Source organism: Nonomuraea sp. NPDC003560 (genome assembly GCF_042878785.1).
Lineage (GTDB): Bacteria > Actinomycetota > Actinomycetes > Streptosporangiales > Streptosporangiaceae > Nonomuraea.
Genome location: NZ_JBIAOF010000014.1, coordinates 1 through 53614 on the forward strand (window position 1 = coordinate 1; position 53614 = coordinate 53614).

The following is a 53614-nucleotide window of genomic DNA, read 5'->3' on the forward strand; positions in this document are numbered from 1 at the left end:
AACCAGTCGAACGACTCGGTCTGCAGAGCGAGAAGATCAGGAACTTCGAGGGGCTCCTGGATGCGCGCGAAAGAGACGCGACGGGGACCAGCGGGTACGGCGGAGGCGTTGCGCGAGGCTGCCAACAGATGTCCTTCCGAGGGCTCGCGGCGGACTGACTACACGCACGCCAGACAACCTCGCAACGTGAGCAAGCATCACGGGTCGTCAAAGGGCAGCGCAAAGGGGCAGTGTAGCCGAACGGCACACGCCTGTCCACTTCGCTCTCGCTGCATGCTCCACGTTGGTCGCAGCATCGCCCGTTCAGCCGCAAACGTCAAGCCCGCGAGCCCGACTTTTAGCCGCCTAGGGGCCCGGACGCTGGGTTTTCTCCCCAGTGTGATCGGGCGCCTACCGCCAGGCCCAAGACGATACCCGCGATCGTGGGCGGTTAACGCTCCGTCACCCCGGGGGTCGAACCCATGCCGACCACCGATGTAGCTGTGACTGGAGTACCCCTATCAAGGGCTTCACCAAACCTGATTTTTGGTAACAATTGAAGGTAGCGGCACGCCCGGCGGCTCAGGCCGTTCCCAGCAGCGTGGACAGCCCCTCGACCAGCCATCGCCCGTCTTGCCTGACCATGACGAACCGGGCTCGGTTCTGGGTCACCTGTTGCTGGGGCCTGTCCTGGTTCGGCACTACTTTTACCGTAACCATGTTCACGAACAACAGGACCTCGACCCTGTCGGGCGTGGCGCGCTCGACGCCGGCGTCCACCACGGCCGCGGTGCGCACGGTCTTCTCGGCCTTGGCCTTGGACACCAGCGACGTGGTGAGCTCCTTGTAATGCCTGGTCAGCTCGCCCGTCGTGTACGCCCCGGCCCTGGCCAGGTCGGCCTCCACCGAGCGGTAGTCGTAGGAGAACATGTCGGGGGCGACCTGGCGGGCCGTCGCCATCGCCTCGGCCCCGGCCCCTTCGGCCCCCCGCAGGTCACGCAGGTCGAACCACATCCTGGGCACCAGCACGCCCGCGACGATCACCAGGACGCCGAGCAGCACCACAGTGACGGTTCTCACACCACCTGCACCACCTTCGACACCAGCCACACGCCGCCGGCCTTGGTCACGTCCATCGTCCAGCGGTAGAAGCGCTCCTGGGGCGGGCTCTTGGAGCCGTCCCAGCGGATCTCGGCGTCGGCCACCACCAGCACCTTCGCGGTGCCGCCGGACATCGACACCAGGCCGGTCGCACGCAGGACGCCGTGCTGGACGACCTTGTTGGCGACCGTGGTGCTCTTGAGCTTGCCCGCGATGGCCTGGTAGCCGGTTCTGGCCCCGCCCGTGCAGGTGTCGAGGATGCGCTGCACGTCGGCGTCGACGGTCCTGTAGTCGAGCGAGACCAGGTTCTTGGCGTGGGTGCCGGCCGCGAGCAGCGCGGCCTGCCGGTCGTCGGCCAGGGCCTGCGCGTCACGCGCCTGGAGGGAGATCCACACGCCGGCGGCGACGAGCGCCGCCAGCGTCACGCTGAGGGCGGCCACGAGGATGCGTGCCGGGCGCGCGGGAAGTGCTCCCACCTGTGCTCACCCCTTCCGGCCGGTCGCCGGATCATAACCCGCGAGCCAGTCCTGAAGCCCTGGAATCGACGGAGGCGGTTGGGGAGCCGGGGCGTTGCGGGCGCCGCGCACGCCGGTCGCGCTGCCGCGCGGCTCCCTGCAGAACGCCTCCGGGTCGGGCGGCCGGGTGCTGACGTCGTGGGGCTGCCGCCTGCGTACGCGCTCGTAGCCGCGGGTGCAGGGCCTGGGGACGTTGAGGTCGAGGTCGAGGCCGAAGTGCAGGCCGTCCCGGTCGACCACGGAGAAGGCGCCCGCGACGGCGGCCGGGTAGCCGATCAGGAGCTGGCGGAGGGCGGTGACCCGGGCGGAGACCGTCCGGCCGCCGATCACCAGGTGGGTCAGCAGCGGGCGCAGGTGGGGCGCGACGCCGTCGGTCAGGCGTTCGAGCTGCTCGGCCGCGCGCGGGGTGCGGCCGATCACGTGGGCGAGGTCGCCGCGACCGTCGCGGAGCGAATCGGTCAAGCTCGCCAGATTCCCGGCGAATGCCTTCAGATGGCCCCCAGAGGCCCGCTGAGCGTCGAGCACGGTCTCCCCGTCGTGCAGCACCGCGACCGTCTCGGGAAGGACGCTCTCGGCCTGTCCGAGCAGCTTCTCGCCCGCGTCGGCCAGCCGTCGCAGGGCCGGCCCGTTGCCGCCGAGCCCGTTGTCCAGCTCGGTCACGACCGTCTCCAGGTCGCGCGGGTCGATCGAGGCCAGCAGGCGGTCGGTGTCGCCGAGCAGCTTGGACGTGGGAACCGGCAGCCGCGTGTGCGCGCGGTCGATCACGTCCCCCTCCCGCAGGTACGGCTCCGCGCCCCCGGCGGGCCGCAGGTCCAGGTACTGCTCCCCCACCCCCGACCGGTTGGCCACCACCGCCAGCAGGCCGCGGGCCGGGACCGGGTCGCCGGACCCTAGCCTGACCACTGCCCGCGCGCCGTCGCCCGCCACCGCCAGCGACTCCACCCGGCCGATCGGCACCCCTCGGTAGGTCACCTCCGAGCCGTCGAACAGCCCGCCCGCGTCGGCCAGCTCGACCGTGACCCGGTAGGCGGGGTCGAACAGGTCTGCGCCCACCCGGGCGTACCTGACCAGCGTGTACGCCACCGCCACCACCCCGATCAGCGCGAACGCCAGCAGCCTGACGGTCATCGCGCACCGCCCAGCAGGTTGCGCAGCGTGGCGCCGGGCGAGGCGTCGACGGTCAGGTCGGTGTTGGCGTAGTCGCCGCGCAGCATGGACGAGGCCGACCCCGGGAACGGGAACGTGATCGCGGTCGCCAGCCCCGACGCGACGCTGTCGCGCGCCCGGTCGAGGTTGAGCAGGAGCTCCCGCAGGTGGCGGAGGTCGGCGAGGGCGTCGGCCTGGGAACGCTCGACGACACGGGTGGCAGTGCGGCCGAGCCGGTCGAGGGCGGCGAGCATGGCGGTCAGGCCCGCGCGCTGGCCCTTGAGCAGGGCGACGGCCGGGCCGATCTCGGTGGCGGTGGCCCTGATCGTGGCGAGCTGGGCGGCCAGGGTGCCGGTGAGGCCGTCGAGGGCGTCGATCAGCCGGACGATCTGCTTCCTGGAGCCGTCGAGCCCCGCGGCGAACGCGCCGAGCCTGCGCAGCAGGTCCTTCAGCCGGGCCGAGCGGCCGTCGAGCACGTCGGCCAGCTCGCGGTTGACGGTCGCGAGCTGGTCGAGGCCGCCGCCGTCGACCAGCAGGGAGGCGGCCGACAACACCTCCTCGACCTCGGCGGTCGTGCTCGTCCGGGCCACCGGGATCGGGCCGCTCAACCGCCCGCGCCCGGCGGGCAGCAGTTCGACGAACTTCTCCCCCAGCAGGCTCGTCTGCGAGATCGCCGCCGAGGTGCGGTCGGGCAGGGCCACGTCGCCGCGTACCTGGCAGACCACGTCGGCCCGCCAGTCGTCGCCCAGCTCCACGCCGGTGACCTCGCCCACGGTGACGTCGTCGACCTTGCACGGCGAGCGCGGCACCAGGTCCAGCGCGTCGGCGAACCGGATGGTCACCGCGTACGGCCGCGCGCCCAGGTCGGCGCCGCCGGGCAGCGGCAGCGAGGCCACCCCCTCGAAGCCGCAGCCGGCCAGGGTCGCGAGCAGCAGCGCCAGGACGAGCGGGCCTCTCATCGCACGGGTCCTTCCGGCAGGGGGTCGGGCGGCCGGATCGAAGCGGGCAGCGGGACCAGGTTCTGGATGATCGTGTCGAACCAGCGCCCGTTGCCGGTCGCGTCGGCGAGCTGCCGGGTGAACGGCCCGAGCAGGGCCAGCGACCGGTCGAGGGTCTCCTCCTGGCGGCGCAGCACGGCGACGAACGAGCGCAGCCGTTCGAGCGCGGGTCGCAACGTGGTCCTGTTGTCGGCGACCAGCCCGTCGATCTGCCCGGCCAGCACCACCGTGTTGACCAGCAGCCCGTGGACGACCGCCCGCCGCGCGGAGACCTCGCGCAGCAGCAGGTCGCCGTCGGTGACCAGGCCGTGCAGGTCGGCGTTGCGGCGGGCCAGCAGGCCGGTGACGGTACGGGCGTGGCCGACCAGGTCGTGGAGGCGGGCGTCGCGGGCGGCGACGGTGCGCGAGAGCCTGCCGAGCCCCCGGAGGGAGGCCCGGATCTCCGTCGAGGAGCCTTCCATGGTCTGCGACAACACGGTCATGGCCGCGGCCAGGGCCCGCTCGTCGACGCGTCCCGCGGCCGCGCCCAGGTCGGCGACGGCGGGCGCGACCTCGTAGGGGACGCTCGTGCGCGACAGCGGGATCTGCCCCTGGAGCCGGCCGCCGCCCTCGGGGACGAGCATGACGAAGTGGGCGCCGAGCAGGGTCTTGATCCGGATGTCCGCCCTGGTCAGCGAGCCGAGCCGGACGTCGTCGGCCACCCGCAGATCGACGCGGACGTGGTCGCCTTCGAGATCGACGCCGGTGACCTCCCCGACCTTGACCCCGGCGATCATCACGTCGTCGTGCTCGCGCAGGCCCGCCGAGTCGGCGAACGCGGCCGAGTACGTGCTGCCGCGCGGCAGGCCGCCGACCGCCAGGGCCGCCACGACCAGCGCGAGGGCCACGACGATGCCGCCGACGCCCAGCGGCACGGGATCGCGTCTCCTGAAGGGGGTCAGTGGCATCGCGGGCTCCCGTTGACGATCTTCGGAGTGCGCACGCCGCCGCTCCTGACCGTGAGCGAGCAGAGGTAGAAGTTGAACCAGGATCCGTAGGAGGAGGCCCGGACGAGCCGGCCGAGACGGTCGGGGGCGCGGGCGAGGGTGTCCTCGACCAGGGCGCTCCTGGCGTTGAGCGCCCTGAGCAGCCCGTCCGCGTGCCGGACGCTCGCCCGCAGGTCGGGCCGGGCCCTGCGGACGAGGTCGCCGGTGACGGCGGTGAGACGGTCGAGGGTGGCCAGCGAGTCGCCGATGGCCTCGCGGTCGCCGGCCAGGCCGCCGATCAGGGCGCGCAGGTCGATCAGCAGGCGGTCGTAGTCGTGCTCCCGGCCGGCGATCTCGCCGAGCACCGTGCCGAGGTTGGTGATCACGCGGCCGATCACGGCGTCGCGGTCGGCGAGCGTGCCGGTGAGGGAGGCGATGTGGCCGAGCAGGGCCTCGACCGTGCCGCCCTCGCCCTGGAGCACCTGGACGATCTGCCAGCTCAGCTTGTTGACGTCCTGGGGGCGGATGGCGTTGAGCAGCGGCCGGAACCCGTTGAACAGGGCCGTGACGTCGAGGGCCGGGCGGGTGCCGGCCACGCGGGCGCCGGGCGGCAGCAGGCCGGGGCCGCCGGCGCCGGTGGACAGCGTCAGGTAGCGGTCGCCGACGAGGTTGCGCCACCGGACGGCGGCCACGACCGAGCGGGGCAGCGCGGTGGCGCGCCGTACGGAGAAGGCGACCTCGGCCTGGACGCCCGCCAGCGCGACGCTCTCGACCCGGCCGACCCGCACGCCGGCGATGCGTACCTCGTCGCCCTCGCGCAGCCCCGAGGCGTCGGTGAACAGGGCGTGGTAGACGACCGCGGCGGTGAAGCGGGCGCCCGAGATCGTGACCGCGAGGGTGGCCACGCACAGGGTGGTGACGAGGGTGAAGACGGCCAGCTTGAGCGCCGGCCCGAGCGTGGTCATCGCAGCATCAGCCTCGCCAGATCGGCCGTGCCGTCGTCGAAGCGCACCCCCGGGAAGGGCACGGGCGCGTGGTCGGGCAGGCCGTAGCAGGCCGGGCCCCTGCGGTCGGCGTAACGCGGGGTGTCCTTGCCCGGTTCGTACGGGTGCGCCGGCCGGACGATCTCCAGCACCGCCTTCGCGCTGCCGTGGCCGAAGGCGTTGTCCAGCAGCGGCCGGAGGCGGTCCAGGCCGCGCAGCACGCACGGGATGACGGGCGCGTGATGGGCGGCCACGTCGAGGGCCGGGCGGACGACGTGCGGCAGGCCGACGATGCCCGGCTCGTCCGTGGTCAGCAGGCGGTCGGCGGCGGTGGCGGCCCGGGTGACAGCCGCGCCGGCCGGGCCGATGGGGGCGGCGGTGAGGGTGCGGCTGATCGCGGCGCTGTTGGCGAGGGTGCGCAGCAGGTCGGGGGCGGCCTGGCCGTACCGGGCGGTGACGTCGGCGAGCTTGGCGATGTCCCGCTTCAGCGCCGGCAGGTGGGGCTGGAGGCGGCGCAGGTAGGCGTCGGTTCTGTCCAGGGTCGTGCCGAGCCGGGCGCCGCGGCCGTCCAGGGCGGTGGCCAGGGCGTTCAGGACGGCGTTCAGGCGTTCGGGGTGGACGGCGCGCAGGTGGGCCAGCAGGCGGTCGAGGATCTCGGTGATCTCGACGGCGGCGGCCGATGACCTGATCACGTCGCCGTCGCGCAGCGGGCCGCGCGGCGAGCTGGGCGGGATCAGGGCGACGTACTTCTCGCCGAACAGGGTCTTGGCGCGCAGCTCGGCGGTGGAGGCGCGGTCGACGTCGTGGTCGAGGGCCAGGGTGAGGCGGGCGCCGTGGTCGGCGGGCGCCAGGTCGGCCACCTCGCCGACCACGACCCCGTTGACCTTGACGTCGGCCCGGCGGTCGAGCTGCAGCCCGGCGGCCGGCAGCAGCAGCGTGACGTGCCGGGCGGTGGAGAACGCCTTCGTGTAGACGGCCAGCGTCAGGGCCGTGAAGGCGGCGATGATCGCCAGGAGCGCGGCGCCGTGTCTCATCCGGCCAGCCTCACCGTCGTGGTCGTGCCCCAGATGGCCAGGCCGAGCAGGAGGTTGGCGACGTTGACCGTCACCAGCACCGCGCGCACGGCCCGCCCGACCGCCACGCCGACCCCGGCCGGCCCGCCGGTGGCGTGGAAGCCGTGGTAGCAGTGGATGAGGATCACCAGGACGGCGAAGACCATCGCCTTGCCGAAGGACCACAACACGTCGTAGGGCGACAGGAACAGCTCGAAGTAGTGGTCGTAGGTGCCCGTGGACTGGTCGTGCAGCACGGTCACGATCAGGCGGGTCGCGAGGTAGGAGGCGAGCAGGCCGAGCACGTACAGGGGCATGACGGCGGCGAAGCCGGCGATCAGCCGCGTGGTGACCAGGAACGGCACCGGCGGGACCGCCATGACCTCCAGCGCGTCGATCTCCTCGCCGACCCGCATCGCGCCGAGCTGGGCGGTGAACCCGCAGCCCACGGTGGCCGACAGGCCGATGGCCGACACCAGCGGGGCGATCTCGCGGGTGTTGACGTAGCTGGACAGGAAGCCGGTGAAGGCCGAGCCGCCGATGCGGTCGAGGCCGGTGTAACCCTGCAGGCCGACCTCGGTGCCGGTGAAGAAGGTCATGAAGGCGACGATCGTCATCGTGCCGCCGATCACCGCCAGGCCGCCGCTGCCCAGCCCGACCTCGGCCAGCAGCCTGAGCACCTCGCGCCGGTGGCGCGCGCCGGCCGGGAGGGCCCTGATCGCCCTGGCGTAGAACTCGCCCTGCCGGTCGAGCGCCCTCATGACCGCGCCAGCTCGTTGTAGACCGCGCTGATCAGGAAGTTCTCGGCGAACAGCAGCAGAGCGGCGAACACCACGGCCTGGTTGACCGCCTCCCCCACGCCCTTGGGCCCGCCCGCCGCGCCCAGCCCTTTGTACGCGGCGACGAGCCCCGTCGTGACCCCGAAGACCAGCGCCTTGCCCTCCGACACCCACAGGTCGGAGACCTCGGCCAGGGCGTTGAACGACTGCAGGTACGCGCCGGGCGAGCCGCCCTGGACGACCACGTTGAACAGGTAGCCGGCGACCAGCCCGACCGTGACGACCAGGCCGTTGAGCAGCGGCGCGACCAGCGCGCACGCGGCGACCCTGGGCACGACGAGCCGGTGGAGGGGGTCCACGGCGAGCACCTCCATGGCGTCGATCTCGTCCCTGATCCGGCGGGCGCCGAGGTCGGCGCAGATCGCGCTGCCGGCCGCGCCCGCGATCATCAGCGCGGTCACCACCGGGCCCGCCTCCCGGACGATGCCGAGCACGGCGGTGGCCCCGGTGAAGGACTGGGCGCCGAACTGGCGGATCAGGTTGCCGGTCTGCATCGCGAGCACGGCCCCGAAGGGGATGGCGACCAGGGCGGTGGGCAGGGCGCTCACGCTGACGATGAACCACGCCTGCCGGACGAGCTCACGCACCTGGAACGGCCGTCGCGCGGCGGCCCTGGCGGTGTCGAGCGACATGGCGACGAACCGTCCGACCTCCGCCGTCACCATGTGCGGCCGATCGAACGCATGCCGTCAGCGTCATGGGCCGCGAGGAGGTGTTTCTCGGTCGGATTCATGATCTAGGCGACGCCGTCCGCGTGGGCGGCGACCAGCCTGGGGTACTCCTCCAGCCAGTTGCGGCCGCGTTCGTCCACGAACGAGCCCTGCGGCGGGATCACGCCGTGGGCCGCCAGCCACCGTCCGGGCGGCTGCTGCGAACGGCGCAGCACGTCGCCGCTCGGCATGAGCTGCGGCGGGATCGGCGGCAGCCCGCCGGGGTCGTGGCCCATCCGGGCCTCGGCCTCCAGCTCGGAGACGTCCTTCTCCTCCGACATGCCGATCGGGCCGTGCCTGCGGGCGTTGAGGAACTGCCGCACCACCGGCTCGTCACTGGACAGCAGCATCTCGCGCGGCCCGAACATGACCAGCTCGCGGCGGAACAGCAGCCCGATGTTGTCGGGGACCGTGCGGGCGGTGTTGATGTCGTGGGTGACGATCAGGAACGTGGCCTCGATGTCGGCGTTGATGTCGACGATCGTCTGGTTGAGGAAGGCGGTGCGGACCGGGTCGAGGCCGGAGTCGGGCTCGTCGAACAGGATGATCTCGGGGTCGAGCACCAGCGCCCTGGCCAGCCCGGCGCGTTTGCGCATGCCGCCGGAGATCTCGCCGGGCAGCTTGCCCTCGGCGCCGACCAGCCCGACCATGTCGATCTTGTCCATCACGATCCGGCGGATCTCGGCCTCGGTCTTCCTGGTGTGCTCGCGCAGCGGGAATGCGATGTTGTCGTAGAGGTTGAGCGAGCCGAACAGGGCGCCGTCCTGGAACAGCACGCCGAACAGCCGGCGCAGCTCGTAGAGCTTGCGTTCGGGGCAGCTCGCCAGGTCGTGGCCGTCGATCCAGATGTGGCCGCGGTCGGGACGCAGCAGGCCGACCAGCGTCTTGAGGAAGACGGACTTGCCGGTGCCCGACGGGCCGAGCAGCACCGAGATCTCACCCGCGGGCAGCGTGAGCGAGACATCCTCCCAGATGACCTGCCGACCGAACGACTTGGTCAGCCCCTCGACCACGACCTCGACGCCCACTGGCCACCTTCCCGATCACAGGGAGCACTCAGGGGATAACGTGCCGCACACTTTACTTCCAGGATGGACTCGCGGTGGCGGCGTTCCGAGGAATTGGAACCGGTTCCAATAACTTGTCACCCGGCGCTGTCGGGTCCGGTAAGAGCGCGCAGGCTCGGGCGCAGCAGCCGGGCGATGCGCTCCGGCGGGGCGTCGCGCAGTTCGGGCAGTTCGAGCAGCTGGTGGCCGACGGTCACGCCGAGCAGGATCGTGGTCATCAGGGCCGCGCGCAGGCGGGCGTCCTCGCCGGGGATCGAGGCGGCGAGCCTGTCGACCTGCCGGGCGAGCGCCTCGCGAGCCGCCGTGCCCGCCTCGGGGTGGGTGAGCATCGAACGCATCATCGCCAGCGAGCCCCGGGGCAGCTCGCCCATCTTCACGTCGAGGGTGCCGAGCAGGTGCTCGACCAGCTCCTCGGGGGTGGCGGCGGCCTCGGGGGCGGGCGTGGCGCGCACGGCGGCCCTGAAGAGCTCCTGCTTGTTGCCGAAGTACTGCATGACCAGGGCCGGGTCGACCTCGGCGGACTTCGCGACCGCCCTGATGGTGGCGCGCTCGTAGCCGACTTCGGCGAACAGCGCCCTGGCCGCGTCGAGGATCCTTCCCTCGGTTCTGCGCCGCCGTTCGGCACGGGGAAGCACTCGCTCGCTCACGGTCCGACTCTACCCGTGTTGACCGTTCGCCCGGATTCGCTCTACGCTCGTTGAGTCAACGAGTGTTGAGCGAGATGTGAGGGGTTGTGGCCATGACCGTCGAGGAGATCGTCGGCGCCTTCCACGGCGCGATGCTGCGCAAGTCGGCCGACGAACTGGCCGACCTGTACGCGGAGGACGGCAGGCACGAGTTCCCGTTCGGCGGGCTGCCGCCGTACGAGGGGCGGGAGGCGGTGCGGGCGGGGTACCGGGCGTCCTGGGGCGTCTCCCCCGCCGTGCCGCAAGAGGTGGAGCGGGTCGCGTTGCACCGTACGGACGATCCCGAGGTGGTGGTCGTCGAGCAGAACGCGCACGTCAAGGTGGGTGAGCGGGCGATCGTCGTCCCGGGGCTGCTGATGCTGCGGATCAGGGATGGCCGGATCGTCCACTGCAAGGACTTCATGGACGCGAGCGCCATCGCCAAGGTCCGCGAGGCCGCCCACGGGGTCACTTCGGGGTGAGGTAGAGAACCACGATGCCGCCGCCGGTGGGCCGGGCGATGAGACGCGGAGGAGAATGTCCCGTTACATGCGAAAAGAGGCGGTCACACCCGGCACCAGGGTGTGTCCGCCTCTTCCGAAGAGCTGTGTGAAGTGGGAAGTTACTTCACGGTCACGGTGGCGCCGGCGCCCTCGAGGGCAGCCTTGGCCTTCTCCGCCTGCTCCTTGTTGACCTTGCCGTCGAAGACCGGCTTGGGAGCGCCGTCCACCAGGTCCTTGGCCTCCTTGAGGCCCAGGGACGTGAGGGCGCGGATCTCCTTGATGACCTGGATCTTCTTGTCGCCGGCGGCCTCGAGGATGACGTCGAACTCGTCCTGCTCCTCAACGGCGGCGGCCTCGCCACCGCCACCGGCGGCGGGGGCGGCGGCGACCGCGACGGGGGCGGCGGCCTTGACGTCGAAGACCTCTTCGAAGTTCTTCACGAACTCGGACAGCTCGAGGAGGGTCATCTCCTTGAACGCGTCGAGCAGCTCGTCGTTGCTGAGCTTCGCCATGATGCTTTTCCTTACGTTTAGGACTTGCAGAAAACTAGGAACGGGACCGCGGAAGTTGCGGCAACCCCCGTGTTACTCGCCCGCTTCTTCGCGCTTGGCACGAAGGGCGTCGGCCAGCTGAGCCATCTGCGTGGGCAGCGCGGCGAAAACCGCGGCGGCAGCGCTCTGCTTCGCCTTGAGAGCACCGGCGAGCTTAGCGAGGAGGACCTCGCGGGACTCGAGGTCGGCGAGCTTGGTGATCTCGGTGGCGTCGAGCGTCTTACCGTCGAGCACACCACCCTTGATCACCAGAAGGGGATTGGCCTTGGCGAAGTCACGCAGACCCTTGGCCGCCTCGACAACGTCGCCGTTGACGAAGGCGATCGCGGTCGGGCCCGTGAGCAGGTCGTCGGGGAACGACAGACCGGCTTCGTTGGCCGCGATCTTGGTCAGGGTGTTCTTCGCCACGGCGAACTTCGCATTCTCACCAAGAGCAACGCGCAGCTGCTTGAGCTGAGCGACGGTGAGACCGCGGTACTCGGTCAGAACGGCGGCGCTGCTGCCTTCGAACTCGCTCTTGAGCTCGGCAACGGCTGTCGCCTTATCCGCCCTCGCCATGGGCCTCCTTCCAGGTGTGCCGCCGGCGAAGGCCCCTGGAAATGAGAACAGCCCCGGGCGCAGGGGCGCACGGGGCTCACATATGGAACTGCACCATATGGGAAACTCGCATCACACCTGCGCGGGCCGTCCACAGAACGTGGATCCTTCGGTCGCCAGGACTGATGCACCTGACGACGACCGGCGGTCTTCGGCAACGACCAGAGTACGTGCTGGTCGCCGAGTTTCCAAATCGGTTCTCAGTTGACGGTCGTCTTCGGCAGCTCGCCGACCTGGTCCGCGGGCGGGGCCTCCACCTTCACGGGCTCGTTGAAGCCCTTGAACAGCAGGGTGGCGTCCAGCGTCGCGCCCTCCTTGGAGCCGTTCAGGGTGAGCTTGCGGGGCAGGCCGTCGCCGGCCACCCAGATGTCGAACTTGACGTCCTTGAGCTCGGCGAGGTTCGTCCTGGCCTGCTGCTGCTTGTCGGCGGGCAGCTGGCCGACGGCGGCGTCCACGGGGAACGTGCCGCTGTAGTGGGTGGTGTCCGCGCCGTTGACGCTCTCGGTGCCGACCTGCTTCACGTCCTTGGACACGGTGACCAGCTTGGTCACGTTGGCGAGGTCGAACTGCTGGATCTGGCTGAGGTACTGGTTGACCTGGTTCTGGTCGCCCACTTCGTTGAGCGCGACCTTGATCCACGGCTTGGTGGCGCCGACGAGCTGCTTGAGCGCCTCGACCTTCACATAGACGGTGTCGCCCTGGAGGACGGCGCGCACGCCGCCCGGCAGGTTCCGGCCGCCCATGTCGACGGTGTCGAGGGTCAGGTCGACGGCGAGCTGGGGCTTGCTCTGGTAGAGCATGCGGCCCTGCACCTTGCCGTTGCCCTCTTGGGGGTGCGTCACGTTCGCGACGGCGTCCACCGTGTAGCTGGTGACCTCTGCGGTCTTCTGCGCGGCCTGCGCGAGCACCTCTGAGGCGGCCAGGTTGACCTGGATGGGCTGCACGTTCGTACCGCACCCGGCGACCGAGGCCGCGATGAGAGCAGCTCCGGCCACGGCGGTGGCGAGACTTATCCTGCGCTTCAGCATGTTTTGACCCTACGGTTGGCTTGTCCCATCGTGGCGACTTCCCCGCATAAATCGGGGAAAACCCAGGGTTCTCCCCCACAGGCTGTGCACGATTTCTGCACAACCCCGCTCACCTGGAGAGATCATCCGGGCCGAAAACCCGGACGAAACAGCTCCGCCCCAGTGCCCGACGGTACCCGGGCACTGGGGCGGAGCCCGGCGGCGCCCGGACAAACCGAGGCCCGGTGCCCGGCGGCACCCGGACAAAGCGAAAGGCCCCCGCCTGAGACAGGCGGGGGCCTTTCGAAGAACGTGCGGCCGTTACGCGTCGAGCTCGGCGGTCAGGCCACGGGTGAGGTTGGGGTCGACGGGGACGCCGGGGCCCATGGTGGTGGAGAAGGTGACCTTCTTCAGGTAACGACCCTTGGCCGCCGACGGCTTGAGACGCAGCACCTCGTCAAGGGCGGCGGCGTAGTTCTCGATGAGCTGACGCTCGGGGAACGACGTCTTGCCGATGATGAAGTGCAGGTTGGCCTGCCGGTCGGTGCGGAACTCGATCTTGCCGCCCTTGATCTCCGTCACGGCCTTGGCGACGTCGGGCGTCACGGTGCCGGTCTTGGGGTTGGGCATGAGACCGCGCGGGCCGAGCACGCGGCCCAGACGGCCGACCTTGCCCATGAGGTCAGGGGTGGCGACCACGGCGTCGAACTCGTTGAGCCGGTTGCCCTTGGCGATCTCGTCGATCAGCTCGTCGGCGCCGACGATGTCGGCGCCCGCCTCGCGGGCTGCCTCGGCACGGTCACCGGTCGCGAAGACCAGGACCCGGGCGGTCTTACCGGTGCCGTGCGGGAGGTTGACCGTGCCGCGCACGATCTGGTCGGCCTTGCGAGGGTCGACACCCAGCCGCAGCGCCACTTCCACGGTGGCGTCGAACTTGGTGGTCGACGTCTCCTTGGCCAGCTTCGCGGCGTCGGCGGGCGTGTAGAGCTTGTCGCGGTCGACCTTGGCCGCCGCGTCCTTGTGCGCCTTGCTGCGCTTCATGTCTGTCTCCTTGTGGTACGCGGGCCGGGACCCGGCCCTCCCACGGATCTGGGAAAGGTCTTAGTCGGCGATCGTGATGCCCATCGACCGGGCGGTGCCGGCGATGATCTTCTCTGCAGCCTCGACGTCGTTGGCGTTGAGGTCGGGCATCTTGGTCTCGGCGATGCTGCGCAGCTGCTCGCGCGTCAGCCGGCCGACCTTGTCCTTGTGGGGGACGGCGCTGCCCTTGTCGAGACCCAGGGCCTTCTTGATCAGCTCAGGCGCCGGGGGCGTCTTCGTGATGAAGGTGAAGCTGCGGTCCTCGAAAATGGTGATCTCAACGGGGATGATGTTGCCCCGCTGGGACTCCGTGGCAGCGTTGTACTGCTTGACGAAGTCCATGATGTTGACGCCGTGGGGACCGAGGGCGGTACCGACCGGCGGAGCGGGCGTGGCCTGGCCAGCGGGGAGCTGGACCTTGACGAGCGCCGCGATCTTCTTCTTCGGAGGCATGAGTCCTTCTCCGGGTCCTGATCGTGATGCCGTCCGGACGCGGATGCGCCCGGACATGTCGGAAGGCCACCCTTCGCGAAAGGCGGCCGACCGAACGTCTAAGTGTAGGTGATCGTCTTAGATCTTCGAGACCTGGTTGAACGAGAGCTCGACCGGGGTCTCACGACCGAAGATCGAGACGAGCACCTTGAGCTTCTGCGACTCGGGGCTGATCTCGCTGACCGAGGCGGGCAGGGTGGCGAAGGGGCCGTCCATGACCGTGACGGACTCGCCGATCTCGAACTCGACCGTGGGGCCGCTGGCCGCCTTGGTGGTGGCCTTCTTGGCCTCCTCGGACGGCTCGGGCGCCAGCAGCTTGGCGACCTCGTCGAGGCTGAGCGGGCTCGGCTTGTTGGACAGGCCGACGAAACCGGTCACGCCGGGCGTGTTGCGCACGGCGGCCCAGGACTCGTCGGTCAGCTCCATGCGCACCAGGACGTAGCCGGGCAGCACGCGCTCCTTGACCGGGACCTTCTTGCCGCTCTTGAACTCCTGGACGGTGTGCGTGGGCACCTCGACCTGGTAGATGTAGTCCTCCATGTTGAGCGACACGTTGCGGCTCTCGATGTTGGACTTCACGCGGTTCTCGTAGCCGGCGTAGGAGTGGATCACGTACCACTCGCCGGGGAGCCCGCGCAGGGAGCTCTTGAACTCCTCGACCGGGTCGACGTCGGGCAGGATCTCGGCCTCCGCGTCGGCGGGGGCCTCCTCCGACTCCTCGACCTCGTCGGTCTCGTCGGCCTCCTGGAGAGCCGCCTCGACGCCTTCGTCGCGAGCCTCACCCAGCTCGTCGCCCCATTCGTCGGTGGCCTCTCCCAGCTCGTCGTCGCCCCGCTCGTCGCGGGGTTCCTCGGCCGGAACAGAAGACTCGGACACGTGACCTTTCCTCATTTCCTCGAATCGAATGGTGTCGCCGTCAGCCGACACCACACGGTGTCGAGCTAGGCGGGATCACTCCCCGCCGAAGACGCGGAGGACGGCCCAGCCCAGAGCGGCGTCGAGCCCATAAACGATCGCCACCATGATCAGAACGAATACCAGAACGACCGTGGTGTAGGTGATGAGATCCTTGCGTGTCGGCCAGATGACCTTGCGGAGCTCGTTGACGACCTGCCGGTAGAAAAGGGCAGGTGAAGTGCGTGTCTTCTTCTCGCCACTGGGCTTGCCTGCGGTCTCGCCGCGCGTGTCGATCGCCACAGTCCTCACCTGAATCTGTCGTATCCAACGCAGTTTTGCGGCGCGCTTACACGCCATTATTGCGCGGACCGCACTCGCAGGGCACGAGGGACTCGAACCCCCAACCGCCGGTTTTGGAGACCGGTGCGCTACCAATTGCGCCAGTGCCCTATGTCGTCAACCACACTACCCTGATTGACTCACTGCCTGGACCGAACCGCTCGCCGACATGCGGCGGAAGGACCAGGCGAAAGCATACGGGGGATTGCCCGGTACGTCGAACCCAAACCTGATCGCCCAGGTCACGCCCGCGTGGGAGCATGGGAGGCATGTCCACGCGACCCCGTATCTCCGCAAGAATCTCCGCGATTTCCGAGTCCGCCACGCTCGCGGTGGACGCCAAGGCGAAGGCGATGAAGGCCGCCGGCCGCCCGGTCATCGGCTTCGGCGCCGGCGAGCCCGACTTCCCGACGCCCGGCTACATCGTCGAGGCGGCGGTCGAGGCGGCCCGCGACCCGCGCAACCACAAGTACACGCCGGCGGGCGGCCTTCCCGAGCTGAAGCAGGCCATCGCCGACAAGACGCGGCGCGACTCCGGCTACTCCGTCGAGCCGTCCCAGGTGCTCGTCACCAACGGCGGCAAGCAGGCCGTCTACGAGGCGTTCGCCACGCTGCTCGACCCGGGCGACGAGGTCATCGTGGTCGCCCCCTACTGGACGACCTACCCCGAGGCGATCAAGCTGGCCGGCGGCGTGCAGGTCGACGTGGTGACCGACGAGTCCACGGGCTACCTGGCCGGCGTCGAGCAGCTCGAAGCGGCCCGTACCGAGCGCACGAAGGTGCTGCTGTTCGTCTCGCCGTCCAACCCGACGGGCGCGGTCTACTCGCGCGAGGAGACCGTGGCGATCGGCCGGTGGGCGGCCGAGCACGGGCTGTGGGTGGTCACCGACGAGATCTACGAGCACCTGGTCTACGGCGGCGCCGAGTTCACCAGCATCGCCACGGCCGTGCCCGAGCTGGGCGACCGGGTCGTGATCCTCAACGGCGTGGCCAAGACGTACGCGATGACCGGCTGGCGGGTGGGCTGGCTGATCGGCCCGGCCGACGTGGTCAAGGCCGCCGCCAACCTGCAGTCGCACGCCACCTCCAACGTGGCCAACGTGTCGCAGAGGGCCGCGCTGGCCGCGGTCTCCGGCGACCTGTCGGCCGTGGCGGAGATGCGGTCGGCCTTCGACCGGCGGCGCCAGACCATGGTGCGGATGCTCAACGAGATCCCGGGCGTGTTCTGCCCGGAGCCGAAGGGGGCGTTCTACGCGTACCCGTCGGTCAAGGAGCTGCTGGGCAAGGAGCTGCGCGGCCGGCGGCCCGGGTCGTCGGCGGAGCTGGCCGAGCTGATCCTGGAGGAGGCCGAGGTGGCGGTCGTGCCGGGCGAGGCGTTCGGCACCCCCGGCTACTTCCGGCTGTCCTACGCCCTCGGTGACGACGATCTGGTCGAGGGCGTCAGCCGGATGGCCAAGCTGCTGTCCGAGGCTCACTGAGCGGCTCGGGAGGCGGCTCAGGGGGCGGCGGGTCTGACGGCGGCGGCGGTCTGGCGGAGCTGGGCGGTCATGCCGGGCGTGGCGGCGAGGTAGACGGCCGTGCCGGGGCTCTCCAGCCACATGAAGTTGCGCAGGCCGTCGCGGCTCGTCCAGCGCAGCGCGGGTTTGCCGCGGTAGGCGGTCAGGGTCGAGCGGGCCACCAGCGTGGCGAACTGCTCGGCCGTCCGCACGCCGCACACCACGCCCACCCGCAGTTGCTCGTCCTCGTCGTCGCGCCACGTCACGCCCCTGACCGTGAGCCGCCTGGCGAGCGCGCCCAGGCGGCCGAAGGTGCCGGCGCGGGCCAGGGGCGGGGGCGCGCCGGGGATCTCCAGCCTGGTCGATCCGCAGGCCAGCGTGACGGGTTCCCCGGTCGCCGGCTCGCTCGCCGACGGCGGCGGCGGGGTGGTGCTGGGCGGTCGCGGCGTGTCGCCGCCGCACCCGCCCGCGCCCGCGGCCAGCGCGAACGTGATGAACACCGCTGCCGGGCGCCGCATCGTCCCCCCATGACTCGTGGGATCAACCAGGGAAAAGGCTCCTAGTCTCCTACAGGAGCGCGGGCCGAGGCGGCAATAGGCAGCAGCTCGCCGCCGAGTGAGTCGCTCACCCGGATCCAGGCGCCCGTGCCGGGGCGTTCCAGCCAGGCGATCACCCTGCCGCCGCGCGGATGCGCGCCGACCACGGCGGGCCGGCCCCTGACCGTGGTCTCGCGGGGGTCCAGCACGCCGGCGTGCGCGCGGTAGGTGTCCCAGTCGGCGGCCACCATGCCGTGCTCGACCTGGGCCTCCACGTAGCGCTTCGCGGTGCCGTACCTGGCCCGGACGCCGTCGGGGGCGATCGGGCCGCCGCCGCTGCGGCGCAGGCCGCGGGGCAGGTAGGTGAGCCAGAGGTCGTCGGAGACGACCGCGAGCGGGGCCTCGGCCCGCGCCGCCGCCGCGCCGGGGCGGGACGGCGCCTTCAGGGGCGGCGGGGGCACGTACGACGAGCCCGCAGAAGGCGGGTTCGGACGGCCGAAACCCGAATGGAACAGGGCGTAGATGGCGAGAGCGGTCATCGCGAACGCCAGGCCGGCGAGCAGCGCGCGCCGGCCCTGCCCCGCGACGCCCGCACCCTCAGGGATCATGGACGGTTGATCCCCCGATCCGGCCGATCTCTACCGTGCCGATGCCGGACCCGCAGCCGTGGGCGACATGCGAATCCGCACCTGGGGCCAGTGGCAAAATATGGAAATGCACCGGCCCCTGCACACGCTGCCCAAAGCCCATCTCCACCTGCACTTCACCGGCTCCATGCGGCACTCGACGCTGATCGAGCTGGCCAGGGAGCAGGGGCTGCACCTGCCCGACGCGCTGGAGCAGGACTGGCCGCCGCGGCTGCGGGCCACCGACGAGCGCGGCTGGTTCAGGTTCCAGCGGCTGTACGACATCGCCAGGTCCGTGCTGAGCCGTCCCGAGCACGTCTACCGGCTGCTGCGCGAGACGGCCGAGGACGAGGCGGCAGCCGGTTCCCGATGGCTGGAGATCCAGGTGGACCCGTCCGGGTTCGCCGCGCGGTTCGGCGGGCTCACGGCCACGCTGGAGCTGATGCTCGACGCGGCGCGGCAGGCCGCCGAGCACGCCGGGGTGCACATGCCGGTGATCGTGGCGGCCAACAGGACCAGGCATCCGCTCGACGCGAACACCCTGGCCAGGCTCGCCACCCAGTACGCCGACCGGGGCGTGGTGGGCTTCGGCCTGTCCAACGACGAGCGGCGCGGCGCGGCGCGCGACTTCGAGCGGGCCTTCCGCATCGCCAAGCGCGGCGGGCTGCTGGCCGTGCCGCACGGCGGCGAGCTGCTCGGGCCGCGCAGCGTGAGCCAGTGCATCGACGACCTGGGCGCCGACCGGGTCGGGCACGGCGTGCGGGCGGCCGAGGACCCGTGGCTGATGCAGCGGCTGGCCGACCGGCAGATCTGCTGCGAGGTGTGCCCGACGTCCAACGTGGGGCTGGGCGTGGCCGAGCGGGCGGCGGACGTGCCGCTGCGGCGGCTGTTCGACGCCGGGGTGCCGATCGCGCTGGGCGCCGACGACCCGCTGCTGTTCGGCACCCGGCTGCTGCGCCAGTACGAGCTGGCCAGGGAGGTCTACGAGTTCTCCGACGCCGAGATCGCCGAGCTGGCCCGGCAGTCGATCCGGTCCTCGACCGCGCCGGAGGCAGTGCGCAAGGAGCTGCTCAAGGGTGTGGACGACTGGCTGACCGGCTCACCGGAGTGACCCGGCGATCCGCACCGCCCGTTCCCTGGTGCCCGCGCCCTCCAGGCGGTAGGTGAGCGCGTCCCGCTGCCAGACGAGGGTGGGGGCGGCCTGGCGCAGGGGGATCTCGGTGCCGTCCTGGCGGCGGATGTAGCCGAGCGGGTGCGCGCCGGGGATCCACCAGGCCGTGGTCCCGGCCATCTCGACGTAGTCGGGCCAGGGCGGGCCGAGCTTCTTGAAGAAGAACGGGTCCACGCCGCCCTGGAACTGGTCGAGCCGGACGCCGTCCGGCCAGAACATCGACACCAGCCGGCCCTGGTCGGCGACGGCGGCGCGGGCGGGGGGCCCGAGCTCGGCCGGGGTTCTGACCTGGAACCTCACCAGGCCGGGCAGGTCGTCCGGGGCCACCGGGTGCTCGCCGGGGAGGTTCGCGGTGGTCCGTACCGGGGTGGGTGGTGTGTCGCCGAGCTGCAGCTCGACGCCGGCCAGGCGGAGGACCCGGGCCACGGCGGCGCGGCCCTGGGGGGTGGCGGCCGTGACGGCGACGACGGCCAGCACGACGGCCGCCACGATCCGCCACCGAGCCCGCCGAGTCGGCCGTGTCGGCCGTGTCCGCCGCCCGCGCTTCCGAGGCTGGAGCTCCAGGCGCGCCCGGACGGCGGCGGCGACGTCGCCCGGCGGCGGCGACGGGGTGTCGAGGAGGGGGCCGAGGGCGGTCAGTTCGGCTTCCAGGTCGTCGAAGGGGTCATGCGAGTTCACCGCCCACCTCCTCCCTCAGCCGGGCCAGCCCCCGATGGGTGCTGGACTTGACGGTACCGACCGGCCAGCCGAGCACCTGGGCCGTCTCCGCCTCCGACAGTTGCAGGAAGTACCGGCACACGACCGCCTGGCGTTCCCGCTCGGGCAGGCCGCGCACGGCCGCCAGCAGCCGGGCCCGCCGGTCGGTGGCGACGGCCGCGCCCGCCGGGTCGTCGGAGGCCACCGGGCCTGCCGGGTCGGCGGCGGTGAGCCGTACGGCGAGGTCGGAGCGGCGCCCGCGGGCCCGGGTCAGGTTGTGCGTCTCGTTGGCCACGATCCGCAGCAACCAGGGACGGAAGGGCGCGTCCCGCCGGAACTTGGGCAGATGGCGGAAAGCCTTGACGAACGCCTCCTGCACGACGTCCTCGGCCTCGTCGCCCGCGCCGAGCATGGCGGCGGTGCGATGGGCGAGCGCGCTGTACCTGGCGACCAGGACCTCGTAGGCCCCCAGGTCACCGTCGAGCGAGCGGGCGATCGCCTCGTCGTCGTCCATGGCGTGTCAGATTCCATCGCATTCGCCCGCGCCCGGGGAAGGGTGTTTCACGCATCAGGTCATCCTCAGGGGCATTAGACTCGTGCAATCCGTCTGCCCCTCAAAGGAACGGGACTATGTCTTCTGGGTATGACCGTGTAGTGCAACCGGCGGCCGGTGACGAGGCCCTGGAGAACCACCTGGGTGGGGACGAGGCCAAGAACTATCGGCAGTACGAGTTCGACATGGTCGCCCCGCACGTCGGCCGTTCGATGCTGGAGATCGGCTCCGGGCTGGGCCACTTCGCCGAGCAGTTCCTGCCGCGGCTCGACCGCCTGGTCGTCAGCGACTTCGACCCCTACTGCGTCGAGCAGCTGGAGAAGCGCTTCGAGGGCCGCGACGACATCGACGTCCTGCAGTTCGGCCTGCCGACCGAGATCCCGCTGAAGGACAAGGTCGACACCGTCGTCATGATGAACGTGCTGGAGCACATCGAGGACGACGCCGAGGCGCTGCGCTCGCTGGCCCGCGTCACGCTGCCCGGCGGCCGGATCATCATCTGGGTGCCCGGCTACATGCAGCTCTACGGAGACTTCGACCGCAAGGTCGGGCACGTCCAGCGCTACACGCCGAAGACCCTGCGCGCCACGGTGGCCAGGGCGGGGCTCGACATCGACGTGCTCAAGCCGATCAACTTCCTGGGCGGCATCGCCTGGTGGGCGGCGGTCCGGCGGGGCGGCGTGGGCTACCCCGACCCGCGCCTGGTCAAGATCTACGACCGCACGGTGGTCCCGGCCACGCGGCTGATCGAGCGCTTCATCACCCCGCCGTTCGGCCAGACGGTGTTCTGCGTGGCCCGCGTCCCGCAGAAGTAGCCCGCAGCAGTGGGCCCGGCCGCCACCCGGTGGGTTGGTGGCGGCCGGACGTCTTCTACTTGATCGAGCCGGCGGTCAGTCCGCCGACGACCTTCCGCTCGATCAGCGCGAACAGGATGATCACCGGGATGGTGGCGATCACCGAGCCCGCGAAGAGGTTCTGCCAGTCCACCTGGTACTGGCCGATGAACGAGTTCAGCGCGACCGTGAGCGGCTGGTTGGCCGGGGTCGTGGTCAGGGTCAGGGCGACCACGAACTCGTTCCACGCCGCGATGAACGTGAAGATCAGCGCGGTGATCACGCCCGGCATGGCCAGCGGCAGCGTGATCCGGAACAGCGCGCCGAAGCGGCCGTTGCCGTCGATGAAGGCGGCCTCCTCCAGCTCACGCGGGATCGAGGCGAAGTAGGCGTTCAGGATCCACACCGCGAACGCCAGGTTGAACCCGCCGTTGACCAGGATCAGCGACCAGATCGAGTCCACCAGGCCGAACTGGTAGAACTCGCGGTAGATGCCGACGAGCATGGCCGTGGGCTGGAACATCTGGGTGATCAGCACCAGGATCAGGAACGCCGTGCGCCCCCGGAACTTGTGCCGGGCCGAGTAGTACGCGGCCGGCAGCGCCACGAGCAGCACCAGGATCGTCGAGCCGCCGGCGACCTTGAGCGTCACCCACAGGTTCCCGGCCAGGCCGCTGGTCCAGAAGTTGGCGAGGTTCGACCACACCCACTCGTCGGGCCAGAACGTCACCTCGCGCAGCGAGTCCTGCGACCGCAGCGAGGTCAGCAGCATGACGAGGTACGGGAACAGGAAGACGAACGCGACGAGGTAGGCCGCGGCCGCCACGATCACGGTCTTGAGCCTGGGCATGCGGCGCTGCGCCCGTCCGCGGTGGCCGGGCTGGTGGCGCGTACCGGCCTTGGACATGGTCTGCACGGCCATCACGCCACCTCCTTGTTCCAGCGCGACACCTTCAGGAAGATCGCGGTCAGCACGATCACCATGCCGAAGTTCACGACGGACATCGCGGCCGACTCACCGATGTTCGAGCCCTTGAGGATGAACATGAGGATGGTCGAGGTGGCCGTCGAGTAGCCCGGCTGGCCGTGGGTCATCGCCCAGATGATCGGGAAGCTGTTGAAGACGTTCATCACGTTGATCAGCGCGGCGACGGTGAGCGCGGGGCGCAGCAGCGGCAGCGTGATCGACCAGTACGTCCTGAGCTTGGTGGCGCCGTCCATCTTGGCCGCCTCGTAGACGTCGGCGGGGATGGTCGCGAGCCCGGCCAGCAGCGCGTACGTCGTGAACGGCACCGAGACGAAGACCGCCACGAACACCAGCCACGGCATCGCGCTGGAGGCGTCGCCGAGCTGGTCGGCGGAGGCGCCGCCCATCGCGTCGATGAACCCGAGCTTGACCCTGATCTGGTTGATCACGCCGACCTCGGGGTCGAGCATCCACTTGAAGATGATCGCCGTCATCAGCACCGAGGCCGCCCAGGGCGCGATGAGCGCCCAGCGGGCGATCTTGCGGCCGGGGAAGCGCTGGTTGAACAGCTGGGCGAGGGCGAGCGAGATCAGCACGGTGAGCGCGACGACCGCGACCACCCAGATCACGCTGCGGATCATGATGTCGGCGAAGTCCTTCTCACCGAACAGCTTCGTGTAGTTGTCCGGGAAGTTGTTTCCCTGGACCACTCCGAACCGGCTGATCTTGAGGAACGACGACCGGATCATCTCGATCACGGGCCAGAGCACGACCAGCGCGATCAGCACCACGGCCGGCCCGATCCAGGCCAGGGGTTCGAGGGCGCGCAACCTTCTCATGAGGAACCTTCCATGACGGTGGAGCCGGCGCGGGGACGCGACCCGCGCGCCGGCTCCACAGACACCCGCTGGATCAGCTGGCTTCGGCGGTCTTCTGCAGCTCGCCGAGGACCTTGGCCGGGTCGTCCTTGACGGCGCCGCCGATGGTCTGCTTGATCGCCGGGTTCACCTCGGCCCACTTCGGGTCCTGGAACGGGTAGAAGCTGGCGTTGGGCAGCGCGTCGAGGAACGGCTTGAGCTTCTCGTCACCCGACAGCTTCTGGATGCCGCCGTTGGTGACGGGCAGCAGCTTGTAGGTGTCGGAGATCTTCTGCGCCGCGTTGCCGGTGTAGAAGAAGTCGAAGAACTTCTTGATCTCGGCGGCGTGGCCGTTCTTGTTGAACGCCATGATCCAGTCCATGACGCCGAGGGTGGTGTCGAGCGGGCCGGACTTGCCGGGGATCGCCGTGACGCCGTAGTTCTTCAGGCCGGCCGCGTCGAAGATCGGGATGGACATGGGTCCGCCGTTGACCATGCCGACCTTGCCCGCGCCGAAGTCCTCCCAGACCGTCTTGCGGTCCTTGGTGCCCGGGTTCGGGGTGGTGAGGCCGGCGTCGACCAGGCCCTTCATGTAGGTGAAGGTCTCGACGTTCTGCGGGGAGTTGATGGCCCACTTGCCGGAGGCGTCCTTGTAGCCGCCGCCGTTGCCCAGCATCCACAGGAACGACTCGCCCTGGGCTTCTTCCTGGCCCAGCGGGAGACCGAACGGCTGGCTCACGCCGGCCTTCTTCAGCTTCTCGGCGGCGGCCTTGAGCTCGTCCCAGGTCTTGGGCGGCTCGGCGATGCCGGCCTTGGTGAACAGGTCCTTGTTGTAGAACAGCGCGCGGGCGGAGGAGACGAACGGGATGCCGTAGCCGGTGCCGTCCACCTTGCCGAAGTCGGCGAACTTCTGCAGCATGTCGCCGGAGACGTTCGGGGACAGGACCTCGTCGACCTTGTAGAGCAGGCCGTCCTTGACGAAGCCGGAGTAGTCGCCGGTCTGCAGGATGTCGGGCACCTGTCCGTTCTGGACCATGGTGGCGACCTGCTTGTCGATGTCGTTCCAGTTGATGACCTGGACGTCGACCTTGATGTTGGGGTTGGCCGCCTGGAACTCGTCCACGACGCCCTTCCAGAACGTCTCGCCCGAGTTCGGCTTGCCGGGGCCGTCGCCGTAGTCGGCGGCGACCATCTTGAGGGTGACCTGGCCGCCGCCCGAGGCCTGGGTGTTGTTCCCGCCGCCACCCGAACCGCCGTCGGAGCCGCAGCTGGACAGGACCAGCATCGTGGCAAGGCCGAGAGCGGCGCCGCCCACAAGCTTCATGTTCACTGGTGATACCGCCTTCTCGTCGGACGGGTCGCTGGTCCGTACCAGCCACCTGACCCCGTCCAAAGGGATGAGGGGTGCGAGAGCCACAGCTCAACGCGTTTGCGCCAGAGTAAGCCCGTGTTCAGCAGCCGGTCTATACCGGCTGGTATCGGTTTGAAAACACTCAGGGCAGAAAAAGCTCACAACCGGTCTAGACCGGGCGTCACAGGATCTTTCTCCGCACGTTCTCGCCGCCGTCCGGTGTGCCGATCCACGGGCCCTCAATGGACGGGTCGAGGATGCCCTCCTCCAGGAACTCGTAGCGGCCGTCGAGCACGTACCGGGCCAGGCGCGCGTCCTGCTCGTCGCTGTTGTCCCAGAGCTCGTCGAACAGCGTGCGGACGCGGCGCCGGGCCTGGCGGCAGAAGGTGTCGGCCAGCTCGTACGGCCTGCGCCCGAGGTCGTCGGCGTCCTCCTCGGCCTTCACGCAGACGGCCGTCATGGCGAACAGCTCGGCCCCGATGTCGACGATCCGCCCGAGGAAGGACTGCTTGTGCTCCAGCCTCCCCTGCCACCGGGACATGCCGTAGAAGGTGGACCGGGCCAGCTTCCTGCTGGTCCGCTCCACGAACCGCAGGTGCTGGGCCAGCGGGCCGAAGACGGTGTAGCCCGTGGGCAGGCTGCCCGAGCCGGCCACCAGGGTCGGCAGCCACCCGGCGTAGAAGCGGCTCGCCCGGCCGAGTGCGCGGGCACGTTCCTGGGGGGACGCCTCGGGGTTGATGAGCTCGCCGGCCGCGGTCAGGTGCGCGTCCACGGCCTCGCGGGTGATCATCAGGTGCATGATCTCGGAGGAGCCCTCGAAGATGCGGTTGATGCGGGCGTCGCGCAGCATCTGCTCGGCGGGCACGCCGCGCTCGCCGCGGGCGGCCAGCGACTCGGCGGTCTCGTAGCCACGGCCGCCTCTGATCTGGACCAGTTCGTCCAGCGCCCGGTACGACAGCTCGGTGGCGTACAGCTTGGCGAGGGCGGCCTCGATCCTGATGTCGTTGCGCCGGTCGTCGGCCAGGCGGGCGGTGAGCTCGCTGACGGCCTCCAGCGCGTACGCGGTGGCCGCGATGAAGGCGATCTTGGTCGCCACGGCCTCGTGCCGGCCGACCTTGCGACCCCACTGCTCGCGGGCGTTGCCCCACTCGCGGGCGATCTTCACGGCCCACTTGACGCTGCCCGCGCAGGTCGCCGGGAGGGACAGGCGGCCGGTGTTGAGGGTGGTGAGCGCGATCCGCAGCCCTTGGCCCTCCTTCCCGATCAGGTTCTTGGCCGGCACCCTGACCTGGGAGAACTCGGTGACGCCGTTCTCGATGCCGCGCAGGCCCATGAAGCTGTTGCGACGCCTGACCGTGATGCCCGGACTGTTCCCCTCGACCACGAACGCGCTGATCTTCTCGCCGGTCCTGGCCATGACCACCAGCAGGTCGGCGACGACGCCGTTCGTCGTCCAGAGCTTGACGCCGTTCAGCACGTAGTCGTCGCCGTCGCGCACGGCGGTCGTGGACAGGCGGGCGGGGTCGGAGCCCACGTCCGGCTCGGTGAGCAGGAAGGCCGAGATCTCGCCGGCCGCGCACCGGGGCAGGAACTCCCGCTTCTGCTCCTCGGTGCCGAACTGCTTGAGCGGCTGCGGCACGCCGATCGACTGGTGCGCCGACAGCAGCGTGGCCAGGGCGGGGCAGTAGGAGCCGACCAGCGTGAGGGTGCGGCAGTAGTACAGGTAGGGCAGGCCCAGGCCGCCGTACTCGGTGCCGATCGTGATGCCGAACGCCCCGAGGGCGGCCAGGCCCTTGACCACCTCGTCCGGCACCTGCGCGGTGCGCTCGATGAGGGCCGGGTCGACCTGGGTCTCCAGGAAGCGCCGCACCGCCCGGACGAACTCCTCGCCCCGCTCGGCGGCCTCGGCCGGCAGCCCGGGCGCCGGATGCACCAGGTCCAGCCGGAGATCGCCGAGGAACAGCTGCTTGGCGAAGCTGGGGAGCCTCCATTCCCGCTCCCTGGCCTGCTCGCCGACCTGCCTGCTCTCCGCGTACGTGGTCTGCTCAGTCATGGCACCCTCCCGACGGTGCGCCGTCATGTGCTGGGAGTACTGCCCGCCTGAGCGCTTTAAGCACGCCCAGCGCGACGACGGCCAGCACGGCCGGCACCGCCAGGAAGGCTCCACAGCACGCCAGCGCGACCGCCGACATGCCGGTCGCCACGACGGCGGTGACCCGCAGCCGTCCGGCGGGCAGCACCCGCACCGCCGCCGCCACGCCCGCCGCCGTGACGGCCGCCAGGCACGCCGAGGTGGCCCGCATCAGCAGGTCCAGGTCCACCGCCCACACCACGACCGGCACCGTCAGCACGGCCAGCGCCCCGAGGCTCCGGTACGGCGAGCGTCCCCCGGCGAGCCAGGCGGGCATGGCCCCGTCCCTGGCCAGCGCCACCCCCAGCCGCGCCGCCCCCGCCAGGTACGTGTTGACCGCCCCGAACGTCAGCAGCACCGCCAGCACCCCGGTCACCGGCCGCGCCACTCCCCCGAGGCCGGCCTCCAGCAGCGCGCTCAGCGGCACGCCCGGCATGTCCGCGCCGAGCACGCCGACCGAGGTGACGCTGACGCCCAGGTACAGCAGGCCGACCACGACGAGGGTGACCACGGTGGCCCTGGTCAGGCCGTGCCTCCCGCGCCTCCCGCGCCTCCCGCGTCTCCCTACGGCGAACTCGGCCGACAGGTGGCTGGCCGCCTCCCAGCCCACGAAGGCGAACATGAGCACCCCGGCCGCGCCGGCCACCCCGGCGAGCCCGTACGGGGCGAAGGGGGTGAAGTGGTCGAGATCGGCCCGCGGCGCGGCGGTGACCACGGCGACGGCCAGCAGGGCGACGAGCAGCGCGACGGAGACGAGCTGCAACCGCCCCGAGGTACGCAGCCCGGCGGCGTTGGCGGCGAACGCCGCGGCCAGGATCAGCACGCCGGCCAGGGTGCCGTCCACGCCCAGGCACGCCTCGACGTACCGGCCGCCCACGAGCGCGCCCGCCACGGTCCCGACCGGCACGGCCCCGTAGAACCACCAGCCGACCACGGCGGCGGCCCGCGGCCCGAAGGCCAGCCCCGCGAAGCTCGCCACTCCGCCCCCGCCGGGATGCCGGACGCCGAGCGCCGCGAACGTCAGCGCCACCGGCACGCTCAGCGCGAGCAGCCCCGCCCAGGCCAGCACGGAGGCCGGCCCCGCCGCCGCGGCGGCCAGCTGCGGCAGCACCAGCATCCCCGGCCCCAGCACCGCGCCCACCAGCAACGCCGCGCCCTGCACCGCACCCATCCGGCCCTGTTCAGTCATGTCCGCGAAAGTAGCCCGATCGTTCGGCCTCAACCCGGCTCCACCGAACGTTCGATCGGAGAAAGGAGCAGAATCGCGTCATGGACGAACTTGATTCGGCGATCATCCGCCTGCTCCAAACGGATGCGCGGCAGTCCAACCGGGAGCTGGCCCGCCGGCTCGGCATCGCCCCCTCGACCTGCCTGGAACGGGTCAGGGCGCTCACCCGGCGCGGCGTGATCCGCGGCTACCACGCCGACATCGACCCCGCCGCGCTCAACCGGAGCACGCAGGCGATGGTCTCGGTCCAGGTCCGTCCGCTGAGCCGGGCCGTGATCAACGCCTTCAAGCAGTCGGCCGCCGAGCTGCCCGAGGTGCTGAGCGTGTTCGTGCTGGCCGGCGGCGACGACTTCCTGCTGCACGTCGCCGTCCAGGACCTCGACCACCTCCACTCCTTCCTGCTCGACCGGCTCAGCAAGCGCAAGGAGATCGTCGGCTTCCGCACCTCGGTGATCTTCCAGCAGGTGCACGACGCGGTGCCGGAACGGCTGCCGTCCGCCACGGAGACCTGACTTTCGTCGGGGGTGCCACTAGACCGTCGGCAGATTCGGCGGTGGGGGCGTTCTCCGTACGTTTGCCTGCATGAGCTTGAAGATCGCCCTCGCCGGGCTGGCCGCGGCCCTGACCCTCACCCCCGCCGCGGCCCCGGCCCTCGCCTCGGCCCCCGCCGAGCCGACCCCCGCCGCCGTGGACGCCTACCTGCGCGAGGCGCTGGAGGCCACCGGCGTGCCGGGTCTGTCCGTCGTGGTGACCCGCGGCGACAAGGTCGTGCACGCCGCCGGCTACGGCGAGGACTCCGATGGGCGTCCGGTCACCGCGGCCACGCCGATGCGGGTGGCCTCGGTGAGCAAGTCGTTCACCGCGATGGCCGTGATGACCCTGGTGGAGCAGGGGAAGATCGCGCTGGACGAGCCGGTGGCCGGGCAGCTGCCCGGTTTCCGGATGGCCGACCCGCGGCACACCAGGATCACCGTGCGCCAGTTGCTGAACCAGACCTCCGGGCTGTCCGACAGCTCGCTGGACATCGGCGACCTGGAGTCCGCGAGCTCGCTGGCCGACTACACCGCCCGCCTGGCCGAGGGCCGCCTGGCCGCCGACCCGGGCAGCCGGTACGCCTACTGCAACGTCAACTACGACCTGGCCGCCCGCCTGGTCGAGACCGCGAGCGGCCGCCCGTTCGACGCCTACATGAAGGACCGCGTCTTCGGCCCGCTCGGCATGACCGGCAGCGCCGTGAGCGCCCAGGCCGTCCGACCGGCGGACGGATTCGTCTCGGTCTACGGCATGTGGCTGCCCCGGCCGGAGGCGTCCGGGTTCCTCGACGGCAGCGGCTCGGGCGCGGTCATCACGACCGCCGCGGACATGGGCAAGTGGCTGATCGCCCAGAACGACGCCGGCCGCCCGCTGGTCAAGCAGCAGAGCCTGGAGACCATGCACAAGCCCGGCGTGCACGGCTACGGCATGGGCTGGAGCCTGGAGGAGGAGTCCGGCCTGCTGGTGCACTCCGGCAACCTGTTCACCTACAACGCCGTCGAGGCCGTCTCGCCGAAGACCGGCTACGGCTTCGCCGTCATGACCAACGGCGCCTCGCTCTACGACCCGACCTACGACATCATGCGGGGCCTGGCCGCGATGAGCGAGGGCCGCGCGCCGGCGGCCCTGGGCGGCGACCGGCAGCTCTACGACCTGGTGCTGGGGCTGCTCGCCGTCGTGGCGGCCGGCCTCGGGGTCATGGGCGTGCTGCGGGCGCGGCGGTGGGCGTCCCGGCGGTCGGGGCGGCCGTGGTGGCGGATCGCCCTGCGGCTGGTGCCGGTGCTGCTGCCGGTCCTGCTGTTCGCGCTCTATCCGAACTGGGTCTCCGTGCTGCTCAACGGGCGGTACGTGACCTGGGAGCAGCTCACCTACTTCCCGGCGTCGTTGTCGATCACCCTGCTCGCCGCGGCTCTCGCCGGGCTCTCGACCGCCGTCGTCCGAATTTGTGTACTGTGTAAGCTTACCAAGTAAGCAAATTCGAGGAGTACCCGATGATCGCGGTCGCCGTCACCGTCCCGCTCGTGTGGCTCGCCTGGCTCGTCCTCACCGACTGGGTGCCCATGTTCCCGCTCAACGACCTCAACGGCGCGAACGTCAGAGGCCGGGCCCTGGCCGCCGCGATCAACTACCCGTTCCCGCTGCTCATCGCGGCCGGCATCGCGCTGCACCGCACGTGGTCGCTCATCGCCGCGACCGTCCTGTGCGTCCTGGTCGTGGCCGGGCACGTGCGGAGCTGGTGGCTGCCCTACTTCGGCCCGGCCACGGCCGAGCAGCGCGAGCTCTACCGGCGCGAGTACAGTCGCACCTGGAAGGTCCTGCCCACCGCGGGCCACGACGTGGTCATCGACGTCCAGCACATGGTGGTGGGCGTGCTGTCCCTGCTCATGCTGGCGGCCACGATCGTCGTTACGCTGACCGCATGACTCAGGCACCCAGGCGGGCGGGGCGTCCGGCCGTGCTCACCGTCGAGCGCATCGTCGCCGCGGCCGTCGGCATCCTCGACGCCGAGGGCCCCGACGCGCTGACCATGCGCCGCCTGGGCGCCGACCTCGGAGTGGCCGCCATGTCGCTCTACCGCCACGTCCCCAACCGGGACGCGCTCGTGTCCCTGGTCGTCGACCGGCTGTTCACCGCGGCCATGGCCGGTTACACGCCGGTCCCCGACTGGCCGCGGGCGCTGACCGGGTTCGCCGTGGCCTACCGCCGCTTCCTGCTCGCCCACCCGCGCGCCGTCCCGCTGCTGGCCACCCATCCGGTGGACGTACGGCTCGGCACCGAGCTGATCTCCGGCCTGCTGGCCCGCTTCGATGCGGCGGGGGTGCCGTCCGGCGACACCGTCAACGCGGTGCAGTCGGTGGCCGTCTACGTGCTCGGTCACGCCCTGGCCCAGGTCGGCTCGACCGCCGAGACCCACGACCCCGACGCGCTGCGCTTCTACGACCAGTGGTTCGACGCGGGCCTGCGGGCCATGGTGTCGGGCTTCGAGCAGCAGCTCGCGGCGCCGCGATAATTCAGTTGCTCGTGCAGCAGCTCCCGGCGCCGCGTTAATTCGGTTGCCCGGCGTCACGGACAGGCCGTAGCTTGTCGGACATGCGCCTTTACCTGTGACAGCAGCCACCTCAGTCCATCGTCCGACAGACGCGGCCACGCTGTGCTCGTCGACGCCCGGCCCTCACCGAGCCGCGTCCTGAGTTCGCGTAAAGGAGCTTCGCATGCGAGTTCGCTCAGCCAAGAAGAAGACCGCCACGCCCGTGCCGCCCCGGCAACTGCCCAAGATGCCGCAGCGCCCGGTCGTGCCGCCCCGGCGGATCATCCCGCCCAAGGGCCGCTAGACAACTACCGGGATGGTAGTCAGCGAGCGCCGCCTCCCCTCTTACGCCCGGGAGGCGGCGCTCACCCTTTTCCGGTCCGGTTCCGCTAGAGCCGCTCGATGATGGTGACGTTGGCCTGGCCGCCGCCCTCGCACATCGTCTGCAGACCGTAGCGGCCGCCTGTGCGCTCCAGCTCGTGCAGCAGCTTGGTCATCAGGATCGCTCCCGTGCCGCCCAGCGGGTGGCCGAGCGCGATGGCGCCGCCGTTGGGGTTGACCTTGGCCGGGTCGGCGTCCAGCTCCTTGATCCAGGCCAGCGGCACCGGGGCGAACGCCTCGTTGATCTCCACGACGTCGATCTCGTCGATCGACATGCCCGCCTTGCGCAGCGCCCGCTGCGTGGCCGGGATCGGCGCGGTCAGCATGTAGACCGGGTCGTCGCCCATGAGCGCGAGCTGGTGGATGCGGGCCCGCGGGGTCAGGTTGTGCTCGCGCACGGCCTGCTCGGAGGCGATCAGCACGGCGCCGGAGCCGTCGGAGATCTGCGAGGAGGTGGCGGCGGTGATCCGGCCGCCCTCCTTGAGGGTCTTGAGCCCGGCCATCTTCTCCAGCGTCGTGTCGGGCCGCGGGCCCTCGTCGTCCTCGACGCCGTTGATCGGGGCGATCTGGTCCTTGAAGTAGCCGTTCGCGACGGCCTTGGCGGCCCGCTGGTGGGACTCGTAGGCGAACTGCTCCAGCACGTCGCGCTGGAGGCCCCACTTCTCGCACATCAGCTCGGCGCCGCGGAACTGCGAGATCTCCTGCTTGCCGTAGCGTTCGACCCACTTGTCGCCGAACGGGAACGGCATGCCCTTCTCCAGCGCGGCGGTGATCGACGCGCCCATCGGGACGATGCTCATCGACTCCACGCCCGCAGCCACCACCAGGTCCTGGGTGCCCGACAGGACGCCCTGGGCGGCGAAGTGGATCGACTGCTGGGACGACCCGCACTGCCGGTCGATCGTGACGCCGGCCGTCGTCTCGGGCAGACCCGCCGACAGCCAGGCGTTTCGCGCGATGTCCATGCTCTGGGGGCCGAACTGCATGACGCACCCCATGATGACGTCCTCGACCGCCGCCGGATCGACGCCGGTGCGGTCGATGAGCGCCTTCAGCGTGTGGGCGGCCAGGTCGGTGGGATGGACGGTGGAAAGCCCGCCCTTCTTCTTGCCGACCGGGGTACGGACCGCTCCGACGATGTACGCCTCTGCCACAGTGCCTCCTGGAAACCGAGCATTATTCGGTTATTGAGGAGAGACTACAACAGAACGACGTTCTGTGGCTCGTCACTCCGGGGCCAGAAGGTCCTCCGCGGCGTCGATCCTGAACCGCCACCGGTCCACCACCAGGCCGTTCAGCGATTCTGCCAGCTCCAGCGCCAGGCTTCCGAGCTTGACGGGCTCCTCGCCGCGCAGCTCGATCGCGGTCAGCTCGGTGGCGAACGGCAGCAGCTCCCGCACCGCCGGCGGCTGCCCCTTCTGCGGCACGAGCGCGGCCCGGATGTCGCCCGACGTGTACGTGAACTCGTCCTCACCCTGCTCCAGCAGCGGCGCCAGCTCGTCGGCGGACGGGCGTACCGGCAGGATGACGGCGGGACCGCCCTCCTCGCCGTCGGCCGGATCGCTCACCTCGCCCCGGCACACCGCGAGCCCCTTGAGCCGGAAGGCCAGCCCCTCGGCCAGGTAGCGGTCGAAGAAGTCGAACGGCAGCGGCCCCTCGGCGGTGACCCGGCAGGCCCACGCCTTCTCCAGCACCCCGCCGGTCAGCTCGGCGTCGGCCTCGACCGGCGCGTACACCCGCACGTCGGCCGCCACGATGTCGTCGCCCTCACGCCGGGCGTCCGGGTCGGCCAGCCGGACGATCCGCAACAATTCGGCGGGGTCCGGTCTGGCGGGCAGGGCCGCCGTCGGGCCAGTACGCAGTTTCCGCTTCGCCAGCCAGCCCATGCCCGCCTCCGCCAATCAGCTTCGATAGGAGCTCGTCATCGTCGCGTAGACGATGATGTTGTCGTTGTAGTGGCCGATGGTGCGATCGTAGGCACCACCGCAGGTGATGAGGTGGAGCTGGGCGTTCTCCCGGCTCCCGTAGACGCGCTCGGTCGGGAACGTCTTCTTGCTCGCCTGCTCCACGCCGCCGACGGTGAACACGGCGGTCGTCTTGTCCTGGCGCTTGACCTCGATGGTGTCGCCGTGCTTGAGCTCGCCGAGGCGGCTGAACACGGCGCTGCGCGTGCGGGTGTCCTTGTGACCGAGCAGCACCGCCGGACCCTCCTGGCCCGGCGTGGACATGTTCCGGTACCACCCGACCAGGTTGGGATTGTCGGACGGCGGCACCTCGATCGTCCCGTCCTTGGCCAGCCCCACGGACTTGATCGGCGCGTTGACGCCGAGCCGCTTGATCACGATCCGGATCGGCGTCGAGGGCAGCATCGGCGGCGCCGGCGTGATCTCCGGCAGCGGCGGCGGCTGGTCCGGCGGGGCCTGGAACAACGCCTGCTGCGGCTGGCCGGACGCCTGCGTCTGCACGGCCACGGGCAGGGCGTCCCTGTCCATGCCGTACTCCTCGGGCGACTGCAGCACCATCAGCATGCCCGCCACGACCGTGACGACCCCGGCGATGGCCGCGCCGATCAGCACGGTCCTGAGCGCGGTGCTCCCCCGGTCCCGCGGTGGCGGGCCGCCGTACGGATACTGCCCGGCCACGCCGCTCAGCCCCTGCCGGCGGTACGCCGGCGCAGCACCAGCCCACCGGCCGCCGCGGCCGCGATCAGAACGGCGCCGGTCAGCACGAACAGCCGCCCGTCAGGCCCCGCCATACCCCCGGCCCCGGTGTCGGCCCCCGCCTTGGGCGTCTTGGACTTGTCCGGCGGGGTGACGGTCACGGTCGCGGTGCTGGTCTTGGTCGGCTTGGGGGTGGGGGTCGGCGTGGGCGTGGGGGTCGGCGTGGGCGTCGGCGTGGGGCTCGTTCCCGAGCCCGCGGCCACCTGGAAGCTGAAGGTCTTGAGCCCGGTCGTGGGGGGCTCGCACTTGATCGCAGGGGCAGTCGAGGAGGTGCCCAGAGCCAGATCCCCCGGCGTCAGTTGCACAGTGCCGGCCGCTGTGGGCTTGATCTTGATGGTGACGCTGGGAAGCTGCGTGATGTCCTGACCGGCCACGGCGCCGGTCAGGGTCGCCTCGCCGGTGGCGGTGGCGGGCGCGCCTGCGCCGGTCGCCTTGATGGTGGCGAAGAGCTTGCTGCTCACGGGGAACCCGGTGGGCGCGGTGAGCGGGTCATTCGTGGTCTCGATGGTGCCTGTCCAGGTGATGGAGGCATCCTCGTTGGCCTTGGCATTGGTGGGCGTCGTCATCGCGACCTTGATGTCGACAGTGGCGGGGTATAGGGCGTCCGTCCCGCTGGGGAGCTTGCAGTTGTAGGAGACCACGTCGGTCCCGGCGCCACCGCCAGTCCCGATGGGGATGTCGAGGACCTCGGCGGTGGAGGAGGGAGTGCAGGTCGCCACGCTGCTCGGGCTGGACAGGAGCCCGAGACGGATCTCTCCGGGCTTGATGCTCACCTTGCCCGTCGTGGTGGCGCCCACAGACACCTTGTACTTCACTTCGCCCGCAGGAATGGCAGCGTTGTTCGCCGCGACAGCCGCTCCCTGCTTCGCACCAGGGTCAGTGACTGACCCACCGGTCGGCGTCAGCGCGACCGTGGCCTGCACATACGTGGCTTGCGTGGCCGGAGTTGTCTGTGTCAACGCCGGAATGCCAACCGACAGGTCGAAGCTACCGCCTGCTGTGACCGATTCGGGACCAGTGAGCGTCACGCTGAGCGGAGTGGCTCCAAAGGTGAACGGCCCTCCGACGCACGTGTAGCTGAACTGCTTCGGGGCCGCGGCCTGGGCCGGCGAGGAGAGACCGACCAGCGAGCCGGAGAAGGCGGCGAGTGTGCCCATCAATCCCAAGGCGGAGGTCTTGTGGGCGAGGCGGCGCCACGCCTGGGACGTAAGCACGGGTCCATCTCCGTTTCAGCGCAGTGTCAACAGTCGTGCCAGAATTCCAGCCGATGGTCACGGTTCGGTTGAGATCCTACGAACTGTCCCTGTCAACTTCCCGTAAAACCCAAAATCCGCCCCAAAAACCCCATCAGCCCTTCTTCTTCGACAACGTCGCGTACACCACGATGTTGTCCGTGTAGCTGTGCGCCTCCTTGTTGAAGACGCCGCCACACGTGATCAGCCGGAGCTGCGAGTCCTTGGTGTTCCCGTACACCCGGGACGTCGGGAACGCCGACTTGCTGACCTGCTCGATCCCGCTCACCGTGAACCGGGTGACCTTCCCGTCCGACCGGTACACGTAGATCTGGTCGCCCTTGGCCAGCTCACGCAGACGATCGAAGACGGCGGGGCCCTTGCGGGTGCTGACGTGGCCGTTGATGATCGCGGGCCCGAGCTCGCCGGGCACCGGCGAGAAGCGGTACCAGCCGGTCTGGTTGGGCCGGGTCAGCGGCGGAGTGCCCAGGTTGCCCTTGATGTCCACGGTGACACCGCCGATGGGGGCGTTCACCTTGATCTTGGGGATCTTGATCCGGCTGGGCTTCGCCTTGGCCTTGGCGGCCTTCGTCCTGGCCTTGGGGATCGGCGGCACGGTCGGGGCCGCGGCCAGCGGCGGCGGCGCGTCCGGCCGGGCCGGGGTCAGCGTCGCGCCCTTGCCGCCCGGTCCCACGGTCGCGGGCAGCACGAACGCGCCCGCGTTCTCGATCTGCACGGCGGTCGGCCGGTCGGCGGCGGCCAGCGTGCCGGAGCCGTCGTCCACCTTGGGCGCCACGGAGAGCAGGCCCACCATGATCGCGCCGACGCCGGCCAGCGAACCGGCGATCAGCAGTCCGGGCATCGCCCGCTGCATCGGAGTCTTCTGCTCGGCCATCACTTCGTTCCTCCCGCGTGCGCGGCCCTGCGGCGGCGCAGAGCGAGCCCGCCGCCCGCGCTGCCCATGAGCAACATCGCCCCACTGGCCATCAGCCCGTACGGCCGGTCCGGCTCGTCGGGCGCCTCACCGGTGTCCACCCCGCCCTTGGGGACCTTGGCCACCTGCGCCCTGACGTACGTGGTCGCCGTCGGGCCGGTCGCGGTGGGCGTGGCCGTGCTCGTCCCCGTGACCGCCGGCACCACGACCACGTGCCCGAGCCCGCTGCTCGGCGTGGGCCGCGAGTGGTTCCGCGTGGGGGTGCTGGTCGCCGTGGACGTGCCCGTGTTGGTGGGAGTGTTCGTCGGCGTGTTCGTCGGCGTGTTGGTGGGGGTGTTCGTCGGCGTGTTGGTGGGGGTCTGCGTGATCGTCGGTCCCGACTTCTCCCGTACGGTCACCGTCACCGAGACCGGCCCGCCGACGAGCTTGCACTTCGCGCCGTGGTAGCCCGTCGGGATCTTGGCGGTGTTGGTGGACACCTTGAACGCGTCGAGCCAGGCAGGCTTGCTGGAGGCGTTCACGATCCTGATGGTGTGCTTGCCGTACTTCAGCTCCGGCGACTTCCAGATCGTGAAGCCGCCGTCGAGGTCGTCGTTGACGGGCAGGTCGTCGTCGGAGCGCGAGGGGTCCTCCGTGGCCACCTTGCCGCCGTCGATGTAGATGTCCACCGGGCCGGCGTCCTTGTCGTGCGGCCCGATGTACTCCACGCCGGTGCCGGTGAAGCTCAGCTCGGCCCAGGCGCCGAGGTCGTTGGTCTCGTGCAGGTCGTTGTGCACGTGGTTCTCGGAGCCCGGACGGTCGTCGATCGAGGTCCAGCCGGGGCCGTAGGTGACCTTCATGTCGGTCGGGTTGTCGGTCTCGTTGCCGTCGTTGGCGACGACCGTGCCGTCCGGCGGGGTGAAGTCGAGCTCGATGTCCTTCGGCGTGACCTTGATGTTCCCGACCTTGTCGATCAGGCCGGGGTCGTTCAGGGACTCGGGCAGCGACAGTTCGCCGTCGGGGCGCAGCTTGCCCTTCTGCTCGACCGAGCCCTTCGGCTGCAGGATGCCCTGCCAGCTGCTGCTCAGCTCGACGTTGCCGGTGGCGTGCACGTTGGCGCCCGGAGCGAAGTAGCCGGGCGACTGGAGCCGTCCGTGGTCGGCGTAGTCGAGCTTCCAGGTGAAGTTGAGCGGGTCGCCGACCACCAGGTCGGTGGCGAAGGTGAGATGGGTGTTCAGGCGTACCGGTGCGTGCCGCACGATGCTGTCGGCGCCGGAGGGAACGCATTCGTACTGCACGTCCAGGTCGGCCGGTGCGGCCGAGGCCGGGACGCCGGGCAACGCGACGACCCCGACGGCCGCCACCGATGCGATCGACGCGGCGAGCAACGACTTGCGCCACCGACTCACGGGACACTCCGATCATCACAAATAGACCGAGGGTAGATCTTAGAGTCGAAAACACCCGCAACGCAGGCGGTTTCCCCCAAGTTCCAGCACTTGTGATGAAGCCGTGTCCCCTGCCGTGTCCCCTGCCGGGTCGCCTGCCGGGCCCCCCGCCGTCTCCCCTGCCGCGAAAGCGGGTATACCTCCGGGTAACAGAATCGTATTCTGTCGTGCACGACACCTGCTGGGAGGCGAATCGATGCAGCGAGACCTCTTCGACGAGGAGCACCTGCTCTTCAGGGAAACCGTGCGCGAGTTCATGGCCCGCGAGGTCGTGCCGCACCACGGCCAGTGGGAGAAGGACGGCATCGTGCCCCGCGAGGTCTGGAAGAAGGCCGGCGAGATCGGCATGTTCGGCTTCGGCGTCCCCGAGGAGTACGGCGGATCCGGCATCACCGACTTCCGCTACAACGCGGTGATCGTCGAGGAGATCATCAGGACCGGCGCCTCCGGCCTGGGCTTCTCGCTGCACAACGACGTCATGGCCCCGTACGTCGTCGAGCTCACCGACGACGAGCAGAAGCAGCGCTGGCTGCCCGGCTTCGCCTCCGGCGAGCTCATCACCGCGATCGCGATGACCGAGCCCGGCGCCGGCAGCGACCTGCAGGGCATCAGGACCACCGCCGTCCGCGAGGGCGACCACTACGTGGTCAACGGCCAGAAGACGTTCATCACGAACGGCGTCAACGCCGACCTCGTGGTCGTGGTCGCCAAGACCGACCCCGAGGCGGGGGCCAGGGGAACGACGCTGATCGTGGTCGAGCGCGGCATGGAGGGCTTCAACCGCGGCCGGAACCTGGACAAGGTGGGCATGAAGGCCCAGGACACTGCCGAGCTGTTCTTCGAGAACGTGCGCGTGCCCGTCGCCAACCGCCTCGGCCCGAACGAGGGCGAGGGCTTCTTCCACCTGATGAACAACCTGCCCCAGGAACGCCTGTCGATCGCCGTGGCGGCGGTGGCCGCAGCGGAGACGGTGCTGGAGCAGACGATCGAGTACTGCAAGACCCGCCAGGCGTTCGGCCGCAACATCGGCTCGTTCCAGAACACCCGGTTCGTCCTGGCCGAGCTGGCGACCGAGACGGAGATCGCCCGCCACTACGTGGACAAGTGCATCCTGGCGCTCAACGCCCGGCAGCTCACCGTCGTGGACGCCGCCAAGGCCAAGTGGTGGACCACCGAGCTGCAGAACAAGGTCATCGACCGCTGCCTCCAGCTCCACGGCGGCTACGGCTACATGATGGAGTACCCGGTCGCCAAGGCGTGGCTGGACAGCCGCGTCCAGACCATCTACGGCGGCACCACCGAGATCATGAAGGAGATCATCGGCCGGTCCTTCGGATTCTGACGGCGGGCGCGCGCCCGGCCGGGCCGCGCCGCATACTGTCAGCATGGACGGCGGCCTGATCCTCCTCGTTTTCCTGGCGTTACTGTTCGCCTGGGGGCTCAACCGCGTGCGCAGGGCCTTCCGGCTCGGCCCCGTCGGCTACGCGGGCGTGATGATCGTGTTCATCATCGCCATGCTGCTCGTCTGGGGCCAGACGATGCGCTGAGGCCGGTAAGGCTCACCCCGGCATCCCCTGCACGAACCGGGTCAGCAGCCGGGCGAACTCGGCCCGCTCGGCCGCCGACCAGCCGGCCGTGGCCGACGCGAAGGCCGCCTGCCGGGCCTGCCGGGCCTGGGTGAGCGCGGCGGCGCCCGCGTCGGTCAGCACCAGCCACGCCCGCCGCCCGTCGGCCTGGTCGGCCTCCCGCCGTACCAGCCCCGCCGTCACGGCGGCCGTCACGAGCCGGCTCGCCCGCGGCTGGTCGACGTTGAGCGCCTCGGCGACCGCCGACACGGTGAGCCACCCGCCGGCGGCCTCGATCACGTCGAGCACCTCGAACTCGGGGCCCGCCGCGCCGTGCTGCCGGGCCAGCGCCCGCCTGCTCTGCCTGCGCCTGATCGCGACCATCGCCCGCTCGATCGCGGCAATTTCCTTGTCTTCATACATATAGTTGCTATTGTACATGCATGGACAGACCTATCGGATATTGGGTGAAGCACCTCGACAACCTGCTGGAGAACGCGATGGGTCAGGCCCTGGCCGCCCACGGCGCCTCGCGCCGGGAGTGGCAGCTTCTCCACGCCACCGCCCAAGGGGAGAACGCCGCCGCGCTGGCGCCGTTCGAGGGGGTGGAGGAGGCCGTACAGAGCCTGACGTCGAGGGGATGGCTGGCGGACGGGCGGCTGACCGACGAGGGCCGGGCCGTGCACACGGCCGTCTCCGAGCGGGTCACCCGCTTCCGGCAGCAGGTCACGCAGGGCGTGAGCGCGCAGGAGTACCAGACCGCCGTCGAGGTGTTGCGCCGTATGGCGGCCAACGCCGAACGCTAGGCGGCCGCCCGGTCGGCCTCCAGCACGACCCGGGCCACCAGCTCCGGATCGTCGCTCATCGGCACGTGCCCGCAGCCCTTGAGCAGCTTGACCCGCTGCCCCGACCAGCGCGCCGCGCGCACGGCCTGGCGGCGCGGCAGCAACCGGTCGCGCTCGCCCCAGGCGATCGTGATGGGCGACTTCGGCGGGGCGGGCGGCATCAGCCCGCCGAACGACTCCAGCGTCTCGTCGAAGCCCGCCGCCCCCGCCAGCGCCTGCGTGGCCGCGACCAGCCCGGCGGGGTCGAGCCGGCTCGGACGGGCCACCAGCACCCCGCTCGACGCCGCTCGCATGACCGGGTTCCCGGCCGCCCTGACCGCCTGCTCCGGCGACATCGCGCGCGCCGAGTTCCGCAGGGCCTTCAGCGTCGTCTGGCAGTAGAGCAGCTCGGAGCGCGACCAGAAGCCGGCCGGCGACAACGCGGTCGCCGCGCGCACGACGCCGCGCGAGGCCAGTTCGAGCGCGATGTAGCCGCCGAGCGAGTTGCCCACCACGTGCGGCTCCCGAATGCCGAGCAGCGCGCAGAACGACTCGACCGCGTCCGCCAGCGACTCCGCGGTGTACGGGATGCCCGCGGGCAACCGCGGCGACACCCCGAAACCGGGCAGGTCGATCGCGATCACCGTGTGGTCGGCGGCCAGCCGGTCCATCACCGGCAACCACGCCTGCCAGTGGTGCCCGATGCCGTGGACGAGGATCAGCGGCTCGCCGCTGCCCCGGCGTTCGAAGGCCAGCTCCATGCGGCCCAGTGAACCACTCACCTGCTCCGGGTGGGAATCTCGAACCAGACCGCTTTGCCTTCCCTGGTGGGACGGGAGCCCCAGCGCTTGGCCAGCTGGTCGACCAGGTAGAGGCCGCGGCCGCCCTCGTCGTTCTCCCCGGCGCTGCGGATGCGGGGCAGGCGGAGGTCCTGGTCGAAGACCTCGACCCAGACCGATTCCTCACCCCTGCGCAGCCTCAGCGTGAACTCCTTGTCGCCGACCGGCTCCTCCTCGAAGCCCGGCATGTCCCAGGACTCCTCGAACGGCAGCGGCGGCCCCTCGACGACCAGCTCCCGGCGCGGAGAGTTGGCGGTGGAGGCGTGCAGCACCACGTTGGTGACGACCTCGGAGACCAGCAGGCAGGCCAGCTCGGCGCGTTCCTCGGGCACGTTCCAGCCGGAGAACGCCTCGGAGGCCATGCGGCGCGCCTCGCCGACCATGATCGGCTGGGCCGGGAAGGTGCGCTCCTCGACGTCGAGGTCGACGTCGCTGGAGCGGACGACCAGGATCGCCATGTCGTCGTCGATCTCGCCGGGCACCGCGATCGTGGCGGCGTCGGCGATGCGCTCGACGTCGGCGTCGGCCATCTTGGCGAGCTTCTCGCACAGCACGCCGAGCGTCTCCTCCTCGCTCGGCATCCTGCCGTCGCGGCCCGGACGCCGGTCGACCAGGCCGTCGGTGTAGAGCAGCAGCGCCGCGCCCGGCGGGAGGGTGCGGGTCTCCTCCTTGTAGACCAGGTCGGCGTGCAGGCCCTTGGCCCGGACGCCGAGCGGCTGGCCGACCTCCTCGATGTCCATCTCCAGGCACTGGCCGTCGACCACCAGCAGCGGCGGCGCGTGCCCGGCGTTGGCGAAGGAGAGCTGCCGGGACCAGGCGTCGTAGACGAGGTACTGGCAGGTGACGATGGGCGGGATGCTGACGTCGGCGCCGTTGTCGTCCTGCTCGGGGGTGGCGATGATGCGGGTCCACTCGTCGAGCCTGGCCAGGATGTCGGCGGGCGACTTGTCGTCTTGTGCGAAGGCCCGCAGCGCGGCCCTGAGCTGGCCCATGATGGCCGCGGCCTTGGCGCCCCTGCCCTCGACGTCGCCGATCACGATGCCGACCCGGCCGGCCGAGAGCGGGATCACGTCGTACCAGTCGCCGCCGACCTGGGTCTGGATGCCCTGGCCGTGGGAGGCGAGCGGGGCCGCCGGGTAGTAGCGCACCGCGATGTCGAGGCCGTCGAGCTGGGGCAGCGCCCTGGGCAGCAGGTGCTTCTGGAACGACTCGGCGGTGTGGCGCTCCTCCTCGAACAGCAGCGCGTTGTCGATCGCGAGGGCCACGCGGGTGGCGATGGCGCCCACGAAGTCGCGGTCGAAGGCGTCGTAGTGGGGGCTGCGCCGGTCGGTCAGGTTGGACAGGCCGAGGTACATCAGGCCCAGCGTCTCGCCGCGCACCAGCAGGGGGGCGACGATGGCCGAGGTCATGCCGATCTCACTGGCCAGGCGCGCGCTGCCCTCGTGCGGTGACGGGTAGCTGGTGGTGGAGAAGTCCTCGACGAGGATGGTCTCCTGGCGGCGCAGCGCGGTGTCGGCGTAGTGGCCGGAGGGGTAGCGGATCTCCGCGCCCACCGGCTTCCACGTGCCGGCGGGCGGGGTCCAGCCCTGGACGTGCTCCGAGACCCGGCGGACCAGCCGGTCGCCCTCCATGAGCTCGATGAAGCAGTGGTCGGCGAACTGCGGCACGAGCATCTCGGCCACCCGCTTGAGCGTCTCCTCGACGTAGAGGGAGCCGGCCAGCCGCTCGCCGATGCGTTCGAGGAGCCCGAAACGGTCTTTCTCGCGTTCGTTGCTGCGCAGGGCCTCGCGGGCCAGGATGACGATGCCGGTGACCGACCCGGACGGGTGGCGCAGCGGCACGGCCTGGGCGCGGACGTAGACGATCGTGCCGTCGCCGCGCCTGACGTCGAACGTGCCCTCCCACACGCCGCCCTTGAGCACGTGCTTGGCCAGCTCGATCGCCAGCGGGTGGTCCTTCTCCATGATCCCGAGGGACAGGACGGACGCGTCACGCGCCGGCGCGTTGCCGGGACGGCCGAACAGCTGCTCGGCGAAGGGATTCCAGTAGAGGAGATTGCTGAAGCGGTCTGTCACGACCACTGCCATTTCGGCGTGGTCCAGAACGGACCCGGCACCAAGGTGATCAGCCGTTTCTTGTGACAGATCCCCCCATCGCTTCATCCGGAGACCACTCCTTGGGGTGGCTTGTGCGCACAGCGGACCACGGGTGCTCCTGCAACTGTCTTGGCCAGGGGAGAGTGGAGGGCCTCCCAAGAGGGATTCAACCAAGTGGCTGCGCGCGCGTCAGCGCTTGGAGACAAAAACGTGCGCGGCAACGTCACGCGGAAGCTCCGCGGGAGTGTCGTTCGCGTCACCGTCACCTGTCACCCGCACACCGTCGTCGCTCGCCGCGAGCGTCACCTCGCGTCCGGGTTGTATCCCAACTTGCTTGAGTTTAAGCATCACAGCAGGATCGCTTTGCACTTGTTCGCTGATCCGGCGCACCACGACCGGGATGTCACGCGGCCCGGCGGCCTCGGACATCGAGGTCAGGACGTTGGCCGCGCCCTCGGTCACCTCCTGCGCCCCCAGCTCGGCCAGCCCCGGGATGGGGTTTCCGTGCGGGCAGACCGTGGGGTTGTCGAGCAGCGTCACCAGCCGCGCCTCGACCGACTCGGACATGACGTGCTCCCACCGGCACGCCTCGATGTGCACCTCTTCCCAGGGAAGGCCGATGACCTGGGTGAGCAGGCATTCGGCCAGGCGGTGCTTGCGCATCACGCGGGTGGCCAGCGTGCGGCCCAGGTCGGTCATCGACAGATGCCGGTCGCCCTCGACGCGGACGAGGCCGTCGCGCTCCATGCGGGCGACGGTCTGGCTCACGGTGGGGCCGCTCTGCTGGAGGCGCTCCGCGATGCGGGCGCGAAGGGGGACGATGCCCTCCTCTTCGAGCTCATAAATCGTACGGAGATACATCTCCGTCGTGTCGATCAGGCCGTGTGCGGTCAAGGCTCCTCCCAACTGAAATGCTACGCCGGTCGTGGCGGGGACTGAGCCCGTCCGCTACGGGCACAGAAGTCATCAGGAACCCTATTGGGAGAACGACCGACGATGGTTAAGGACGGCAACAACGGAGCGGCCGAGTTCCTTCCCGCCCGGCGCGACCTCGGCTCCCTGCGCACGGCGGCCGCCCGCTGCGAGGGCTGCGACCTGTACGCGAAGGCCACCCGGACGGTGTTCGGCGAGGGCCCCGAGCAGGCCCGTTTCATGCTGGTGGGCGAGCAGCCGGGTGATCGCGAGGACCGCGAGGGTCATCCGTTCGTGGGGCCTTCTGGACGCGTGCTGGATCGGGGCCTGGAGGAAGCCGGAATCGAACGGGACGCGGTTTATCTGACGAACGCTGTCAAGCATTTCTCCTTTACTCCCAGGGGGAAGAGAAGGATTCATCAGAAGCCGACGGTCGCCGAGATCGAGGCGTGCCGGCCGTGGCTCGGCGCGGAGCTGGAGCTGGTACGTCCCGACGTGGTCGTGGTGCTCGGCGCGACGGCGGCCAGGTCGCTGCTGGGCAGGGCGTTCCGGCTGACCGAGCACAGAGGCGAGCCGGTGCCGCTCGGCGACGCGCTCGCGGTGGCCACGATCCACCCCTCGGCGGTGCTGCGCGCGCCCGACAGGGACGCGGCCTACGCGGGCTTCGTCTCCGACCTCAGGGCCGCGGCGCGGGTGTCGGAGCGGTAATTGCGGAACCCGGCCACCGACAGGCCGACGACGAGCACGGTGACCGCGCACGCCAGTCCCCCGCCCACCCAGGCGCCGGTGAGCCCGAAGGCGGTCGCGGTCGCGCCGGCGCGCAGGTCGCCGAGGCGCGGGCCGCCCGCCACGACCACCATGAACACGCCCTGCATCCGCCCGCGCATCTCGTCGGGGGCGTAGAGCTGCAGGATCGACTGCCGCCACACCGACGAGATCACGTCGGCCACGCCGCCGACCGCCATGAACGCCACGACCAGCCACAGCTCGCGCACCAGCCCCGCGGCCGCGACGGCGAGCCCCCACATGGCGATGGCCAGCACGAGCGCGACGCCCTGCCGCGAGATCCGGCCCACCCAGCCGGAGAACAGCGCGCCGGCGACCGAGCCGATCGCCATCGCGGAGGTCACCCAGCCGAGCGCGGTCATCGAGCCGCCGAACCGATCGGCGGCCAGCTCGGGGTAGAGGGCGCGCGGCATGGCGAACACCATCGCGATGATGTCCACGACGAACGACATCAGCAGCACCGGGCTCCTGGCGATGAAGCTGAGGCCCTCCCAGACCGCCCGGGCTCCCGGACGTGTCACCTCGCCCAGCGGGGGCAGGGTGGGCAGCCTGAGGGCCGCGTAGAGGCCACCGCTGAACAGCAGGGCGTCGACCGCGTAGGCGGCGGCGTAGTTGGGGTGGTCGCCGCCGGTGGCCAGCAGCACGCCGCCGAGCATCGGGCCGACGACCGCGCCGAGGCTGTAGACCAGCGAGTTGAGCGCGTTGGCGGCCGGCACCAGCTCGGGGTCGAGGATGCGCGGGATCACCGATCCCCTGGTCGGGCCGGTGATCGCGAACCCGGTGGCGTTGACCGCCGTCGCCGCGAAGATCAGGTGTACGTTGCCCAGCCCGAGCAGGGCCTGCGCCAGGATGACCAGGGTGGCCGCCCAGGTGATGAGCGAGCCGATGACGAGCAGCCTGCGCCGGTCGAAGGCGTCGGCGACGGCCCCGCCCCACAGCCCGAAGACCAGCAGCGGGACGAGGTTGGCCATGCCGAGCAGGCCCACCCAGAGCGAGGAGTGGGTCAGGTCGTAGACCTGCTGGCCGACCGCCACGACGGTGACGGCGACGCCCACGTTCGAGACGGCCTGGCCGGACCAGATCCGCCGGTACGCGGGCACGGCCAGCGGCCTTGTGTCCACAAGATGACGTTTGACCAGTTCCCCGAATGCCACCTAAGGCAATTTAAGGTGCAAGTCTCTCCAAAGCCCAACCGGGTCGGGTGCGCCGGTAGCGCAGCCTGTCGTGCATCCGGTCGAGCTGTCCCTGCCAGAACTCCACCTCGGTCGGCGTCACCCGGAAGCCGCCCCAGAAGTCGGGCACCGGCGGATCCTCCGGCCAGCGGGCGGACAGCTCCTCGTAGCGCTCGTCGAGCTCCTCGCGCGAGCGTACGACCGCCGACTGCCGCGAGGCCCAGGCCCCGATGCGGGAGCCGTACGGGCGGGAGTTGTAGTAGTCGGCCGACTCCTGGTGGGAGATGCGGGCGACGGTGCCCTCGATGCGGATCTGGCGGCGGATGGCGTGCCAGGGGAACAGCAGCGAGGCGCGTCCGTTCTCGGCCAGGTCGCGGCCTTTGCGGGACTCGTAGTTGGTGTAGAAGACGAAGCCGTTCTCGTCGTAGCCCTTGAGCAGGACCGTCCTGGCGCTAGGCCGGCCGCCCGCGGAGGCGGTGGCGAGGACCATGGCGTTGGGTTCGGGCAGGCCGGCGTCGAGCGCGTCCTGGAACCAGACGGTGAACTGCGCGACGGGGTCGGACGCGAGGTCGGTCTCGAGCAACGGCTCGCCCTCGTACGTTCGGCGTAGCGCCGCCAGCAGGGGCGGGCGCGGGGTGGCATCCACGAGACGGTATTCTTGCGCGCTCATGTGGCAGATCCCACGCTAGGGCGCGTTCGGCGGCCTGACGCAGGTCACGGGACACGTGCCCACAGCAGGCTCCCTACCAGCGGGTTTGACGTTTCGGCGGGTCCCGAGACCGACCATGACCTGGGAGGGGGTTAAATTGACCCGCCGGTATCTCGACATCAAGGCATTGCCGTTACATGGCAAGAAAGGGAGGCGGCCGAGCATGTCCGACTTCAAACCCGGCCTCGAAGGCGTCGTAGCTTTCGAGACCGAGATCGCGGAACCGGACAAAGAAGGGGGCGCCCTTCGATACCGGGGCGTCGACATCGAGGAGCTGGTCGGCCGTGTCCCGTTCGGGCACGTTTGGGGCCTGCTGGTCGACAACAAGTTCCAGCCGGGCCTGCCCCCGGCGGAGCCGTACCCCATCCCTGTCCACTCCGGTGACATCCGCGTAGACGTGCAGAGCGCGCTGGCCATGCTGGCTCCGGCCTATGGCTTCAAGCCCCTGCTCGACATCAGTGACGAGGAGGCCCGCGACCAGCTCGCGCGCGCCTCCGTGATGGCGCTCTCCTTCGTCGCGCAGTCCGCGCGCGGCCTCGGCCTGCCGATGGTGCCGCAGAGCCGGGTCGACGAGGCGAAGACCATCGTCGAACGCTTCATGATCCGCTGGCGCGGTGAGCCTGATCCCAAGCACGTCAAGGCCATCGACGCCTACTGGACCTCGGCCGCCGAGCACGGCATGAACGCGTCCACGTTCACCGCCCGCGTCATCGCCTCCACCGGCGCCGACGTGGCCGCGGCGCTCTCCGGCGCCGTGGGCGCGATGTCGGGCCCGCTGCACGGCGGCGCCCCCGCCCGCGTGCTTCACATGATCGAAGGCGTGGAGCAGCTGGGCGACGCCAAGAAGTACGTCCAGAGCGAGCTCGACAAGGGCAACCGGCTCATGGGCTTCGGCCACCGCGTCTACCGCGCGGAGGACCCGCGCGCCCGCGTGCTGCGCCGCACCGCCAAGGAGCTCGACGCGCCCCGCTACGAGGTCGCGGCGGCGCTGGAGCAGGCCGCCCTGGAGGAGCTGCACGCCCGCAAGCCCGACCGGGTGCTCGCCACCAACGTCGAGTACTGGGCGGCCGTGGTGCTGGACTTCGCCGAGGTGCCCTCGCACATGTTCACCTCGATGTTCACCTGCGCCCGCACGGCCGGCTGGGCCGCGCACATCCTGGAGCAGAAGCTCACGGGCCGGCTGGTGCGTCCGAGCGCCAACTACATCGGCCCGGCCTCGCGCCCGCTGAGCGACGTCCCCGGCGCCTCCGAGGTTGTCGGCACGATCTGACACGTTTCACCCGTGTCATGAACGGCCCGCCCGCTCAAGGGCGGGCCGTTCCGCGTCTCATTCGGCGGACCCGTGCGACGTCACCCGGACGGCCTCAGTACGCTTGGCACGTGGCTGACATCGTGATTCCCGCTGACATCAAGCCCGCCGACGGCCGTTTCGGCTGCGGGCCCTCGAAGGTTCGCACCGAGCAACTGGCCGCGCTCGCCGCCTCCGGCGCGAGCCTCATGGGCACCTCCCACCGCCAGAAGCCGGTCAAGAACCTGGTCGGCCGCGTGCGCTCCGGCCTCGCCGACCTGTTCTCGCTGCCCGAGGGCTACCAGGTCGTGCTGGGCAACGGCGGCACCACCGCGTTCTGGGACATCGCGGCCTTCGGGCTGATCAGGGAGAAGTCCCAGCACCTGTCGTTCGGCGAGTTCTCCTCGAAGTTCGCCGCCGTCGCCAAGAAGGCGCCGTGGCTGGCCGACCCGAGCGTGATCAAGTCCGACGTCGGCACCCACCCCACCGCGGTGGCCGAGGACGGCGTCGACGTCTACGCCCTCACCCACAACGAGACCTCGACCGGCGTCGCCATGCCGATCTCCCGCGTGGGCGGCGACGACTCGCTGGTGCTGGTCGACGCCACCTCCGGCGCGGGCGGCCTGCCGGTCGACATCGCCGAGACCGACGTCTACTACTTCGCCCCGCAGAAGAGCTTCGCCTCCGACGGCGGCCTGTGGATCGCGATCATGTCGCCGCGCGCCCTGGCCAGGGTCGAGGAGATCGCCGCCTCCGGCCGGTACGTGCCCGAGTTCTTCAGCCTGCCGATCGCGATCGACAACTCCGGCAAGGACCAGACCTACAACACGCCCGCCGTGGCCACGCTGTTCCTGCTGGCCGACCAGCTCGACTGGATGAACGGCAACGGCGGCCTGGCCTGGACCACCGCCCGCACCGCCGAGTCCAGCCAGCGCCTGTACACCTGGGCCGAGAAGTCGTCCTACGCCACGCCGTTCGCCGCCCCGCAGTTCCGCTCGCAGGTGGTCGGCACGATCGACTTCAACGACGACGTCGACGCCGCCGAGGTGGCCAAGGTGCTGCGCGCCAACGGCATCGTCGACACCGAGCCCTACCGCAAGCTGGGCCGCAACCAGCTCCGCATCGCGATGTTCCCGGCCATCGAGCCGTCCGACGTCGAGGCGCTGACGGTCTGCGTCGACCACGTGGTCGAGCGCCTCTAGCCCGTCACCCGCCGGCCCGTCCGGCGGGTCAGCTCGTCCAGGAGCGCCAGGGCGTCCGCCTCCTCGACGCTCTGCGCGAACCTCGTCAGCACCGGCAGCCTGTCGGTGCTGACGGCGAGGGCCTCCAGCATCAGGCGGCTGACGTGCTCGGCCCTTGAGCAGGCGGCCGCGTAGCGGAAGGCGTTGCGCGCCGGCGTGCGCACCAGCAGCCCCTTGCGCACCAGCCGCTCGGCGACGGTCTGCACGGTCGTGTACGCCAGGTCGCGGTCCTCGTTGAGGCTGTCCAGGAGCTCCCGCACGCGCATGGCCTTGCCGGCATCCCACAGCACGTTCATGATCGCGCGTTCCAGGGATCCCAGGTTCGCCAACTCAACCAGTCCTCCGGCTCGATCAGTAGGAAACATTCTTGCCCGAACAGCCCCCGATCGGCCAGGGGCGAGCGCTGCCCCGCAGCCTCGGCTACCTCATGTTCGCCAGCCGCTGGCTGCAGGTCCCGCTCTACCTGGGCCTCATCGTGGCGCAGGCGGTGTACGTCTGGCAGTTCATGACCGAGCTGTGGCACCTGCTCAGCAGCGTCTTCCTGCACCCGGCGACCGGCGACGGCACGTCGGCCGAGGTCGTCGTCATGCTGACGGTCCTGGCGCTGATCGACGTCGTCATGATCTCCAACCTGCTGATCATGGTGATCATCGGCGGCTACGAGACGTTCGTCTCGCGCATCAACCTCAACGACCATCCCGACGAGCCCGAATGGCTCTCCCACGTCAACGCCAACGTGCTGAAGGTCAAGCTGGCCACGGCCATCGTGGGCATCTCGTCGGTGCACCTGCTGCAGACGTTCATCCGGGCCCGTGACGTGCCCAACGACAAGATCATGTGGCAGACGATCATCCACCTGGCGTTCGTGGCCTCGGCGATCGGCCTGGCGCTCATCGACCGCATGCTCGCCGGCTCACCGGCCGAGCGCACCAAGCCGCACCTGTAGGGCTCAGAAGCGGGCCGGCAGCTCTTTCCTGCGGCGCAGCACCCAGGCGGCCACCACGCCGCCCAGGAGCCCGAACAGGTGGCCCTGCCACGAGATGCCCTGCTGGTTGGGGAGCAGGCCCCACAGGATCGAGTAGTAGGCCACGCCCACGCCGATGCCGATCAGGACGTCCACCAGGCGGCGGTCGAACAGGCCGCGGGCCAGCACGAAGCCGAAGTAGCCGAAGACCAGGCCGCTCGCGCCGATCGTGATCACGCCGGGGCTGGACACCCACGTGCCGAGGCCGCCGATCAGCACGATCAGCAGCGTGGCCCAGAGGAACTTGCGGATGTCGCGCACCGCCGCCAGGAAGCCCAGCACCAGCAGCGGCAGCGAGTTGGCCATGAGGTGGCCGAAGCCGCCGTGCAGGAACGGCGCGAACAGGATGCCCACCAGGCCGTCGGCGTCCCAGCCCGCGATGCCGTAGGAGTCGAGCGCGCCGCCCATCACGTAGTCGACGCCCTCCAGGACCCACATCACGGCGAGCATGGACCCGAGGATGACGATCGCCTTGATCGCGCTCGACAGGAAGGTGCCGGCGCCGCGCCTGGCCGACTCGAACCTGGAACCCGAATGGTCGCTCATGCGCTCTCCTGGTGGTGGTCTCCTCCCTTTACCGTACGCAGGAAAGGTCACGCACGCGCGTTGACGCGGCCCCTTCCGGACGTGCGGAAGGGGCCGGCGTACGGGTGAGGGTTACTCGCCCTTCCACTGGGGGGCGCGCTTCTCGGCGAAGGCCGCCGCGCCCTCCATGGCGTCCTTGGAGCCGAACACCGGGTTGATGATCGCGCCCTGCTTCTTGAACATCTCCTCCAGGGGCCAGTCCTGGGACTCGATGATCACCTTCTTGGTCGCCGCGAGCGCCAGGGGCGCGTTGGCGGCGATCTTGCGGGCCAGCTCCAGCGCGCCCCCCAGGGCGGCCCCCGGCTCGGTGATCCGGTTGACCAGGCCCAGCTCGTACAGGCGGGAGGCGGGGTAGTGGTCGCCGGTCAGGGCGATCTCCATGGCAACGTGGTACGGGATCCGCCGCGGCAGCCGCATGATCCCGCCCGCGCCGGCCACCAGCCCGCGCTTCGGCTCGGGCAGCCCGAACGTGGACTCCGACGAGGCCACGATGACGTCGCAGGACAGGGCCAGCTCGAAGCCGCCCGCCAGGGCGTACCCCTCGACCGCGGCCACCAGCGGCTTCTTGGGCGGCGCCTCGGCGATGCCGCCGAAGCCGCGCCCCTCGACCACCGGGACGTCCCCGGACAGGAACCCCTTGAGGTCCATGCCCGCGCAGAACGTGCCCCCGGCGCCGGTCAGCACGTACGCCGAGATCTCGGGGCGGGCGTCGAAGGTGTCCAGCGCCTCGGCGATCCCCCGGGCCACCGCGCCGTTGATCGCGTTGCGCGCCTTCGGCCGGTTGATGGTGATGACCGCGACGTTGCCGGACTCCTCGACGAGCACTTCGTCAGACACGGGACCTCACTTGGGCTGGAAGCGGATGCCGCCGTCGAAGCGCACGACCTCGGCGTTCATGTAGTCGTTCTGGACGAGCGAGTGCACCAGGTGGGCGAACTCGTCGGCCCGGCCCATGCGCTTGGGGAAGACCACGGGGGCCACGAGCTTGGCCTTGAACTCCTCGGCGTTGCCGGAGAAGCCGTAGATGGGGGTGTCGATGATGCCGGGGCAGATCGTGTTCACGCGTACGCCGATGGCCGCCAGGTCGCGCGCGGCGGGGACGGTCATGCCCACGATGCCGCCCTTGGAGGCCGAGTAGGCGAGCTGGCCCGTCTGGCCCTCCAGGGCGGCGACGGAGGCCGTGTTGATGACCACGCCGCGCTGGCCGTCGGCGTCGACCGGCTCGGTGGCGGCGATGGCGGCCGCGGCGATGCGCATGAGGTTGAAGGTGCCGATCAGGTTGACCTCGATCACCTTGCGGTACGTGGCCGGATTGTGCGGCTTGCCCTCGCGGTTGACCGTGCGCTCGGCCCAGCCGATGCCCGCGCTGTTGACCACGACGCGCAGCGGCTTGCCCGTGGCCACGGCCGCGTCGACGGCCGCCTGCACCTGATCGTCGTCCGACACGTCCGTCCTGACGAAGACGCCGCCGAGCTCGTCGGCGACGGCCTTGCCGCGCTCCTCGTTGAGGTCGGCGATGACCACGGTGGCGCCCGCGCGGGCGAGCTCGCGGGCCGTCGCCTCACCGAGGCCGCTGGCACCGCCGGAGATGATTGCTGCAGATCCGTTGACGTCCATATCCCGGACCTTAACGCGCCAACCGAATGAAGTTCTACTCGGGGCCGGTTAAATTCCGCCCACGGCGCTGTCGACGTCGGAGTACACCTTGATCCGCCGGTCGAGCCCCGTGGTCCGCAGGATGCGCGCCACGGGCGCCTGGGGCGCGGCGAGGGACACCCCGCCTCCCTCTCCCGTGGCCAGCCGCCAGGCCTCGATCAGCACCGAAAGACCGCTGGAGTCCATGAACGACAGCTGCTGCAGGTCGAGCACGAGCCTGGCGCTGTCCTGCTTGATGGCGTCGCGGACCTCGTCGCGGAGGAACGGTGCGGTGAACAGATCGAGCTCTCCCTCAACGGCCACCACCACGGCGTCACCCAGGGCGTGTCGCGCAAGCCGCAGCTTCATTTGGCCCCTCCTCGATGAGCCACTGTACTTCGACATCCCCGGATAGCGGGCATGCACAAACTACGAAGAGCCGGATACAGAAGGACTAGACCGGACTAATCACGCGCTGGACGCGGCGCTGAGGGTTCTTACCCAGCCGGCCGCCCGGCCCGCGACCTGGGGACCAGGTTGCCTCACCCGGCCGGGACGGCGAAGCCGTACGGGAGTTCCAGGCGGTGCCCGGCCAGCAGCTCGGCGTCGGCCAGCAGCTCGCGCGTGGGCCCGTCGGCGGCGATCACGCCTCCCGACAGGATCAGCGAGCGCTCGCACAACTCCAGCGCGTACGGCAGGTCGTGGGTGACCATGAGCACCGTCACATCCAGCGAACGCAGGATCTCGGCCAGCTCCCTGCGCGCGGCCGGGTCAAGGTTGGAGGACGGCTCGTCGAGCACCAGGATCTCCGGCCGCATCGCCAGCACCGTGGCCACCGCCACCCGGCGCCGCTGGCCGAACGACAGGTGGTGCGGCGGCCGGTCGGCGGCCTCCAGCATGCCGACCCGGTCGAGCGCGTCGCGGACCACCCGGTCGAGCTCGGCGCCCTTGAGGCCGGCGTTGGCCGGGCCGAAGGCGACGTCGTCCCGGACCGTGGGCATGAAGAGCTGGTCGTCGGGGTCCTGGAAGACCAGGCCGACGCGCTGCCTGATCTCCTTGAGCGTGTCCTTGCGCACCGGGACGCCGCCCACGGCCACGCTGCCGTGCCCGGCGGTGAGGATGCCGTTGAGATGCATGACGAGGGTCGTCTTGCCGGCGCCGTTGGGGCCGAGCAGCGCCACCCGCTCACCGCGGCCGATCGCCAGGTTCACGCCGAACAGCGCCTGAGTGCCGTCGGGGTAGGCGTAGGCCA

General features: G+C 70.5%; 60 protein-coding genes and 1 tRNA gene (1 of these 61 cut by a window edge). 15 read left to right on the forward strand and 46 right to left on the reverse strand.

The genetic code is table 11. The features are described from left to right. Positions 1-561: 561 nt before the first annotated feature. The 11 genes from ACFYUV_RS41310 to ACFYUV_RS41360 form a co-directional block, all read right to left on the reverse strand. Positions 562-1059: a hypothetical protein gene (locus ACFYUV_RS41310; RefSeq protein ID WP_352325416.1), complete on the reverse strand. Its 498-nt coding sequence runs from the start codon at positions 1057-1059 to the stop codon at positions 562-564. Further along, complete coding sequence (locus tag ACFYUV_RS41315; protein WP_358289098.1) at positions 1056-1556, reverse strand: hypothetical protein; 501 nt, start codon at positions 1554-1556, stop codon at positions 1056-1058. Before ACFYUV_RS41315 ends, ACFYUV_RS41310 begins: the two co-directional genes overlap by 4 nt. 6 nt (positions 1557-1562) lie before the next feature. After that, entirely contained in the window at positions 1563-2723 is a 1161-nt protein-coding gene (locus tag ACFYUV_RS41320; protein WP_387679157.1) for an MlaD family protein, read from the reverse strand. Continuing rightward, positions 2720-3700 carry an MCE family protein gene (locus ACFYUV_RS41325; protein WP_387679160.1) on the reverse strand — a complete coding sequence of 327 codons (981 nt, stop codon included), beginning with the start codon at positions 3698-3700 and terminating at the stop codon, positions 2720-2722. Before ACFYUV_RS41325 ends, ACFYUV_RS41320 begins: the two co-directional genes overlap by 4 nt. Further along, the gene (locus ACFYUV_RS41330) at positions 3697-4686 is read right to left on the reverse strand and encodes an MCE family protein (protein ID WP_387679163.1); all 990 of its coding nucleotides are present in this window, start codon (positions 4684-4686) and stop codon (positions 3697-3699) included. Before ACFYUV_RS41330 ends, ACFYUV_RS41325 begins: the two co-directional genes overlap by 4 nt. Next, complete coding sequence (locus ACFYUV_RS41335) at positions 4677-5669, reverse strand: MCE family protein (protein ID WP_387679166.1); 993 nt, start codon at positions 5667-5669, stop codon at positions 4677-4679. Before ACFYUV_RS41335 ends, ACFYUV_RS41330 begins: the two co-directional genes overlap by 10 nt. Then, entirely contained in the window at positions 5666-6721 is a 1056-nt protein-coding gene (locus tag ACFYUV_RS41340; RefSeq protein ID WP_387679169.1) for an MCE family protein, read from the reverse strand. Before ACFYUV_RS41340 ends, ACFYUV_RS41335 begins: the two co-directional genes overlap by 4 nt. After that, complete coding sequence (locus tag ACFYUV_RS41345) at positions 6718-7500, reverse strand: MlaE family ABC transporter permease (RefSeq protein ID WP_387679172.1); 783 nt, start codon at positions 7498-7500, stop codon at positions 6718-6720. Before ACFYUV_RS41345 ends, ACFYUV_RS41340 begins: the two co-directional genes overlap by 4 nt. Next, the gene (locus ACFYUV_RS41350; protein WP_387679174.1) at positions 7497-8243 is read right to left on the reverse strand and encodes an MlaE family ABC transporter permease; all 747 of its coding nucleotides are present in this window, start codon (positions 8241-8243) and stop codon (positions 7497-7499) included. Before ACFYUV_RS41350 ends, ACFYUV_RS41345 begins: the two co-directional genes overlap by 4 nt. 71 nt (positions 8244-8314) lie before the next feature. Next, entirely contained in the window at positions 8315-9316 is a 1002-nt protein-coding gene (locus ACFYUV_RS41355) for an ABC transporter ATP-binding protein (RefSeq protein WP_387679177.1), read from the reverse strand. A gap of 116 nt (positions 9317-9432) precedes the next feature. After that, positions 9433-10002, reverse strand: coding sequence for a TetR family transcriptional regulator (locus ACFYUV_RS41360; RefSeq protein WP_387679180.1), 570 nt, complete (start codon positions 10000-10002; stop codon positions 9433-9435). 92 nt (positions 10003-10094) lie between these two features. On the opposite strand from ACFYUV_RS41360, the gene ACFYUV_RS41365 reads away from it, so the two are divergent. After that, the gene (locus ACFYUV_RS41365) at positions 10095-10502 is read left to right on the forward strand and encodes a nuclear transport factor 2 family protein (protein ID WP_387679183.1); all 408 of its coding nucleotides are present in this window, start codon (positions 10095-10097) and stop codon (positions 10500-10502) included. 140 nt (positions 10503-10642) lie between these two features. Here the strand turns inward: ACFYUV_RS41365 and rplL are convergent, their stop codons facing one another. The 8 genes from rplL to ACFYUV_RS41405 form a co-directional block, all read right to left on the reverse strand. Further along, complete coding sequence (gene rplL / locus ACFYUV_RS41370) at positions 10643-11035, reverse strand: 50S ribosomal protein L7/L12 (RefSeq protein WP_357967396.1); 393 nt, start codon at positions 11033-11035, stop codon at positions 10643-10645. Positions 11036-11107: 72 nt separating this feature from the next. After that, positions 11108-11632 (reverse strand): 50S ribosomal protein L10, encoded by a 525-nt coding sequence (gene rplJ / locus ACFYUV_RS41375; protein ID WP_125642941.1) that lies wholly within the window; start codon positions 11630-11632, stop codon positions 11108-11110. A 239-nt stretch (positions 11633-11871) separates the two neighbouring features. Further along, positions 11872-12699, reverse strand: a complete 828-nt coding sequence (locus ACFYUV_RS41380; protein ID WP_352325430.1) for a DUF1396 domain-containing protein — start codon at positions 12697-12699, stop codon at positions 11872-11874. A 300-nt stretch (positions 12700-12999) separates the two neighbouring features. Beyond that, positions 13000-13719: a 50S ribosomal protein L1 gene (gene rplA / locus ACFYUV_RS41385; RefSeq protein ID WP_352325431.1), complete on the reverse strand. Its 720-nt coding sequence runs from the start codon at positions 13717-13719 to the stop codon at positions 13000-13002. 60 nt (positions 13720-13779) lie between these two features. After that, positions 13780-14211: a 50S ribosomal protein L11 gene (gene rplK / locus ACFYUV_RS41390; protein WP_125642947.1), complete on the reverse strand. Its 432-nt coding sequence runs from the start codon at positions 14209-14211 to the stop codon at positions 13780-13782. A 117-nt stretch (positions 14212-14328) separates the two neighbouring features. Then, positions 14329-15141 carry a transcription termination/antitermination protein NusG gene (nusG, locus tag ACFYUV_RS41395; RefSeq protein WP_387679186.1) on the reverse strand — a complete coding sequence of 271 codons (813 nt, stop codon included), beginning with the start codon at positions 15139-15141 and terminating at the stop codon, positions 14329-14331. Positions 15142-15201: 60 nt separating this feature from the next. Further along, positions 15202-15447 carry a preprotein translocase subunit SecE gene (gene secE, locus ACFYUV_RS41400; RefSeq protein WP_125642950.1) on the reverse strand — a complete coding sequence of 82 codons (246 nt, stop codon included), beginning with the start codon at positions 15445-15447 and terminating at the stop codon, positions 15202-15204. A gap of 77 nt (positions 15448-15524) precedes the next feature. After that, positions 15525-15597: transfer RNA gene (locus ACFYUV_RS41405), tRNA-Trp, on the reverse strand. A gap of 158 nt (positions 15598-15755) precedes the next feature. Here ACFYUV_RS41405 and ACFYUV_RS41410 point away from each other — a divergent pair. Beyond that, on the forward strand, positions 15756-16964 hold the full coding sequence (locus ACFYUV_RS41410) for a pyridoxal phosphate-dependent aminotransferase (RefSeq protein ID WP_387679189.1): 1209 nt from the start codon (positions 15756-15758) through the stop codon (positions 16962-16964). Between the two features lie 17 nt (positions 16965-16981). Here the strand turns inward: ACFYUV_RS41410 and ACFYUV_RS41415 are convergent, their stop codons facing one another. Together ACFYUV_RS41415 and ACFYUV_RS41420 are read right to left on the reverse strand one after the other, a co-directional pair. Further along, positions 16982-17500, reverse strand: a complete 519-nt coding sequence (locus tag ACFYUV_RS41415) for a hypothetical protein (RefSeq protein WP_387679192.1) — start codon at positions 17498-17500, stop codon at positions 16982-16984. 41 nt (positions 17501-17541) lie between these two features. Next, entirely contained in the window at positions 17542-18126 is a 585-nt protein-coding gene (locus tag ACFYUV_RS41420; RefSeq protein ID WP_387679195.1) for a hypothetical protein, read from the reverse strand. 106 nt (positions 18127-18232) lie between these two features. On the opposite strand from ACFYUV_RS41420, the gene ACFYUV_RS41425 reads away from it, so the two are divergent. Next, on the forward strand, positions 18233-19255 hold the full coding sequence (locus ACFYUV_RS41425; protein WP_358289143.1) for an adenosine deaminase: 1023 nt from the start codon (positions 18233-18235) through the stop codon (positions 19253-19255). On the opposite strand, the gene ACFYUV_RS41430 is transcribed toward ACFYUV_RS41425, so the two are convergent. Next, positions 19244-19993: a hypothetical protein gene (locus tag ACFYUV_RS41430; protein WP_387679198.1), complete on the reverse strand. Its 750-nt coding sequence runs from the start codon at positions 19991-19993 to the stop codon at positions 19244-19246. The genes ACFYUV_RS41425 and ACFYUV_RS41430 overlap by 12 nt on opposite strands. Next, positions 19980-20525 carry an RNA polymerase sigma factor gene (locus tag ACFYUV_RS41435; protein WP_387679201.1) on the reverse strand — a complete coding sequence of 182 codons (546 nt, stop codon included), beginning with the start codon at positions 20523-20525 and terminating at the stop codon, positions 19980-19982. Before ACFYUV_RS41435 ends, ACFYUV_RS41430 begins: the two co-directional genes overlap by 14 nt. A gap of 116 nt (positions 20526-20641) precedes the next feature. On the opposite strand from ACFYUV_RS41435, the gene ACFYUV_RS41440 reads away from it, so the two are divergent. Next, positions 20642-21379: a methyltransferase domain-containing protein gene (locus ACFYUV_RS41440; protein WP_352330011.1), complete on the forward strand. Its 738-nt coding sequence runs from the start codon at positions 20642-20644 to the stop codon at positions 21377-21379. Positions 21380-21434: 55 nt separating this feature from the next. Here the strand turns inward: ACFYUV_RS41440 and ACFYUV_RS41445 are convergent, their stop codons facing one another. The 5 genes from ACFYUV_RS41445 to ACFYUV_RS41465 all read right to left on the reverse strand — a co-directional run bounded on the left by ACFYUV_RS41445 (position 21435) and on the right by ACFYUV_RS41465 (position 27892). Continuing rightward, the gene (locus ACFYUV_RS41445; protein WP_358289153.1) at positions 21435-22319 is read right to left on the reverse strand and encodes a carbohydrate ABC transporter permease; all 885 of its coding nucleotides are present in this window, start codon (positions 22317-22319) and stop codon (positions 21435-21437) included. Further along, complete coding sequence (locus ACFYUV_RS41450; RefSeq protein ID WP_387679205.1) at positions 22319-23203, reverse strand: carbohydrate ABC transporter permease; 885 nt, start codon at positions 23201-23203, stop codon at positions 22319-22321. Before ACFYUV_RS41450 ends, ACFYUV_RS41445 begins: the two co-directional genes overlap by 1 nt. A gap of 73 nt (positions 23204-23276) precedes the next feature. Continuing rightward, positions 23277-24545 carry an extracellular solute-binding protein gene (locus ACFYUV_RS41455; protein ID WP_387679208.1) on the reverse strand — a complete coding sequence of 423 codons (1269 nt, stop codon included), beginning with the start codon at positions 24543-24545 and terminating at the stop codon, positions 23277-23279. A gap of 208 nt (positions 24546-24753) precedes the next feature. Continuing rightward, the gene (locus tag ACFYUV_RS41460; protein ID WP_387679211.1) at positions 24754-26625 is read right to left on the reverse strand and encodes an acyl-CoA dehydrogenase family protein; all 1872 of its coding nucleotides are present in this window, start codon (positions 26623-26625) and stop codon (positions 24754-24756) included. Next, positions 26618-27892, reverse strand: coding sequence for an APC family permease (locus tag ACFYUV_RS41465; protein ID WP_387679214.1), 1275 nt, complete (start codon positions 27890-27892; stop codon positions 26618-26620). The genes ACFYUV_RS41460 and ACFYUV_RS41465 overlap by 8 nt, the downstream gene beginning before the upstream one ends. Before the next feature lie 80 nt (positions 27893-27972). Between ACFYUV_RS41465 and ACFYUV_RS41470 the strand changes: the two genes are divergently transcribed. The 4 genes from ACFYUV_RS41470 to ACFYUV_RS41485 all read left to right on the forward strand — a co-directional run bounded on the left by ACFYUV_RS41470 (position 27973) and on the right by ACFYUV_RS41485 (position 30974). Beyond that, entirely contained in the window at positions 27973-28443 is a 471-nt protein-coding gene (locus tag ACFYUV_RS41470; RefSeq protein WP_387679217.1) for an Lrp/AsnC family transcriptional regulator, read from the forward strand. A gap of 70 nt (positions 28444-28513) precedes the next feature. Beyond that, positions 28514-29935: a serine hydrolase domain-containing protein gene (locus ACFYUV_RS41475; protein WP_387679220.1), complete on the forward strand. Its 1422-nt coding sequence runs from the start codon at positions 28514-28516 to the stop codon at positions 29933-29935. 20 nt (positions 29936-29955) lie between these two features. Next, positions 29956-30387 carry a hypothetical protein gene (locus tag ACFYUV_RS41480; RefSeq protein WP_387679223.1) on the forward strand — a complete coding sequence of 144 codons (432 nt, stop codon included), beginning with the start codon at positions 29956-29958 and terminating at the stop codon, positions 30385-30387. After that, positions 30384-30974, forward strand: a complete 591-nt coding sequence (locus tag ACFYUV_RS41485; protein ID WP_387679225.1) for a TetR/AcrR family transcriptional regulator — start codon at positions 30384-30386, stop codon at positions 30972-30974. The genes ACFYUV_RS41480 and ACFYUV_RS41485 overlap by 4 nt, the downstream gene beginning before the upstream one ends. Before the next feature lie 407 nt (positions 30975-31381). On the opposite strand, the gene ACFYUV_RS41490 is transcribed toward ACFYUV_RS41485, so the two are convergent. The 6 genes from ACFYUV_RS41490 to ACFYUV_RS41515 all read right to left on the reverse strand — a co-directional run bounded on the left by ACFYUV_RS41490 (position 31382) and on the right by ACFYUV_RS41515 (position 37647). Further along, complete coding sequence (locus ACFYUV_RS41490) at positions 31382-32527, reverse strand: acetyl-CoA C-acetyltransferase (protein ID WP_364388276.1); 1146 nt, start codon at positions 32525-32527, stop codon at positions 31382-31384. Between the two features lie 72 nt (positions 32528-32599). Continuing rightward, positions 32600-33259 (reverse strand): hypothetical protein, encoded by a 660-nt coding sequence (locus tag ACFYUV_RS41495; protein ID WP_387679228.1) that lies wholly within the window; start codon positions 33257-33259, stop codon positions 32600-32602. Between the two features lie 15 nt (positions 33260-33274). After that, positions 33275-34015, reverse strand: a complete 741-nt coding sequence (locus ACFYUV_RS41500) for a class F sortase (RefSeq protein ID WP_358289183.1) — start codon at positions 34013-34015, stop codon at positions 33275-33277. A gap of 5 nt (positions 34016-34020) precedes the next feature. Next, positions 34021-35307, reverse strand: a complete 1287-nt coding sequence (locus ACFYUV_RS41505; protein WP_387679231.1) for a hypothetical protein — start codon at positions 35305-35307, stop codon at positions 34021-34023. Positions 35308-35440: 133 nt separating this feature from the next. Beyond that, positions 35441-36220 carry a class F sortase gene (locus tag ACFYUV_RS41510; protein ID WP_352322264.1) on the reverse strand — a complete coding sequence of 260 codons (780 nt, stop codon included), beginning with the start codon at positions 36218-36220 and terminating at the stop codon, positions 35441-35443. Continuing rightward, on the reverse strand, positions 36220-37647 hold the full coding sequence (locus ACFYUV_RS41515; RefSeq protein ID WP_387679234.1) for a hypothetical protein: 1428 nt from the start codon (positions 37645-37647) through the stop codon (positions 36220-36222). Before ACFYUV_RS41515 ends, ACFYUV_RS41510 begins: the two co-directional genes overlap by 1 nt. A 235-nt stretch (positions 37648-37882) precedes the next feature. Between ACFYUV_RS41515 and ACFYUV_RS41520 the strand changes: the two genes are divergently transcribed. Then, a complete protein-coding gene (locus ACFYUV_RS41520) occupies positions 37883-39028 on the forward strand; it encodes an acyl-CoA dehydrogenase family protein (RefSeq protein ID WP_387679237.1) in 1146 nt (381 codons plus the stop codon). Positions 39029-39071: 43 nt separating this feature from the next. Beyond that, positions 39072-39233, forward strand: a complete 162-nt coding sequence (locus tag ACFYUV_RS41525; RefSeq protein WP_352322270.1) for a hypothetical protein — start codon at positions 39072-39074, stop codon at positions 39231-39233. Between the two features lie 12 nt (positions 39234-39245). Here the strand turns inward: ACFYUV_RS41525 and ACFYUV_RS41530 are convergent, their stop codons facing one another. Then, entirely contained in the window at positions 39246-39674 is a 429-nt protein-coding gene (locus ACFYUV_RS41530; protein ID WP_387679240.1) for a MarR family winged helix-turn-helix transcriptional regulator, read from the reverse strand. Positions 39675-39694: 20 nt separating this feature from the next. On the opposite strand from ACFYUV_RS41530, the gene ACFYUV_RS41535 reads away from it, so the two are divergent. Then, on the forward strand, positions 39695-40057 hold the full coding sequence (locus ACFYUV_RS41535) for a MarR family winged helix-turn-helix transcriptional regulator (RefSeq protein WP_387679243.1): 363 nt from the start codon (positions 39695-39697) through the stop codon (positions 40055-40057). Here the strand turns inward: ACFYUV_RS41535 and ACFYUV_RS41540 are convergent. The 3 genes from ACFYUV_RS41540 to ACFYUV_RS41550 all read right to left on the reverse strand — a co-directional run bounded on the left by ACFYUV_RS41540 (position 40054) and on the right by ACFYUV_RS41550 (position 43904). Beyond that, on the reverse strand, positions 40054-40857 hold the full coding sequence (locus ACFYUV_RS41540) for an alpha/beta fold hydrolase (RefSeq protein ID WP_387679246.1): 804 nt from the start codon (positions 40855-40857) through the stop codon (positions 40054-40056). The genes ACFYUV_RS41535 and ACFYUV_RS41540 overlap by 4 nt on opposite strands. After that, positions 40854-43076: a SpoIIE family protein phosphatase gene (locus ACFYUV_RS41545; RefSeq protein ID WP_364326275.1), complete on the reverse strand. Its 2223-nt coding sequence runs from the start codon at positions 43074-43076 to the stop codon at positions 40854-40856. Before ACFYUV_RS41545 ends, ACFYUV_RS41540 begins: the two co-directional genes overlap by 4 nt. Positions 43077-43199: 123 nt before the next feature. Then, entirely contained in the window at positions 43200-43904 is a 705-nt protein-coding gene (locus ACFYUV_RS41550) for a metal-dependent transcriptional regulator (RefSeq protein ID WP_352322278.1), read from the reverse strand. Positions 43905-44006: 102 nt separating this feature from the next. Here ACFYUV_RS41550 and ACFYUV_RS41555 point away from each other — a divergent pair, with 102 nt between their 5' ends. Then, positions 44007-44630 (forward strand): UdgX family uracil-DNA binding protein, encoded by a 624-nt coding sequence (locus tag ACFYUV_RS41555; RefSeq protein WP_387679249.1) that lies wholly within the window; start codon positions 44007-44009, stop codon positions 44628-44630. Here ACFYUV_RS41555 and ACFYUV_RS41560 read toward each other — a convergent pair. Further along, positions 44576-45862 carry an MFS transporter gene (locus tag ACFYUV_RS41560; RefSeq protein WP_387679252.1) on the reverse strand — a complete coding sequence of 429 codons (1287 nt, stop codon included), beginning with the start codon at positions 45860-45862 and terminating at the stop codon, positions 44576-44578. The two genes, ACFYUV_RS41555 and ACFYUV_RS41560, sit on opposite strands and share 55 nt — an antisense overlap. A gap of 10 nt (positions 45863-45872) precedes the next feature. Continuing rightward, the gene (gene pdxH, locus ACFYUV_RS41565) at positions 45873-46550 is read right to left on the reverse strand and encodes a pyridoxamine 5'-phosphate oxidase (protein ID WP_358289213.1); all 678 of its coding nucleotides are present in this window, start codon (positions 46548-46550) and stop codon (positions 45873-45875) included. A gap of 202 nt (positions 46551-46752) precedes the next feature. On the opposite strand from pdxH, the gene ACFYUV_RS41570 reads away from it, so the two are divergent. Together ACFYUV_RS41570 and serC are read left to right on the forward strand one after the other, a co-directional pair. Beyond that, positions 46753-47859, forward strand: coding sequence for a citrate synthase 2 (locus tag ACFYUV_RS41570; protein ID WP_352322285.1), 1107 nt, complete (start codon positions 46753-46755; stop codon positions 47857-47859). Positions 47860-47969: 110 nt separating this feature from the next. After that, complete coding sequence (serC, locus tag ACFYUV_RS41575; protein ID WP_352322287.1) at positions 47970-49079, forward strand: phosphoserine transaminase; 1110 nt, start codon at positions 47970-47972, stop codon at positions 49077-49079. Here serC and ACFYUV_RS41580 read toward each other — a convergent pair. Continuing rightward, entirely contained in the window at positions 49076-49447 is a 372-nt protein-coding gene (locus ACFYUV_RS41580) for a BlaI/MecI/CopY family transcriptional regulator (protein ID WP_387679257.1), read from the reverse strand. The two genes, serC and ACFYUV_RS41580, sit on opposite strands and share 4 nt — an antisense overlap. 38 nt (positions 49448-49485) lie before the next feature. Here ACFYUV_RS41580 and ACFYUV_RS41585 point away from each other — a divergent pair, with 38 nt between their 5' ends. Continuing rightward, entirely contained in the window at positions 49486-50064 is a 579-nt protein-coding gene (locus tag ACFYUV_RS41585) for a TIGR00645 family protein (RefSeq protein ID WP_358289220.1), read from the forward strand. Positions 50065-50067: 3 nt separating this feature from the next. On the opposite strand, the gene ACFYUV_RS41590 is transcribed toward ACFYUV_RS41585, so the two are convergent. The 5 genes from ACFYUV_RS41590 to ACFYUV_RS41610 form a co-directional block, all read right to left on the reverse strand. Further along, positions 50068-50688 (reverse strand): rhomboid family intramembrane serine protease, encoded by a 621-nt coding sequence (locus tag ACFYUV_RS41590; protein WP_387679260.1) that lies wholly within the window; start codon positions 50686-50688, stop codon positions 50068-50070. A 111-nt stretch (positions 50689-50799) separates the two neighbouring features. Continuing rightward, complete coding sequence (locus ACFYUV_RS41595; protein WP_387679263.1) at positions 50800-51564, reverse strand: crotonase/enoyl-CoA hydratase family protein; 765 nt, start codon at positions 51562-51564, stop codon at positions 50800-50802. A 6-nt stretch (positions 51565-51570) separates the two neighbouring features. Continuing rightward, positions 51571-52344, reverse strand: coding sequence for an SDR family NAD(P)-dependent oxidoreductase (locus tag ACFYUV_RS41600; protein WP_352322296.1), 774 nt, complete (start codon positions 52342-52344; stop codon positions 51571-51573). A gap of 48 nt (positions 52345-52392) precedes the next feature. Continuing rightward, positions 52393-52731 (reverse strand): STAS domain-containing protein, encoded by a 339-nt coding sequence (locus tag ACFYUV_RS41605; protein ID WP_138689510.1) that lies wholly within the window; start codon positions 52729-52731, stop codon positions 52393-52395. 173 nt (positions 52732-52904) lie between these two features. Beyond that, a protein-coding gene (locus ACFYUV_RS41610; RefSeq protein WP_358289230.1) for an ABC transporter ATP-binding protein crosses the window boundary here: on the reverse strand, positions 52905-53614 show its 3' portion. 28 nt of this gene lie beyond the right edge of the window; the window shows 710 of its 738 coding nt (coding positions 29-738); its start codon lies beyond the right edge, outside the window; it ends in the stop codon at positions 52905-52907.

Excerpts from the sequence above, each read along its gene's own strand:
- ACFYUV_RS41320 (WP_387679157.1), bottom strand. The coding sequence starts at position 2,723 with ATGACCGTCAGGCTGCTGGCGTTCGCGCTGATCGGGGTGGTGGCGGTG.
- ACFYUV_RS41325 (WP_387679160.1), bottom strand. The coding sequence starts at position 3,700 with ATGAGAGGCCCGCTCGTCCTGGCGCTGCTGCTCGCGACCCTGGCCGGC.
- ACFYUV_RS41330 (WP_387679163.1), bottom strand. The coding sequence starts at position 4,686 with ATGCCACTGACCCCCTTCAGGAGACGCGATCCCGTGCCGCTGGGCGTC.
- ACFYUV_RS41335 (WP_387679166.1), bottom strand. The coding sequence starts at position 5,669 with ATGACCACGCTCGGGCCGGCGCTCAAGCTGGCCGTCTTCACCCTCGTC.
- ACFYUV_RS41340 (WP_387679169.1), bottom strand. The coding sequence starts at position 6,721 with ATGAGACACGGCGCCGCGCTCCTGGCGATCATCGCCGCCTTCACGGCC.
- ACFYUV_RS41345 (WP_387679172.1), bottom strand. The coding sequence starts at position 7,500 with ATGAGGGCGCTCGACCGGCAGGGCGAGTTCTACGCCAGGGCGATCAGG.
- ACFYUV_RS41350 (WP_387679174.1), bottom strand. The coding sequence starts at position 8,243 with ATGGTGACGGCGGAGGTCGGACGGTTCGTCGCCATGTCGCTCGACACC.
- ACFYUV_RS41365 (WP_387679183.1), top strand. The coding sequence starts at position 10,095 with ATGACCGTCGAGGAGATCGTCGGCGCCTTCCACGGCGCGATGCTGCGC.
- rplL (WP_357967396.1), bottom strand. The coding sequence starts at position 11,035 with ATGGCGAAGCTCAGCAACGACGAGCTGCTCGACGCGTTCAAGGAGATG.
- rplJ (WP_125642941.1), bottom strand. The coding sequence starts at position 11,632 with ATGGCGAGGGCGGATAAGGCGACAGCCGTTGCCGAGCTCAAGAGCGAG.
- ACFYUV_RS41380 (WP_352325430.1), bottom strand. The coding sequence starts at position 12,699 with ATGCTGAAGCGCAGGATAAGTCTCGCCACCGCCGTGGCCGGAGCTGCT.
- rplA (WP_352325431.1), bottom strand. The coding sequence starts at position 13,719 with ATGAAGCGCAGCAAGGCGCACAAGGACGCGGCGGCCAAGGTCGACCGC.
- rplK (WP_125642947.1), bottom strand. The coding sequence starts at position 14,211 with ATGCCTCCGAAGAAGAAGATCGCGGCGCTCGTCAAGGTCCAGCTCCCC.
- nusG (WP_387679186.1), bottom strand. The coding sequence starts at position 15,141 with ATGAGGAAAGGTCACGTGTCCGAGTCTTCTGTTCCGGCCGAGGAACCC.
- ACFYUV_RS41410 (WP_387679189.1), top strand. The coding sequence starts at position 15,756 with ATGTCCACGCGACCCCGTATCTCCGCAAGAATCTCCGCGATTTCCGAG.
- ACFYUV_RS41415 (WP_387679192.1), bottom strand. The coding sequence starts at position 17,500 with ATGCGGCGCCCGGCAGCGGTGTTCATCACGTTCGCGCTGGCCGCGGGC.
- ACFYUV_RS41420 (WP_387679195.1), bottom strand. The coding sequence starts at position 18,126 with ATGATCCCTGAGGGTGCGGGCGTCGCGGGGCAGGGCCGGCGCGCGCTG.
- ACFYUV_RS41425 (WP_358289143.1), top strand. The coding sequence starts at position 18,233 with ATGCACCGGCCCCTGCACACGCTGCCCAAAGCCCATCTCCACCTGCAC.
- ACFYUV_RS41435 (WP_387679201.1), bottom strand. The coding sequence starts at position 20,525 with ATGGACGACGACGAGGCGATCGCCCGCTCGCTCGACGGTGACCTGGGG.
- ACFYUV_RS41440 (WP_352330011.1), top strand. The coding sequence starts at position 20,642 with ATGTCTTCTGGGTATGACCGTGTAGTGCAACCGGCGGCCGGTGACGAG.
- ACFYUV_RS41445 (WP_358289153.1), bottom strand. The coding sequence starts at position 22,319 with ATGGCCGTGCAGACCATGTCCAAGGCCGGTACGCGCCACCAGCCCGGC.
- ACFYUV_RS41450 (WP_387679205.1), bottom strand. The coding sequence starts at position 23,203 with ATGAGAAGGTTGCGCGCCCTCGAACCCCTGGCCTGGATCGGGCCGGCC.
- ACFYUV_RS41455 (WP_387679208.1), bottom strand. The coding sequence starts at position 24,545 with ATGAAGCTTGTGGGCGGCGCCGCTCTCGGCCTTGCCACGATGCTGGTC.
- ACFYUV_RS41460 (WP_387679211.1), bottom strand. The coding sequence starts at position 26,625 with ATGACTGAGCAGACCACGTACGCGGAGAGCAGGCAGGTCGGCGAGCAG.
- ACFYUV_RS41465 (WP_387679214.1), bottom strand. The coding sequence starts at position 27,892 with ATGACTGAACAGGGCCGGATGGGTGCGGTGCAGGGCGCGGCGTTGCTG.
- ACFYUV_RS41470 (WP_387679217.1), top strand. The coding sequence starts at position 27,973 with ATGGACGAACTTGATTCGGCGATCATCCGCCTGCTCCAAACGGATGCG.
- ACFYUV_RS41475 (WP_387679220.1), top strand. The coding sequence starts at position 28,514 with ATGAGCTTGAAGATCGCCCTCGCCGGGCTGGCCGCGGCCCTGACCCTC.
- ACFYUV_RS41480 (WP_387679223.1), top strand. The coding sequence starts at position 29,956 with ATGATCGCGGTCGCCGTCACCGTCCCGCTCGTGTGGCTCGCCTGGCTC.
- ACFYUV_RS41485 (WP_387679225.1), top strand. The coding sequence starts at position 30,384 with ATGACTCAGGCACCCAGGCGGGCGGGGCGTCCGGCCGTGCTCACCGTC.
- ACFYUV_RS41495 (WP_387679228.1), bottom strand. The coding sequence starts at position 33,259 with ATGGGCTGGCTGGCGAAGCGGAAACTGCGTACTGGCCCGACGGCGGCC.
- ACFYUV_RS41510 (WP_352322264.1), bottom strand. The coding sequence starts at position 36,220 with ATGGCCGAGCAGAAGACTCCGATGCAGCGGGCGATGCCCGGACTGCTG.
- ACFYUV_RS41520 (WP_387679237.1), top strand. The coding sequence starts at position 37,883 with ATGCAGCGAGACCTCTTCGACGAGGAGCACCTGCTCTTCAGGGAAACC.
- ACFYUV_RS41525 (WP_352322270.1), top strand. The coding sequence starts at position 39,072 with ATGGACGGCGGCCTGATCCTCCTCGTTTTCCTGGCGTTACTGTTCGCC.
- ACFYUV_RS41530 (WP_387679240.1), bottom strand. The coding sequence starts at position 39,674 with ATGTATGAAGACAAGGAAATTGCCGCGATCGAGCGGGCGATGGTCGCG.
- ACFYUV_RS41535 (WP_387679243.1), top strand. The coding sequence starts at position 39,695 with ATGGACAGACCTATCGGATATTGGGTGAAGCACCTCGACAACCTGCTG.
- ACFYUV_RS41545 (WP_364326275.1), bottom strand. The coding sequence starts at position 43,076 with ATGAAGCGATGGGGGGATCTGTCACAAGAAACGGCTGATCACCTTGGT.
- ACFYUV_RS41555 (WP_387679249.1), top strand. The coding sequence starts at position 44,007 with ATGGTTAAGGACGGCAACAACGGAGCGGCCGAGTTCCTTCCCGCCCGG.
- pdxH (WP_358289213.1), bottom strand. The coding sequence starts at position 46,550 with ATGAGCGCGCAAGAATACCGTCTCGTGGATGCCACCCCGCGCCCGCCC.
- ACFYUV_RS41570 (WP_352322285.1), top strand. The coding sequence starts at position 46,753 with ATGTCCGACTTCAAACCCGGCCTCGAAGGCGTCGTAGCTTTCGAGACC.
- ACFYUV_RS41590 (WP_387679260.1), bottom strand. The coding sequence starts at position 50,688 with ATGAGCGACCATTCGGGTTCCAGGTTCGAGTCGGCCAGGCGCGGCGCC.
- ACFYUV_RS41600 (WP_352322296.1), bottom strand. The coding sequence starts at position 52,344 with ATGGACGTCAACGGATCTGCAGCAATCATCTCCGGCGGTGCCAGCGGC.
- ACFYUV_RS41605 (WP_138689510.1), bottom strand. The coding sequence starts at position 52,731 with ATGAAGCTGCGGCTTGCGCGACACGCCCTGGGTGACGCCGTGGTGGTG.